The sequence below is a fragment of the Pseudomonas sp. p99-361 genome (assembly GCF_003935475.1).
Taxonomy (GTDB): domain Bacteria; phylum Pseudomonadota; class Gammaproteobacteria; order Pseudomonadales; family Pseudomonadaceae; genus Aquipseudomonas; species Aquipseudomonas juntendi.
The window spans coordinates 1-56,836 of the sequence record NZ_RHQO01000013.1 but is presented as its reverse complement, the minus strand read 5'-3'; the positions used below and the strand labels follow the sequence as shown (position 1 = coordinate 56,836).

Annotated in this window: 53 protein-coding genes and 1 other RNA gene (1 of these 54 cut by a window edge); 24 read left to right on the top strand and 30 right to left on the bottom strand. The window is 61.8% G+C overall.

The genetic code is table 11. The features are described 5' to 3' along the window. The 6 genes from EGJ22_RS08590 to rsmI form a co-directional block, all read right to left on the bottom strand. A protein-coding gene (locus EGJ22_RS08590) for a penicillin-binding protein 2 (protein WP_009684420.1) crosses the window boundary here: on the bottom strand, positions 1–1,294 show its 5' portion. It extends 455 nt beyond the left edge of the window; the window shows 1,294 of its 1,749 coding nt (coding positions 1–1,294); it begins with the start codon at positions 1,292–1,294; its stop codon lies beyond the left edge, outside the window. Further along, positions 1,294–1,587: a cell division protein FtsL gene (gene ftsL, locus EGJ22_RS08585; protein ID WP_009684421.1), complete on the bottom strand. Its 294-nt coding sequence runs from the start codon at positions 1,585–1,587 to the stop codon at positions 1,294–1,296. Before ftsL ends, EGJ22_RS08590 begins: the two co-directional genes overlap by 1 nt. Next, a complete protein-coding gene (gene rsmH, locus EGJ22_RS08580) occupies positions 1,584–2,531 on the bottom strand; it encodes a 16S rRNA (cytosine(1402)-N(4))-methyltransferase RsmH (RefSeq protein ID WP_029886552.1) in 948 nt (315 codons plus the stop codon). The genes ftsL and rsmH overlap by 4 nt, the downstream gene beginning before the upstream one ends. Further along, positions 2,528–2,983, bottom strand: coding sequence for a division/cell wall cluster transcriptional repressor MraZ (gene mraZ, locus EGJ22_RS08575; RefSeq protein WP_004575120.1), 456 nt, complete (start codon positions 2,981–2,983; stop codon positions 2,528–2,530). Before mraZ ends, rsmH begins: the two co-directional genes overlap by 4 nt. A 308-nt stretch (positions 2,984–3,291) precedes the next feature. Further along, an RNA gene (gene rnpB / locus EGJ22_RS08570) (RNase P RNA component class A) lies at positions 3,292–3,652 on the bottom strand. 67 nt (positions 3,653–3,719) lie between these two features. Beyond that, entirely contained in the window at positions 3,720–4,595 is an 876-nt protein-coding gene (rsmI, locus tag EGJ22_RS08565) for a 16S rRNA (cytidine(1402)-2'-O)-methyltransferase (protein ID WP_029887795.1), read from the bottom strand. A 186-nt stretch (positions 4,596–4,781) separates the two neighbouring features. Here rsmI and EGJ22_RS08560 point away from each other — a divergent pair, with 186 nt between their 5' ends. The 4 genes from EGJ22_RS08560 to EGJ22_RS08545 all read left to right on the top strand — a co-directional run bounded on the left by EGJ22_RS08560 (position 4,782) and on the right by EGJ22_RS08545 (position 8,225). After that, positions 4,782–6,599 (top strand): penicillin-binding protein activator, encoded by a 1,818-nt coding sequence (locus EGJ22_RS08560; RefSeq protein WP_009684425.1) that lies wholly within the window; start codon positions 4,782–4,784, stop codon positions 6,597–6,599. Then, positions 6,599–6,970 (top strand): YraN family protein, encoded by a 372-nt coding sequence (locus EGJ22_RS08555; RefSeq protein ID WP_054889886.1) that lies wholly within the window; start codon positions 6,599–6,601, stop codon positions 6,968–6,970. The genes EGJ22_RS08560 and EGJ22_RS08555 overlap by 1 nt, the downstream gene beginning before the upstream one ends. A gap of 86 nt (positions 6,971–7,056) precedes the next feature. Beyond that, entirely contained in the window at positions 7,057–7,650 is a 594-nt protein-coding gene (locus tag EGJ22_RS08550) for a phosphoheptose isomerase (protein ID WP_029887793.1), read from the top strand. Further along, positions 7,647–8,225 carry a BON domain-containing protein gene (locus tag EGJ22_RS08545; protein ID WP_009684429.1) on the top strand — a complete coding sequence of 193 codons (579 nt, stop codon included), beginning with the start codon at positions 7,647–7,649 and terminating at the stop codon, positions 8,223–8,225. Before EGJ22_RS08550 ends, EGJ22_RS08545 begins: the two co-directional genes overlap by 4 nt. Positions 8,226–8,448: 223 nt before the next feature. Here EGJ22_RS08545 and EGJ22_RS08535 read toward each other — a convergent pair whose 3' ends face one another. The 7 genes from EGJ22_RS08535 to rplM all read right to left on the bottom strand — a co-directional run bounded on the left by EGJ22_RS08535 (position 8,449) and on the right by rplM (position 13,311). Then, the gene (locus EGJ22_RS08535) at positions 8,449–8,880 is read right to left on the bottom strand and encodes a ClpXP protease specificity-enhancing factor (protein WP_009684430.1); all 432 of its coding nucleotides are present in this window, start codon (positions 8,878–8,880) and stop codon (positions 8,449–8,451) included. 10 nt (positions 8,881–8,890) lie between these two features. Further along, positions 8,891–9,514, bottom strand: coding sequence for a glutathione S-transferase N-terminal domain-containing protein (locus tag EGJ22_RS08530; RefSeq protein ID WP_009684431.1), 624 nt, complete (start codon positions 9,512–9,514; stop codon positions 8,891–8,893). 115 nt (positions 9,515–9,629) lie between these two features. Then, entirely contained in the window at positions 9,630–10,409 is a 780-nt protein-coding gene (locus tag EGJ22_RS08525) for a cytochrome c1 (protein WP_029886542.1), read from the bottom strand. Further along, positions 10,409–11,620, bottom strand: a complete 1,212-nt coding sequence (locus EGJ22_RS08520) for a cytochrome bc complex cytochrome b subunit (protein WP_029886541.1) — start codon at positions 11,618–11,620, stop codon at positions 10,409–10,411. Before EGJ22_RS08520 ends, EGJ22_RS08525 begins: the two co-directional genes overlap by 1 nt. Next, positions 11,620–12,213, bottom strand: coding sequence for a ubiquinol-cytochrome c reductase iron-sulfur subunit (petA, locus tag EGJ22_RS08515; protein ID WP_009684434.1), 594 nt, complete (start codon positions 12,211–12,213; stop codon positions 11,620–11,622). The genes EGJ22_RS08520 and petA overlap by 1 nt, the downstream gene beginning before the upstream one ends. Before the next feature lie 262 nt (positions 12,214–12,475). After that, complete coding sequence (gene rpsI, locus EGJ22_RS08510) at positions 12,476–12,868, bottom strand: 30S ribosomal protein S9 (protein ID WP_125920181.1); 393 nt, start codon at positions 12,866–12,868, stop codon at positions 12,476–12,478. 14 nt (positions 12,869–12,882) lie between these two features. Continuing rightward, the gene (gene rplM / locus EGJ22_RS08505; RefSeq protein WP_003251819.1) at positions 12,883–13,311 is read right to left on the bottom strand and encodes a 50S ribosomal protein L13; all 429 of its coding nucleotides are present in this window, start codon (positions 13,309–13,311) and stop codon (positions 12,883–12,885) included. 258 nt (positions 13,312–13,569) lie between these two features. Between rplM and EGJ22_RS08500 the strand changes: the two genes are divergently transcribed. Both EGJ22_RS08500 and EGJ22_RS08495 read left to right on the top strand, forming a co-directional pair. After that, entirely contained in the window at positions 13,570–14,610 is a 1,041-nt protein-coding gene (locus EGJ22_RS08500) for an NADP(H)-dependent aldo-keto reductase (protein ID WP_029886540.1), read from the top strand. A gap of 278 nt (positions 14,611–14,888) precedes the next feature. Beyond that, positions 14,889–15,809: a GlxA family transcriptional regulator gene (locus EGJ22_RS08495; RefSeq protein WP_172828420.1), complete on the top strand. Its 921-nt coding sequence runs from the start codon at positions 14,889–14,891 to the stop codon at positions 15,807–15,809. A gap of 120 nt (positions 15,810–15,929) precedes the next feature. On the opposite strand, the gene zapE is transcribed toward EGJ22_RS08495, so the two are convergent. The 3 genes from zapE to EGJ22_RS08480 all read right to left on the bottom strand — a co-directional run bounded on the left by zapE (position 15,930) and on the right by EGJ22_RS08480 (position 19,119). Continuing rightward, entirely contained in the window at positions 15,930–17,024 is a 1,095-nt protein-coding gene (gene zapE, locus EGJ22_RS08490; RefSeq protein WP_029886538.1) for a cell division protein ZapE, read from the bottom strand. 84 nt (positions 17,025–17,108) lie between these two features. Beyond that, positions 17,109–18,458: a tryptophan--tRNA ligase gene (locus EGJ22_RS08485; protein ID WP_029886537.1), complete on the bottom strand. Its 1,350-nt coding sequence runs from the start codon at positions 18,456–18,458 to the stop codon at positions 17,109–17,111. Between the two features lie 25 nt (positions 18,459–18,483). Then, the gene (locus tag EGJ22_RS08480; RefSeq protein WP_029886536.1) at positions 18,484–19,119 is read right to left on the bottom strand and encodes an alpha/beta hydrolase; all 636 of its coding nucleotides are present in this window, start codon (positions 19,117–19,119) and stop codon (positions 18,484–18,486) included. A 135-nt stretch (positions 19,120–19,254) separates the two neighbouring features. On the opposite strand from EGJ22_RS08480, the gene EGJ22_RS08475 reads away from it, so the two are divergent. Then, positions 19,255–19,692 carry a YhcB family protein gene (locus tag EGJ22_RS08475; RefSeq protein WP_009684440.1) on the top strand — a complete coding sequence of 146 codons (438 nt, stop codon included), beginning with the start codon at positions 19,255–19,257 and terminating at the stop codon, positions 19,690–19,692. Between the two features lie 229 nt (positions 19,693–19,921). Here the strand turns inward: EGJ22_RS08475 and EGJ22_RS08470 are convergent, their stop codons facing one another. Continuing rightward, positions 19,922–21,118 carry a methionine gamma-lyase gene (locus EGJ22_RS08470; RefSeq protein WP_029887198.1) on the bottom strand — a complete coding sequence of 399 codons (1,197 nt, stop codon included), beginning with the start codon at positions 21,116–21,118 and terminating at the stop codon, positions 19,922–19,924. Positions 21,119–21,245: 127 nt separating this feature from the next. Between EGJ22_RS08470 and EGJ22_RS08465 the strand changes: the two genes are divergently transcribed. Continuing rightward, positions 21,246–21,725, top strand: coding sequence for an Lrp/AsnC family transcriptional regulator (locus EGJ22_RS08465; RefSeq protein WP_009684443.1), 480 nt, complete (start codon positions 21,246–21,248; stop codon positions 21,723–21,725). Positions 21,726–21,821: 96 nt separating this feature from the next. Here the strand turns inward: EGJ22_RS08465 and cysN are convergent, their stop codons facing one another. The 4 genes from cysN to EGJ22_RS08445 form a co-directional block, all read right to left on the bottom strand. Next, entirely contained in the window at positions 21,822–23,723 is a 1,902-nt protein-coding gene (gene cysN / locus EGJ22_RS08460) for a sulfate adenylyltransferase subunit CysN (protein ID WP_029887199.1), read from the bottom strand. A 53-nt stretch (positions 23,724–23,776) separates the two neighbouring features. Next, positions 23,777–24,118: a four helix bundle protein gene (locus EGJ22_RS08455; RefSeq protein ID WP_029887200.1), complete on the bottom strand. Its 342-nt coding sequence runs from the start codon at positions 24,116–24,118 to the stop codon at positions 23,777–23,779. A gap of 103 nt (positions 24,119–24,221) precedes the next feature. Then, entirely contained in the window at positions 24,222–25,139 is a 918-nt protein-coding gene (gene cysD / locus EGJ22_RS08450) for a sulfate adenylyltransferase subunit CysD (RefSeq protein WP_009684445.1), read from the bottom strand. A gap of 273 nt (positions 25,140–25,412) precedes the next feature. Next, on the bottom strand, positions 25,413–26,171 hold the full coding sequence (locus EGJ22_RS08445; protein WP_009684446.1) for a Nif3-like dinuclear metal center hexameric protein: 759 nt from the start codon (positions 26,169–26,171) through the stop codon (positions 25,413–25,415). Between the two features lie 168 nt (positions 26,172–26,339). Between EGJ22_RS08445 and algW the strand changes: the two genes are divergently transcribed. Next, positions 26,340–27,500, top strand: coding sequence for a Do family serine endopeptidase AlgW (gene algW, locus EGJ22_RS08440; RefSeq protein ID WP_009684447.1), 1,161 nt, complete (start codon positions 26,340–26,342; stop codon positions 27,498–27,500). 31 nt (positions 27,501–27,531) lie between these two features. Here algW and EGJ22_RS08435 read toward each other — a convergent pair whose 3' ends face one another. The 4 genes from EGJ22_RS08435 to EGJ22_RS08420 form a co-directional block, all read right to left on the bottom strand. After that, entirely contained in the window at positions 27,532–28,296 is a 765-nt protein-coding gene (locus EGJ22_RS08435) for an amino acid ABC transporter ATP-binding protein (RefSeq protein WP_003251792.1), read from the bottom strand. A gap of 10 nt (positions 28,297–28,306) precedes the next feature. Beyond that, the gene (locus tag EGJ22_RS08430; protein ID WP_029887286.1) at positions 28,307–29,404 is read right to left on the bottom strand and encodes an amino acid ABC transporter permease; all 1,098 of its coding nucleotides are present in this window, start codon (positions 29,402–29,404) and stop codon (positions 28,307–28,309) included. Between the two features lie 10 nt (positions 29,405–29,414). Next, positions 29,415–30,593: an amino acid ABC transporter permease gene (locus tag EGJ22_RS08425; RefSeq protein ID WP_029887285.1), complete on the bottom strand. Its 1,179-nt coding sequence runs from the start codon at positions 30,591–30,593 to the stop codon at positions 29,415–29,417. A gap of 67 nt (positions 30,594–30,660) precedes the next feature. Continuing rightward, the gene (locus EGJ22_RS08420) at positions 30,661–31,689 is read right to left on the bottom strand and encodes an amino acid ABC transporter substrate-binding protein (RefSeq protein ID WP_009684450.1); all 1,029 of its coding nucleotides are present in this window, start codon (positions 31,687–31,689) and stop codon (positions 30,661–30,663) included. A gap of 332 nt (positions 31,690–32,021) precedes the next feature. On the opposite strand from EGJ22_RS08420, the gene EGJ22_RS08415 reads away from it, so the two are divergent. Next, the gene (locus EGJ22_RS08415) at positions 32,022–32,678 is read left to right on the top strand and encodes an alpha/beta hydrolase (protein WP_029887284.1); all 657 of its coding nucleotides are present in this window, start codon (positions 32,022–32,024) and stop codon (positions 32,676–32,678) included. Positions 32,679–32,779: 101 nt separating this feature from the next. Continuing rightward, positions 32,780–34,231 carry an ATP-dependent RNA helicase RhlB gene (rhlB, locus tag EGJ22_RS08410; RefSeq protein WP_009684452.1) on the top strand — a complete coding sequence of 484 codons (1,452 nt, stop codon included), beginning with the start codon at positions 32,780–32,782 and terminating at the stop codon, positions 34,229–34,231. Positions 34,232–34,394: 163 nt separating this feature from the next. On the opposite strand, the gene moaE is transcribed toward rhlB, so the two are convergent. The 5 genes from moaE to EGJ22_RS08385 all read right to left on the bottom strand — a co-directional run bounded on the left by moaE (position 34,395) and on the right by EGJ22_RS08385 (position 38,497). Next, on the bottom strand, positions 34,395–34,841 hold the full coding sequence (moaE, locus tag EGJ22_RS08405) for a molybdopterin synthase catalytic subunit MoaE (RefSeq protein WP_029887283.1): 447 nt from the start codon (positions 34,839–34,841) through the stop codon (positions 34,395–34,397). A 2-nt stretch (positions 34,842–34,843) separates the two neighbouring features. Continuing rightward, the gene (gene moaD / locus EGJ22_RS08400; RefSeq protein ID WP_029887282.1) at positions 34,844–35,089 is read right to left on the bottom strand and encodes a molybdopterin converting factor subunit 1; all 246 of its coding nucleotides are present in this window, start codon (positions 35,087–35,089) and stop codon (positions 34,844–34,846) included. After that, the gene (gene moaC / locus EGJ22_RS08395) at positions 35,089–35,559 is read right to left on the bottom strand and encodes a cyclic pyranopterin monophosphate synthase MoaC (protein WP_029887281.1); all 471 of its coding nucleotides are present in this window, start codon (positions 35,557–35,559) and stop codon (positions 35,089–35,091) included. The genes moaD and moaC overlap by 1 nt, the downstream gene beginning before the upstream one ends. Positions 35,560–35,696: 137 nt before the next feature. Further along, the gene (locus tag EGJ22_RS08390; RefSeq protein WP_009684456.1) at positions 35,697–37,091 is read right to left on the bottom strand and encodes a PhoH family protein; all 1,395 of its coding nucleotides are present in this window, start codon (positions 37,089–37,091) and stop codon (positions 35,697–35,699) included. 278 nt (positions 37,092–37,369) lie between these two features. Beyond that, positions 37,370–38,497 (bottom strand): polysaccharide deacetylase family protein, encoded by a 1,128-nt coding sequence (locus tag EGJ22_RS08385; RefSeq protein WP_029887280.1) that lies wholly within the window; start codon positions 38,495–38,497, stop codon positions 37,370–37,372. 137 nt (positions 38,498–38,634) lie between these two features. Between EGJ22_RS08385 and yaaA the strand changes: the two genes are divergently transcribed. The 13 genes from yaaA (at position 38,635) to EGJ22_RS08315 (ending at position 56,673) form a co-directional block, all read left to right on the top strand. After that, the gene (gene yaaA, locus EGJ22_RS08380; RefSeq protein ID WP_009684458.1) at positions 38,635–39,414 is read left to right on the top strand and encodes a peroxide stress protein YaaA; all 780 of its coding nucleotides are present in this window, start codon (positions 38,635–38,637) and stop codon (positions 39,412–39,414) included. Positions 39,415–40,541: 1,127 nt separating this feature from the next. Further along, positions 40,542–41,858, top strand: a complete 1,317-nt coding sequence (locus tag EGJ22_RS08375) for a nucleotide sugar dehydrogenase (protein WP_029887279.1) — start codon at positions 40,542–40,544, stop codon at positions 41,856–41,858. Positions 41,859–41,931: 73 nt separating this feature from the next. Then, positions 41,932–43,413 (top strand): glycosyltransferase family 2 protein, encoded by a 1,482-nt coding sequence (locus tag EGJ22_RS08370; RefSeq protein WP_009684460.1) that lies wholly within the window; start codon positions 41,932–41,934, stop codon positions 43,411–43,413. A 36-nt stretch (positions 43,414–43,449) separates the two neighbouring features. Further along, complete coding sequence (locus EGJ22_RS08365) at positions 43,450–44,616, top strand: PilZ domain-containing protein (RefSeq protein ID WP_029887277.1); 1,167 nt, start codon at positions 43,450–43,452, stop codon at positions 44,614–44,616. A 12-nt stretch (positions 44,617–44,628) separates the two neighbouring features. Continuing rightward, a complete protein-coding gene (gene algK / locus EGJ22_RS08360; RefSeq protein WP_125920180.1) occupies positions 44,629–46,074 on the top strand; it encodes an alginate biosynthesis TPR repeat lipoprotein AlgK in 1,446 nt (481 codons plus the stop codon). Beyond that, a complete protein-coding gene (locus tag EGJ22_RS08355) occupies positions 46,071–47,549 on the top strand; it encodes an alginate export family protein (protein WP_029887399.1) in 1,479 nt (492 codons plus the stop codon). The genes algK and EGJ22_RS08355 overlap by 4 nt, the downstream gene beginning before the upstream one ends. Before the next feature lie 16 nt (positions 47,550–47,565). Further along, positions 47,566–49,125, top strand: a complete 1,560-nt coding sequence (algG, locus tag EGJ22_RS08350) for a mannuronan 5-epimerase AlgG (protein WP_029887400.1) — start codon at positions 47,566–47,568, stop codon at positions 49,123–49,125. A 13-nt stretch (positions 49,126–49,138) separates the two neighbouring features. After that, positions 49,139–50,581, top strand: coding sequence for an alginate O-acetyltransferase (locus EGJ22_RS08345; protein WP_029887401.1), 1,443 nt, complete (start codon positions 49,139–49,141; stop codon positions 50,579–50,581). 7 nt (positions 50,582–50,588) lie between these two features. After that, positions 50,589–51,692: a mannuronate-specific alginate lyase gene (locus EGJ22_RS08340; RefSeq protein ID WP_029887402.1), complete on the top strand. Its 1,104-nt coding sequence runs from the start codon at positions 50,589–50,591 to the stop codon at positions 51,690–51,692. Between the two features lie 197 nt (positions 51,693–51,889). Continuing rightward, positions 51,890–53,347 carry an MBOAT family protein gene (locus EGJ22_RS08330; RefSeq protein WP_029887403.1) on the top strand — a complete coding sequence of 486 codons (1,458 nt, stop codon included), beginning with the start codon at positions 51,890–51,892 and terminating at the stop codon, positions 53,345–53,347. A 10-nt stretch (positions 53,348–53,357) separates the two neighbouring features. Next, positions 53,358–54,515, top strand: a complete 1,158-nt coding sequence (locus EGJ22_RS08325) for an alginate O-acetyltransferase (protein WP_029887404.1) — start codon at positions 53,358–53,360, stop codon at positions 54,513–54,515. A 20-nt stretch (positions 54,516–54,535) separates the two neighbouring features. Continuing rightward, complete coding sequence (locus EGJ22_RS08320) at positions 54,536–55,183, top strand: alginate O-acetyltransferase AlgF (RefSeq protein WP_029887405.1); 648 nt, start codon at positions 54,536–54,538, stop codon at positions 55,181–55,183. A gap of 35 nt (positions 55,184–55,218) precedes the next feature. Continuing rightward, positions 55,219–56,673, top strand: a complete 1,455-nt coding sequence (locus EGJ22_RS08315) for a mannose-1-phosphate guanylyltransferase/mannose-6-phosphate isomerase (protein ID WP_029887406.1) — start codon at positions 55,219–55,221, stop codon at positions 56,671–56,673. The last annotated feature ends 163 nt before the right edge of the window (positions 56,674–56,836 follow it).

Here is a 56,836-nt window from a genome sequence, read left to right as displayed (position 1 = left end):
GCGGGACCATCTTGCCGTCGTTGGCCAATGCCGCGTAGGCATGCACCAACTGCAGGGCGGTCACCGACACGCCGTAGCCGTAAGACAGGGTGGCCGTCTCGGCCTTGCGCCACTCGCGGTGGTTCGGCAGGTTGCCGACACGCTCACCCGGGAAGCCAAGGCCGGTGTACTGGCCCAGGCCGACCTGGGACATCACGCGGTAGATAGCCTCGCCACCGATGTCGAAGGCGATCTTGCTCATGCCCACGTTACTGGAGTTGATCAGGATGCCGGTCAGGTCGAGGATCGGACCCTCGCTGCGCGACACGTCCTTGATGGTGTAGCGGCCGATCTGCAGGCTGCCGGGGTATACCTCCACCTTGTCGGTAGGTTTCCAGCGGCCGCTTTCCAGCGCTGCGCTCATGGAGATCGGCTTCACCGTCGAACCTGGCTCGAACACGTCGATGATCGCCCGGTTACGCATGGCCGCCGGGAACATGCTGCGGCGGTTGTTGGGGTTGTAGGTCGGCTGGTTGACCATGGCCAGGACCTCACCGGTCTTGACGTCCATGATCACCAGGCTGCCGGCCTTGGCGTTCTGTTCGGCAATGGCGTTGCGCAGCTCGCGTGTAGCCAGGTACTGCAGACGCAGGTCAATCGACAACGCCAAGGTCTTCCCGGCCTTGGCGTTCTTCGTGACCTGAATGTCCTTGATCAGCCGGCCGCGCCGGTCCTTGATGACCTGGCGCTTGCCAGGCACGCCGGCCAGCCACTCGTCATAGGCCAACTCGACCCCTTCGCGCCCGTGGTCGTCCAGGTCTGTGAAGCCGACCATATGCGCAGTGACATCACCGGCCGGGTAGAACCGGCGGAATTCTTCCAGCCCGTACACGCCGGGCACTTTCAGGTCGAGCACATGCTGGCCTTGCTCCGGGGTCAGGCCGCGGACCAGGTAGATGAACTCTTTGTTGGCCTGCTGGGTCAGGCGCTCGCTCAGCTGCTGCGGGTTTTGCCCCAACGCTGCTGCCAATTGCGGCCAGCGCTCTTTGGAGGCTTGCATTTCCTTGGGGTTGGCCCACAGGGTCGTGACCGGGGTACTGACCGCCAATGGCTCACCGTTGCGGTCGGTAATCAGCCCACGGTGGGCCGGGATCGAGATATGGCGCAGGCTGCGCGCGTCGCCCTGGCCCTTGAGGAAGTCACGGTCGACCACCTGCAGGTCGATGATGCGCCAGCAGATGGCGCCGACCATGAGTGCCAGCAGGCCGATGACCACGCGGAAACGCCATGGGTACAGTGCGCCTTCGAGTTTCATCATGGCGCCACCATCCGCACTTCGTCAGCCGCGGGCACGCGCATCTTCAATTGCTCGGACGCAAGGTTTTCGATACGGCTGGCCGCGGTCCAGGTGCTCTGCTCGAGGATCAACCGGCCCCACTCGGCCTGGGCCTTGTCACGCTCGTTCAGCTCACCGTACAGGGTATTGAGCAACTGGCGGTTCCAGTGCGCGCTGTAGGACACCGCAATGGCCGAAACCAGCACGGCAACGAACAGCAGGAGCATCAGGAAGCTCCCGCCTGGCAAGGGCTTGGCGAACAGCCTGCTCACCGCAACTTCTCCGCCACACGCATCACGGCGCTGCGCGACCGCGGGTTGGCATTGAGCTCGGCTTCGGAGGCGAACTGGGCCTTGCCGATGAGCTTGACCTTGGGCTCGAAGACCTTGTGCTGTACCGGCAGGTTGCGTGGCAGGTTGTCGGCCTCGCCCTTGACCAGCTTGCGCATGAACAGTTTGACGATGCGGTCTTCCAGCGAGTGGAAGCTGATGACCGCCAGCCGACCGCCGACTTCAAGTGCGTCGAGCGCGGCCTCGAGCCCCGCCTCCAGGTCACCCAGTTCATTGTTGACGTGGATGCGCAAGCCCTGGAAGGCGCGGGTAGCCGGGTTCTTGCCCTTTTCCCAGGCCGGGTTGGCCACCTTGAGCACCTCTGCCAGGTCGGCAGTGCGGGTGAACGGCTGCTTTTCGCGGCGCTCGACCACGGCACGCGCCATGCGCCCGGCAAAGCGCTCTTCGCCGTATTCCTTGAACACGCGGGCAATTTCTTCCACCGGTGCGGTGGCAATGAATTCGGCAGCGCTGACGCCCTGATCGGGGTTCATGCGCATGTCCAGCGGGCCATCATTGAGAAAGCTGAAGCCCCGCTCGGGGTCGTCCAGTTGCGGCGAGGACACGCCAAGGTCCAGCAACACGCCGCTGACCTTGCCATGCAGGCCGCGCTCGGCCACTTCTGCGCCCAGCTCGGCAAAGCTGCGCTGCACAATGACAAAGCGGCCGTCTTCGGCCGCCAGCGCTTGCCCTGTGGCAATCGCTTGTGGGTCTTTGTCGAAGCCCAGCAGCCGCCCTTGCGGCCCGAGCTTGCTGAGGATCAGGCGGCTGTGTCCGCCACGGCCAAACGTGCCGTCCAGATAGCAACCGTCGGCGCGCAAGGCCAATGCCTCGACAGCTTCGTCGAGCAGGACGGTAATGTGGTTGAAGCCGCTATCTATGGTCACAGGATCAGGTCACGCAATTCGTCGGGCATGGCGCCCGGTTGTTGAATAGCTGCAAGGTCGGCTGCCGAAACCGCGTTCCAGGCATCTTCATCCCACAGCTGGAATTTGTTCAGTTGCCCCACCAGCATCGCCTTCTTGTCAAGCTTGGCGTACTCACGCAAACGGGGCGGCACCAGGAAACGCCCACTGCCGTCGAGTTCCAGGTCTACCGCATTGCCAATCAGCAATCGCTGCAGGCGGCGGTTTTCCTCACGCAACGATGGCAAGGCACGCAACTTGGCTTCTATCTGTTCCCACTCATCGAGGGGATAAACACACAAACACGGGTCCACGGCGTCGATGGTCACGATCAGCTGACCGTTGCAACGCGAATCGAGCTCGTCACGGTACCGGCTCGGCATGGCGAGACGGCCCTTGGCATCGAGACTGACGGCGTTGGCTCCGCGGAACACGGCTGCGATTCCCCACAATGTTATCTTTTTTGTGCCAGAAAACCCACTTCATCCCACTTTCTGCCACTTGCGCACACTATAGGAATCCGCCGGAGGCACCGTCAAGGCACGTTCGGAAGGAAAAGCCTTACAGGACCGAGATTTAGCGCGTTAAAGGATTGTGAAAGGTATTTCACAATGAAAAAAACACGAGAAAAATCAAACCCGCACAAGCCACTGGGGCTTGAACTTAAAGTGATTTATTAAGAGTAAGATTTTTTCGGTATTACCAAAGGGGGGTCTGCTATCGAAAGATGCAGAAAAGAAAGGTGGAGAGTCGATCTGTAAGCCGGGTTTTGTCGAGGACAGTCATTCCTCTACGACGGCCATCACTGGACGCCTCTAGCAACCTACCCGGTTCCGACGCGGGCCACGCCTGATGGAACCCTATTTGGTCTTGCTCCGAGTGGGGTTTACCTAGCCACGAACTGTTGCCAGCCGTGCGGTGCGCTCTTACCGCACCTTTTCACCCTTACCGGCACCGAAGTGCTTAGGCGGTTATTTTCTGTGGCACTTTCCGTAGGCTCACGCCTCCCAGGCGTTACCTGGCACTCTGCCCTATGGAGCCCGGACTTTCCTCCCCCGAACTTTTGCGGAACAAAAGACGGCAGCGACTGTCCAATCGACTCTCCGCCGACAAGGTTAACGGCACACGCGCTCAAGAACAAGCGCCAGCAGCATTTATATCAATTTGCCACTACTGGGCCTTCTGTTTATCCAGAGCACGTTGATACAACAGGTTCTTGCGCACGCCGGTAATTTCCGAGGCAAGCGCCGCCGCCCGCTTCAGCGGCAACTCGGCCAGCAACAGGTCGAGCACACGCTGGGCCTCGCTACTGATGGCCTGCTCGCCCTCCGGTGCACTCCAGCCACCGACCAGTACCACGCACTCACCGCGCTGCTGGTTGCTATCACCGGCGACGAACGCCCGCAACTCGGCCAGTGGCAAGCCCTTGAGCGTCTCGAAGGTTTTCGTCAGTTCGCGCGCCAGCAACGCCGGGCGCTCCCCGCCAAACACCGTTTCCATGTCCTCGAGGCACTCGAGGATACGGTGCGGCGCTTCATAGAAAATCAGCGTGCGCGGCTCTTCGCGCACTTGCTCCAGGCGTGCCAGGCGCCCCGCCTGCCTGGCCGGCAGGAAACCTTCGAAAATGAAACGGTCCGAGGGCAGGCCTGCCGCCGACAATGCCGCGATCAAGGCGCAGGCGCCCGGCACCGGCACCACGCTGACCCCGGCAGCCCGCGCCTGGCGCACCAGGTGGTAGCCAGGGTCGGAAATCAACGGGGTACCGGCATCGGAAACCAGCGCCACATCTTCGCCGGCCAACAGCTTGCCGAGAAAGCGCCCGCCTTCGTCCCGCTCGTTATGCTCGTGGCAGGCCGCCAGTGGTGTATCGATGCCAAAATGTTGCAGCAGGCGGATCGAATGGCGGGTGTCTTCGGCTGCGATCAGCGCCACGTCTGCCAGCACCTTGAGCGCCCGGGCGCTCATGTCATCGAGGTTGCCGATGGGAGTTGCCACCACATACAGCGTTCCCACGGTGGATTTAGAAGCCCCTGCCACATCAGTCACTGCGCACACCTGTCATTCGGATCAAAGGCGCCATTGTAGCCCGAGCGCCCGCAACAGGGCGCAAAGAACTTCATACGCGACCGGCGGCAAGCCACCTATAGTGAAGGATCGACACGGCAACATCGCGCCCCGGCCAGTGCTTGGGTACAATTGCCGGCCAACTTGATCGAGTAACAGGACCTTTACATGATCGCTTGCCTGCGGCTGCTCACAGCCCTCTGCCTCGCTGCCCTGCTGGCAGCCTGCGCCAGCTCGCCCTCATCCAGCCTGGGCGAACTGCCACGCACCCCGGATGCCAGCATCGAGCAACTGCTCGAGCAGGCTGCTTCCAGCAAGTCTGCGCAAGACGCCGCCCTGCTGCGCCTGAGCGCAGCCGACCTGGCCTACAAGCAGAAGGACTTCCCCCGCGCCGCACGCATTCTCGAGCAGGTCCCGCTGGACACGCTCAAGCCGGCCCAGCAAGTGTTCGCCAGCACCCTGGCGGCCGAACTGGCCATGAGCCGCAACCAACCCAAGGCTGCCCTGGCCGCCCTGGCCCACCCAAGCCTGCAGCACGTTCCCGAGCTGCCGAAGGAACAGCAGGCGCGCACCTACTACGTGCACGCCGCCGCGCTGGAGGCCGATGGCCAGGCCCTGGCCGCCGCGCAACAGCGCGTACTGCTGGCCCCATTGCTCAGCGACCAGGCCGCCAGCGCAAACAACGACGCCATCTGGGCCTTGGTCGCCTCGCTGCCGGCCGAGCAGTTGCAGCAGCCGGCCACTGACCAGACCCTGGCCGGCTGGACCAGCCTGGCCCTGGCGGTGAAAAGTGCCGGCACCCTTGAGCAGCAACAGAGCGCCATCGAGAGCTGGGTCAAACAGCACCCGGACCACCCGGCTGCCAAACAGTTGCCAGTGCCACTGGTCAAGCTCAAGGAACTGGCCAGCCAACCGCTGACCAAAATCGCCCTGCTGCTGCCCCAGGAAGGGCCACTGGCCGGGGTTGCCCGGGCCCTGCGTGACGGCTTCATGGCCGCCCACTTCCAGGCCCAGCAGGCTGGCCAAGCCGCCCCTGCGGTGCAGGTGTTCGACAGCTCGCGCATCGGCTCGCTCGACGACTTCTACCGCCAGGCCCAGGCCGCAGGCGTGCAGCTGGTCATCGGCCCGCTGGAAAAACCGCTGGTCAAGCAATTGGCCAGCAAACCGCAACTGCCGATCACCACCCTGGCGCTCAACTACGCCGATGCTGGCCAAGTGGCCCCACCGCAATTGTTCCAGTTCGGCCTGGCGGCCGAAGACGAAGCACGCGAAGTATCCCGTCGCGCCCGTGCCGATGGCATGGTCCGCGCCGTAGCCCTGGTGCCGAGCGGCGAATGGGGTGATCGCGTGCTGGCCGCCTTCCGCCAGGACTGGGAAGGCAATGGCGGCACCGTGCTCGCAGCCCAACGCATCGCGCAACCGGTTGCGCTGGCCCAGCAGATTGCCGACCTGTTCCAGCTGCGCCAGAGCGAAAGCCGCGCCAAGAGCCTGCAGAGCACGGTTGGCGGCAACATCGCCGCACAACCGTCGCGCCGCCAGGACATCGACTTCCTCTTCCTTGCCTCTACCCCTCAGCAAGCGCAGCAGATCAAGCCGACCCTGAATTTCCAGTACGCCGGTGACGTACCGGTATACGCCACTTCCAACCTGTACAGCGCCAGCGGTGACGTCAACCAGTACAACGACATGAACGGCATCCGCTTCTGCGAAACCCCGTGGCTGCTCGATACCAGCAACAGCCTGCGCCAACAGGTGGTTCAGCAGTGGCCGCAAGCCGCCGGCAGCCTGGGCCGCCTGTACGCCATGGGCGTCGACGCCTACAGCCTGGCACCGCGCCTGGGCCAACTGAAGGCGCTGCCGGATAACCGCGTCCAGGGCCTTTCCGGCAGCTTGAGCATCAACGCCAACCAGCGTGTGGAGCGCCAACTGCCATGGGCTGAATTCGCTGGCGGCCAGGTCAAGCGCCTGCCTGATACCCCGCGCTGATGGCTGCAGCATCACCGACCGGCGCCGGCCACGCTGCAGAAACCCAAGCCCTTGAGTACCTTCAGGGGCAAGGCCTGCGGCTGCTGGCGCGCAACTGGCGATGCAAAGGCGGCGAGCTTGATCTGGTCATGCTCGACGCCGATACAGTAGTATTCGTCGAAGTCCGCTACCGGTTGCACGCGGCCTTCGGAGGCGCCCTCGCCAGTATCGATGGGCGCAAGCAGAAACGGCTGGTGCATGCGGCCAGCCTGTTCCTGCTCAAGGAGCCCCAATGGGGCAACCACCCCTGCCGCTTCGACGTTGTCGCCCTGCAGGGTAGCCACCATGCAGGCAAACCGCTTCAGTGGCTGAAAAACGCCTTCGAGTGCTGAACCCTCTACGTTTTTTTTGCTCTATGTATCGCGGGCTGGTCGTTGTTGCGCGTAACAAAGGCCACCGCCCCATTTAAGGTCACCAGATGGACATGCAATCCCGAATTCGCCGGCTGTTCCAGGCCAGCATCGAAACCAAGCAACAGGCGATGGACATCCTGGCACCGCACATCGAGCAGGCCAGCCTGGTCATGGTCAATGCGCTGCTCAATGAGGGCAAGATGCTCGCCTGTGGCAACGGCGGCTCGGCCGGCGACGCCCAGCACTTTTCCTCGGAACTGCTCAACCGCTTCGAGCGCGAACGCCCGAGTTTGCCGGCCATCGCCTTGACCACCGACAGTTCGACCCTGACGTCGATCGCCAATGACTACAGCTATAACGAAGTCTTTTCCAAGCAGATCCGCGCACTGGGCCAACCGGGCGATGTTCTGCTGGCGATCTCCACCAGCGGTAACTCGGCCAACGTGATCCAGGCGATCCAGGCCGCGCATGACCGCGAAATGATTGTCGTAGCAATGACGGGGCGCGACGGCGGCGGCATGGCCTCGCTGCTGCTGCCAGAGGACGTGGAAATCCGCGTACCTTCGACAGTGACCGCGCGCATCCAGGAAGTCCACCTGCTGGCGATCCACTGCCTGTGCGACCTGATCGACAGCCAACTGTTCGGGAGTGAAGAATGACCCCTATGCGCCTTGGCCTGCTGGCCCTGACTCTGTGCCTGAGCGTTACCGGCTGCAGCTCGGTACTCACCTCTGCCCGCAATTCGCCCATTGAAGACGACCGCGGCACGCGCACCATCGGCAGCAAGATCGACGACTCGCTGATCGAAACCAAAGCCGCGGTCAACATCTCCAAGGCCAACCCGGACCTGGACAAGGGCTCGCACATCGTTGTCAGCAGCTACAACGGTATCGTCCTGCTCGCTGGCCAAACCCCACGCGCCGACCTCAAGAGCCTTGCCGAGCAAACCGCCAGCCAGGTTCAACGGGTGAAAAAGGTGCACAACGAGCTGCAGGTCATGCAGCCGTCTTCGATTCTGGCGCGCAACAACGATGCCTGGCTGACCACCAAGATCAAGACCCAGATGCTGACCGACAGCGCCGTGCCCAGTTCGCGAATCAAGGTCATTACCGAGAACGGCATCGTCTACCTGCTCGGCCTGGTGACCCAGCAGGAGGCCAATTCCGCCACTGCCGTAGTGCAGGGCGTATCGGGTGTGCAAAAAATCGTCAAACTCTTCGAGTACATCGACTGAGGAACCCTGGGCCGGCAAGGCAACAATCCCGGCCTAAAAAAGGCGACCCTTCAAGGTTGATGCCTGTCAGTTAAGCGTTATTGGGGCTGCTTTGCAGCCCTTCGCGGGCACGCCCGCTCCTACACGCGATCCCCTGTGGGAGCGGGCGTGCCCGCGAAGGGTCGCAAAGCGGCCCCAAATTACTTAACTGCTGGCATTAACCCTACAAGGTCGCCTTTTTTTACTACTTGACCACCTTCAGGCTTGGTCGACCAGTCGGACGCGGCGGCTGGCCACCACCTTCTGGCGGGCCATCGTCATCCGGCTGCACATCATCGTCTTCCAGGTCATCGCCATCCGTCAGCGGCTGCTCCAGCTCGAAGACCATGCCTTGGCCATTTTCGCGGGCGTAGATGCCCAGGATGGCGCCAACCGGCACGAACAGCGAATGGGTCACGCCACTGAAACGGCCCTCGAAACTGACCGCGTCGTTATCCATGTGCAGGTTGCGCACAGCACTTGGCGAAATATTCAGGACAATCTGGCCATCATTGGCGAAACCATCCGGTACCTGCACCTTTGTGTATTCGGCATTGACCAGCATATGGGGCGTGCAATCGTTGTCGACGATCCACTCGTACAGTGCTCGAACCAGATAGGGGCGACTGGAGTTCATCAACGGCTCCTTAAAGCTTACGCATTTCACGTTCTACAGAGGACAGGCTCGCCTGGAATGGCTCGCGGGCGAACTGGCGCTCCATGTAATCCAGCAGCGGTTTCGCTTGCCGGGGCAACTCGATGCCCAACACTGGCAGGCGCCAGAGTATGGGCAGTAGACAACAATCGACCAGGCTTTGCTCATCGCTCATGAAACAGGCGAACTCATTGAACAATGGCGAAACACCGGTCAGGCTTTCGCGCAGGGCCTTGCGCGCTTCACTTCGGGCAGCCTCGCTGCTGCGCGAATCGAGCACGCTATCGGCCAAGGCACACCAGTCGCGCTGAATGCGGTGTATCAGCAAACGGCTGTTGCCGCGCGCAACCGGGTATACCGGCATCAGCGGCGGGTGCGGGTAACGCTCCTCGAGGTATTCCATCACCACGGTCGATTCATACAACGCCAGGTCACGGTCGACCAGGGTCGGCACACTGCCATACGGGTTGACCTCGGCCAGCCTGGGCGGCAGGCGCGCCGGATCGACATCGATGACCTGCACGCTGACCCCCTTCTCGGCCAGCACCAGGCGTACCCGATGAGAATAATGGTCAGCGGGGTCGGAATAGCAGGCTAACCTGTTGGTTGCGCCCATGTAGCGGCTCCTCGCACGAGATGCTGTGCAACTTTAAATGAAAACGCGCCCGGGGCATCCTGGCATTTCTGCCAGGCGCCCCGGGCGCGTTCAACAACCAGAAATTACTGCGTGATCAGTGCACGTCCTTCCAGTATTCACGCTTGAGCAAATAGGCGAATACGAAGAAGAAAGCCAGGTACAGCAACACATAGGTACCGATGCGCTGGCTTTCCAGTTTGACCGGGTTGGCCGAATAGGCCAGGAAGGTCACCAGGTTCTTGACCTTCTCGTCGAACTGCTCGGCGGTCAGGGTACCGGATTTCGGCGTAACGGTCAGCTGGTCACAGGCTTCATGGGTAATCGGGCTACCGGTCAACGGGTCGAATTGCTTCTTCCCATCGGTCACCGTCTGCACCTGCTTGCAGCCAATTACCTGGTTGCCCTGCAGGCCGACCAGCACGTTGGGCATGCCGACGTTCGGGAACACCTTGTTGTTCACCCCATAAGGCCGCGAGGGGTCCTCGTAGAAACTGCGCAGGTAGGTGTACAGCCAATCGGTACCACGTACCCTGGCCACCAGGGTCAGGTCGGGCGGCGCGGCACCGAACCAGGTCTTGGCGTCTTCTGGCTTCATGCCGATCTGCATGTGATCACCGATCTTGGCCCCGGTAAACACCAGCTTTTCGAGCATCAGCTCGTGGGGGATGCCCAAGTCATCGGCCACACGCTCGTAGCGTTGGAACTTGGCACTGTGGCAGCCCATGCAATAGTTGGCGAACGTCCGCGCGCCGTCCTGCATGGCGGCCTTGTCGGTCAGGTCGATATCGACCTTGTCCAGTTCCAGCCCGTGTTCGGCAGCGAAGCAAAAGGCAGGCATCAGTGCCAGCAAAAATACTGCAATCAACTTTTTCATCAGCCAGTCACCCTTTCCGGAACCGGTTTGGTCTTCTCGAGCCTTGTGTAGAACGGCATCAACAGGAAGTAGGCGAAGTACAGCACCGTGCACACCTGCGACAACAGCGTGCGCCCAGGTGTCGGTGCCAGCACGCCCAGCACGCCGAGGATGACGAAGGCCACGCAGAACACCAGCAGGAAGAGCTTGCTGATCCAGCCTTTGTAACGCATGGAGCGCACCGGGCTGCGATCGAGCCAGGGCAGTACGAACAGCACCGCGATCGCCGCCCCCATGGCGATCACACCCATCAACTTGTCAGGCACCGCACGCAAGATGGCGTAGAACGGTGTGAAGTACCACACAGGGGCAATATGTTCCGGGGTCTTGAACGCGTTGGCCTGCTCGAAGTTCGGCTTTTCCAGGAAGTAACCGCCCATTTCCGGGAAGAAGAACACCACCGCACAGAACACGAAGAGGAACACCACCACGCCGACAATATCCTTGACGGTGTAGTACGGGTGGAACGGAATGCCATCGAGCGGAATGCCGTTTTCGTCCTTGTTCTTCTTGATGTCGATGCCATCGGGGTTGTTCGAACCCACTTCGTGCAGGGCAAGAATGTGCAGCACCACCAGGCCGAGGATGACGATAGGCAGGGCGACCACATGCAGGGCGAAGAAGCGGTTCAGGGTAATGCCGGAGATCAGGTAGTCACCACGAATCCATTGGGTGAGGTCGCCACCAATCACCGGGATGGCACCGAACAGCGAAATGATGACCTGGGCACCCCAGTAGGACATCTGGCCCCACGGCAGCAGGTAGCCCATGAAGGCCTCGGCCATCAGCGCCAGGTAGATCAACATGCCGAACAGCCAGACCAGCTCGCGGGGCTTCTGGTAGGAGCCGTAGAGCAGGCCGCGGAACATGTGCAGGTAAACCACGATGAAGAACGCCGAAGCACCCGTGGAGTGCAGGTAGCGCAGAATCCAGCCGTATTCGACGTCACGCATAATGTACTCGACCGAGGCGAATGCCTCTTCTGCCGAGGGCGTGAAGCTCATGGTCAGCCACACACCGGTGACGATCTGGTTGACCAGCACCAGTAATGCCAGGGAGCCAAAGAAATACAGGAAGTTGAAGTTCTTGGGCGCGTAATACTTGCTCAGGTGATCTTCCCACATCTTGGTCGCGGGGAAGCGAGCATCAATCCAGTCCATGAACTTGCTCATCATGCTTTCTCCTGGTCGACGCCGATGACGATGATATCGTCCGACTCGTACGAGTGCGGCGGTACGGGCAGGTTGAGTGGCGCCGGCTGCGACTTGTAGACACGCCCAGCCAGGTCGTAGTGGGAGCCGTGGCACGGGCAGAAGTAGCCACCCACCCATTTAGGGCCCAGGTCGGCTGGCGCAACCTCCGGGCGGAAGGTGGGCGAGCAGCCCAGGTGCGTGCACAGGCCGACGAGAATGAGGATTTCCGGCTTGATGGAGCGGACTTCGGGGTCGACATAGGTCGGCTGCACCGAAGATTTGGAATCGGGATCAGACAATTCGCCGGTAATTTTCTTCAGGTTACCGAGGATCTCCTCGGTGCGCCTGACGATGAACACCGGCTGGCCTCGCCACTCGGCTACCATCTGCTGCCCGGCCTCGACCTTGGCGATATTGACCTTCACCGGTGCTCCCGCGGCTTTCGCCTTGGCACTGGGAAACCATGACCCCACGAACGGTACCGCAGCCCCCACTGCTCCCGCTGCCCCGACCACGGATGTCGCGGCTACGAGGAAGCGGCGCCGGCCTGCGTTGACGCCGTCATTGCTCATTCAGTCCTCTCCCATCAGCTTGCTTGGCCTGTTGAACCAGGCCTGTACTTAGGTTGTGTCTGTGGCACTAAAATTTGGTCGCCATGGTAAGAAACAAATCCACACACTGACAAGGGATTAGCCGGGCAAGGGCCCACTACCAGCGCTTTGCTTGATCTGCGTCTATGCGACGAGCGGCCACAGACATGCTGACAGGTTAGTTCAAGGCAAAAAAAAAGCCCGGTTCCAAGGAACCGGGCTCTTTTCGACTGCCGAAGCGGTATTAACGCTTGGAGTACTGAGGACGCTTACGCGCTTTACGCAGACCCACTTTCTTACGCTCGACTTCACGAGCGTCGCGGGTGACGTAGCCAGCACGACGCAGAGCGCCACGCAGGCTTTCGTCGTATTCCATCAGAGCGCGGGTGATACCGTGACGGATCGCACCGGCCTGACCGCTGACACCACCACCGGAAACGGTGACGTAGATGTCGAACTTCTCAACGGTTTCGGTCAGCTCGAGCGGCTGACGAACAACCATGCGAGCGGTTTCGCGACCGAAGAACACGTCCAGAGAACGGTTGTTGATGGAGATGTTACCAGTACCCGGACGCAGGAATACGCGAGCGGTTGCGGTCTTGCGACGGCCAGTGCCGTAATTTTGAGTCGCCGACATAATGAACTATCCCGTTAGATCTTCAGTTCTTGAGGCTGCTGAGCAGTGTGTGGGTGAGCAGCACCCGCGTACACTTTCAGCTTACGGTACATGTCGCGACCCAGCGGGTTCTTAGGCAGCATGCCTTTGACCGCGGTTTCGATAACACGCTCAGGGGCCTTGGCGATCAACTTCTCGAAGTTGATTTCCTTGATACCGCCCGGGAAACCGGAGTGGGAGTAGTACATCTTGTCGGAAGACTTGGCACCAGTCACACGAACCTGTTCAGCGTTGATAACGACGATGTAGTCGCCAGTGTCAACGTGAGGGGTGTATTCTGGTTTGTGTTTGCCACGCAGACGGGTAGCGATTTCGGTAGCCAGACGACCCAGGGTCTGGCCAGCGGCGTCGACTACGAACCACTCGCGCTTTACTGTTTCCGGTTTAGCAGTAAAAGTTTTCATTCTCTAAAGCCTCAGAGGCCGCCCAGCGAAAAATAGACGGCGAATCTTACTGGATAGTGCACAGCTTGCCAAGGGCAAGCGCGCAGCCGAACACTGACGCTTTTGGGGGCTCGGGTCGGGCACGCCAATATTCGACGGGGTTCTTCCTGCGTGATGGTGCATCACTTCCGCCACGCGGAGAGGGGCTGAATTATCCAGATTGCGCGAAAAATTTCAACCTGCTTTGATGAGCTTCCATTGCCAAGGAGTGTTTACCCGATGGAATACCGCCAGCTCGGCCGAACCGACCTCAACGTCAGCGCCCTGTGCCTGGGCACCATGACCTGGGGCGAGCAGAACGACCAGGAAGAGGCTTTCGGCCAAATTGCCCGGGCCAAGGCCGCGGGGATCAACTTCATCGACACGGCCGAAATGTACCCGGTGCCGCCACGTGCGGAAACCTACGCCGCTACCGAGCGCATCATCGGCAACTGGTTCAGGGCCAACGGTGACCGTGATGACTGGGTGCTGGCCAGCAAGGTTGCCGGCCCCGGCAACGGCATCAGCCACATCCGCGATGGCCAGCTCAAGCACAACCGCCAGCACATCGTCGCGGCGCTGGACGAGAGCCTCAAGCGCCTGCAGACCGATCGCATCGACCTGTACCAGCTGCACTGGCCGGAACGCAGCACCAACTTCTTCGGCAAACTGGGCTACCAGCACCTGCCGCACGATCACTTCACGCCGCTGGAAGAAACGCTGGAAGTGCTGGACGACCAGGAGCGGGCGGGCAAGATCCGTCATGTTGGCCTGTCCAACGAAACGCCGTGGGGCACCATGAAATTCCTGCAACTGGCCGAAAGCCGGGGCTGGCCACGGGCGGTATCGATCCAGAACCCGTACAACCTGCTCAACCGCAGCTTCGAGGTGGGCCTGGCGGAAGTCGCCATTCGCGAGCAATGCGGTTTGCTGGCGTACTCGCCGCTGGCATTCGGCATGCTGTCGGGCAAGTACGAGAACGGCGCTCGGCCGGAAAACGCCCGCCTGACCCTGTTCAGCCGCTTTGCCCGCTACTCCAACCCGCAGACCGTGGCCGCCTGCAGCCGCTACGTGCAGCTGGCCCGCGAACACGGCCTGGACCCGGCGCAGATGGCCCTGGCGTTCGTGACGGGCCAGCCGTTCGTGACCAGCAACATCATTGGCGCTACCAGCCTGCAGCAACTGGACAGCAACCTGGCCAGCGCCGAGCTGCACCTGAGCGACGAGCTGCTGGCGGCGATCGAAGCCATTCACCAGGCGCAGCCGAACCCGGCGCCTTGATCAGAGCTGCAAGCTACAAGCTTCAAGCTTCAAGCTTCAAGCTTCAAGCTTCAAGCTTCAAGCTACAAGACAGAGCAGTCCGCATGCTGACCTGCTTTATCTTGAAGCTTGTAGCTTGTAGCTTGACGCTTGCAGCTCGACCAAAAAAATAAGACGATCCAGCCGGTGATTGACCACTCTACCCTATAAGAACAATGACAATGATGTTTACCCAACCCCCCGCGTCGCTGCGGCGCGTCAGCATCCTGGCCATTGACAAGGTGTTCGCTTCGACCTTGATGCAGGCCAAGGACTTCTTCCACCTCGCCAGCCTGCGCTACGGCAAGCAGCTGGGCCTGGGCTTGCAGCCCATGTTCGAGATCCGCCTGGTGAGCCCCGATGGCCTGCCCGTGGACAGCTTCAGCAATGTACAGCTACCGGTCGACGGCGGCCTGGATGACGCCGATGTCATCATCCTGCCAGCCTACTGGGACGACTTCGACAACCTGCTGCAACGCTACCCACAGGTGCTGCCGTGGCTGCGTAACCAGCACGCCCGCGGCGCGGTGCTGTGCGCGGAGGCCAGTGGCGTGTTCTGGCTAGCCGAAAGTGGCCTGCTCGACGGCAAGGAGGCGACCACCTACTGGCGCTTCTTCAGCAGCTTCGCCGAGCGCTTCCCGAAGATCCGCCTGAACCAGGACAAGCACCTGACCGACGCCGACAACATCTATTGCGCTGGCGGCGCCACTTCGGCCTGTGACCTGTACATCTATCTCATCGAGCGTTTCTGCGGGGCCAATGTGGCCCGTGCGGTGTCGCGCGACATCCTCTACGAAGTGCAGCGCAACTACACGCCGGGGCGCATGGGGTTTGGCGGGCAGAAGCTGCATCAGGACCTGATCATCCTGCAGATCCAGCACTGGCTGGAAGAGCACTTCGCGGACAAGTTCCGCTTCGAGGATGTGGCCCGCAACCACGGCATGAGCATCCGCAACTTCATGCGCCGGTTCCAGGGGGCGACCGGCGACAAGCCGCTGCACTACCTGCAACGGCTGCGGATCGAAACGGCCAAGGGGTTGTTGTCGAGCACGCGCAAGAGCATCAAGACCATCAGTTACGAGGTCGGTTACGACGATGCCAGTTTCTTTGCGCGGCTGTTCCGCCAGCATACCGAGTTGTCGCCGAACCAGTACCGGCAGCAGTTCATGCAGGAGGCTTGAGGGCTTCCAGCAGCGGCAAGTTTCTAGCTGCAAGCTACAAGATAAAGCCAAAAGCCGGAGCAGCTCGTGGCCTGCTCCGGCTTTTTCTTGAGGCTTGCAGCTAGAAGCTTGCCGCTGATCTCAGGGCTTGTGCGCCCGGGACAGGAACTCGTGCGACTGCATCTCCAGCAAGCGGCTCAGGGTACGCTGGAACTCGAAGCTCAGGCGCCCACCGGTGTACAGGTCTTTTAGCTCCACCTCGGCCGAGATGATCAGCTTGACATTGCGGTCGTAGAACTCGTCCACCATGTTGATGAAACGCCGCGCGATATCATCGGTGGTCACCCCCATCTGCTCGACATTGCTCAGCAGCACCGCGTGGAAGATCTTGCCCAGCTCGATGTAGTCGTTCTGGCTACGCGGCCCGTCGCACAATGCCCGGAAGTCGAACCAGGCAACGTCGTCGCACGTACGCAAGGCATTGATCGGGCGGTTCTCGATCATCAGCACGTCATTTTCGACCGCCTGGGTGCATTCCGGGGTCAGCGCCTTGAAGCTGGCACGCATGCTTTCGTGCGCTGCCTCATTGAGCGGGTAGTGGAACAGTTCGGCCTGCTCCAGATGACGCAGGCGGTAGTCCACGCCGCTGTCGACGTTCACCACGTCGGTGTACTGCTTGATCATGGCGATGGCCGGCAGGAAACGCGCGCGCTGCAGGCCGTCCTTGTACAAGCCGTCGGGCACGATGTTGGAGGTGGCGACCAGCGACACGCCGTTCTTGAACAGCTCTTCCATCAAGGTGCCGAGGATCATCGCATCGGTAATGTCCGAAACGAAGAACTCGTCGAAGCAGATCACCTTGGCCTCTTCGCTGAAGCGCTTGGCAATGATGGTCAGCGGGTTCTTCTCACCCTTGAGGGTCTTCATTTCCTCGTGCACACGCTTCATGAAGCGGTGGAAGTGGGTGCGCATCTTCTGCTTGAACGGCAGCGCCTCGTAGAAGGTATCGACCAGGTAGGTCTTGCCCCGCCCTACCCCACCCCAGAAGTACAGGCCCTTGACCGGGGTCTGCTCCTTCTTGCCGAACAGCTTGCCGAATACCCCCGGCTTGTTGTTCTGCGCCTGTACCAGGTCGTCGTACAGGCGCTGCAGGTGACGCACAGCAGTTTCCTGCGCCGCGTCATGGAAGAAGTCGGGACGTTTCAGATCTGCTTGATAGCGTTCTAAGGGAGTCATGATTCGTTAGCGAGGCAACAAAAAACGGGCCGTCACTGTAGCGACCGGCCCGCTTTATGGCAATTGGAGTTGCGGCGAATTGCCTCAGTCCTGTTGTGGGGCCAGGGCTTCGTGCAGGCTTCGAATGGCTGCATCCCGCGCTTCAGCGCTGGCGAACTGCGGCCCGTCGGCAACCTGTTCACCGTTGAGCCACAAGCCGAAACCCAGGCCCTCTACACGCACATCGGCCTCAGCACCCTGCTGCAGTTGCTTGCTCACCGCACCTGCACTCTTGCCGTCGGCAAAGCTGCGCGACAACAGCAGTTGCTCACCGTCGGCGGCCAGCAGGCGGAAGCGGAAGCTGCCGTCCTCATCACGGAAGCTGACGAAACGCGCGCTCTTGGCGGCCTTTTTCTTCACTTCGGTACTGGTTTGCACGCTGCTGCGGAACGAGCGCAGGCCAACCGCCTCGCGCAGTTGCTCCAGGAACGGGGTGGCAATCTTGCGGGCCTTGGCGGCCCCCGCCAGCAGGATATCCTCAAGGTCGGCCGGGCGCGCGATCAGCTGGTGGTAGTGCTCGCGTTTTTCCGCCAACTGACCGTCCAGCAACTGGAACAGGCGCTGCTTGGCATCGCCCCAGCCCAGGCCCTGCAACAACTCGTCGCGGAACCCGGCGCACTGTTCTGGCGTAGCGAAGGCCTGGTAGAGGGTGAACAGGTGCGAAGTGTCCGGGTCCTTGGCTTCGCCAGGCGCACGCGAATCGGTCACGATGCGCGAGATGGCGTCTTTCATGTCCTTGGCGCTGGTGAACAACGGAATGGTGTTGTCGTAGCTCTTGGACATCTTGCGCCCGTCCAGGCCCGGCAGGGTCGCCACGCTTTCTTCGATCACCGCCTCTGGCAGGGCGAAGAAGTCCTTGCCTTGGCCGAACAGGTGGTTGAAACGCTGACCGATGTCCCGGGCCATTTCCACGTGCTGGATCTGGTCGCGGCCCACCGGCACCTTGTTGGCATTGAACATCAGGATGTCGGCCGCCATCAGCACCGGGTAGCTGAACAAGCCCATGGTCACGCCGGCATCCGGGTCTTCACCGGCTTCCACGTTCTTGTCCACCGAGGCTTTGTAGGCATGTGCACGGTTGAGCAGGCCCTTGGCCGCAACGCAGGTCAGCAACCAGGTCAACTCGGGGATTTCGGGAATATCGGACTGGCGGTAGAAGGTCACCTTGTCGGCGTCCAGGCCACCGGCCAGCCAGGTGGCGGCGATTTCCAGGCGCGAGCGCTGGATGCGCAGCGGGTCGTCGCACTTGATCAGCGCGTGATAGTCGGCCAGGAAATAGAACGAGTCGACACCGGGCTGCTGGCTGGCACGGATCGCCGGGCGGATGGCGCCGGCGTAGTTGCCCAGGTGCGGAGTGCCGGTGGTGGTGATACCGGTAAGAATGCGCGTGGTCATGGGTGTTCGCTTATTCAGGCTTGGCTCAGTTCGAAAGGCGCGGCAGCAGCAGATCCTTGAGATCGGTCAGCTTGCCATGAAAGAAGTGTCCGCATTCTGCCACTTTCAGCAGCTCATGGGGGCGCGACAGGCTGTCGGACCAATCGTAAACCAGCTGCGGTGCGACCACTTCATCGGCTTCCGGCTGCACCACGGTGATCGGGCATTGCTGTGGCAGGGGGAATTCGTCGGTCAGGCGCATTACCGCTGGGGCAATCATGAACAAGTGCTGCAGGCTCACCCCACCCGCCTCCAGGCGGCCAGCCAGGCTGGTGGCAACGAAGCCGCCGAACGAGAAGCCCATCAGCACCAGCGGCAATTGCGGGTGCTTATCGCGCAGCCAGGCCGCAGCAGCCTCGCCATCGGCCACTTCGCCTGCGCCCATGTCGTGGCTGCCAGCGCTCTGCCCGACGCCCCGGTAGTTGAACCGCAGGGTCACATAGCCGGCGTCACGGGCGGTGCGCTGCAGGGTCGAGACCACCTTGTTGAGCATGGTGCCGCCCTGAACCGGGTTGGGGTGGCAGATCAGCACCGCGCCGCGGGCATCGGCCACGTCCAGGTACAAGGCTTCCAACTGGCCACTGGGGCCATCGATGAACAAGGGGGTTTCGCGGACAAGCAAGGCACTACTCCGTGACCTCGGGGTGGGTCGTTTCGTCTAGGTGAGGAATTCTGTTCTGATTTGCGATCGCTCGCGGTATACAGCGCAGGTCTGAGCCGTTAACGTAAAGCAAAGCCGTTTATAGAGGAAGGACTCGTGGAACTCTCGCTCCTTGTTTGGTTGTTGCCGACCTTGGCCCTGGTCATTGGCGTGGTCGTCGGTTTCGTCGTGGCTCGCCTGCTGCCCAATGCCGCGCCCAGCAGCACGCAGCGCCAGCTGGATGAAATGCAGAAACGCTTCGACAACTACCAGAACGAAGTGGTTACCCACTTCAACAGCACTGCAGTACTGGTCAAGAAGCTGACCCAGAGCTACCAGGATGTCCAGGACCACCTGGCCGACGGTGCCAACACCCTGGCGCTGGACGAACTGACCCGCCAGCGCCTGCTGGCCGCCCTGCACTCCGAAGGTGCGCATGGCCCCCGTGATCGCCTGACCCCGCCGAAGGACACTGCCGAAGTGCCGCGCGATTATGCGCCAAAGGTGCCGAATTCCCCGGGCATGCTCGACGAGAGCTACGGGCTCAAGCGTTGATTCGCTGAACATGAAGAAGGCCTCGCGAGAGGCCTTTTTTGTGGGCAGCCCAGGTACGCCACAGCATTTGAAATCTGCGCAATATCTGTGGGAGCGGGCGTGCCCGCGAACACCGGCGTAGCCGGTGCCAGCCACCGCGCTGGATTCTTCGCGGGCACGCCCGCTCCCACAGGACCCTGCTAAATCAATAAGTTATGTACTGTTCTATGGAACGGCCAGCCCAAACAACCTAGCTGCAAGCCTGCAATGCCTGCTCGACATCCGCCAGCAGGTCTTCCACATCCTCCAACCCCACCGACAAGCGCACCAACCCCTCCGATATCCCGTGATGCGCCCGCTCCTCTGGCGTATAGCTGGAATGGGTCATGCTCGCGGGGTGCTGCGCCAACGATTCGGCATCCCCCAGGCTCACCGCCCGGGCAAACAGCTGCAGTGCGTTCATGAACCTGCGCCCGGCCTCGATGCCACCCTTGAGCTCAAAAGCAATCATCCCGCCCGGCAAACGCATCTGCCGCTGCGCCAGCTCGTATTGGGCGAACGATGGCAAGCCCGGGTAGTGGATAAGCTCGACCTGAGGCTGCCGAGCCAGGAACTGCGCCACCTCCAGTGCGTTGGCGCAGTGGCGGTCCATGCGCAGTGCAAGGGTCTTGATCCCGCGCATCAATAAAGCCGCGTCATGCGGGGACAGCACCGCCCCGGTCATGTCTTTCAGCCCTTCCAGCCGAATGCGGTCGACCAGCGCCTTGCGCCCCACTACCAACCCCGCGGTGATATCACCATGGCCACTGAGGTACTTGGTCGCCGAATGCACCACCAGGTCCGCCCCCAACGCCAATGGCCGCTGCAGGTAGGGCGTGCAATAGGTGTTGTCGACCACGATATGCAAGTCATGCCCACGGGCCACCTCGGCGACCGCCGCGATATCCACCAGCTGCATGGTGGGATTGGCTGGCGTTTCAAAGTAGATCATGCGTGTCTTGCGGGTGATGGACGCCCTTAAAGCCTTGGCGTCATTGAGGTCGACGTGACGGACCTTCACCCCGAACTGGCCAATGCCGTGATGCAGGAACGCAAAGGTGCACCCATACAAGGTATGCCCCACGATCAGTTCGTCGCCGGGGCGCAGCAGGGTCCAGATCGTCGAGGTAATCGCGCCCATCCCCGACGCCAGCGCCAAGCCTGCCTCACCACCCTCCAGCGAAGCCATGCGCTCCTCCAGCAGCGCCAACGTGGGGTTGGAGATGCGGCTGTAGAAATGCCCTGCCACGTCCCCGGCAAAGCACGCTGCGCCGTGTTCAACATTGGGAAAGGCATAGGTGGCGGTCTGGTAAACCGGCGGCACCAGCGCGCCACTATGGGACAGCGGGTCGTAGCCGTGGTGGATGGCTCGCGTGGAAAAACCGGTGTTGTTATGGGAGTCGCGCATGGCAACAGCCTCTTATGGTTTGCTATAAGCTTATGCCACCGAGCTGCCCGAATTTTTCCAAAGTAGCCCACACAGCGGCCTGCTTGGTGGAAAGAAAACAACAATCAAACAAGCAGGAGGGCAAAACATGCCTTCGAGCCTCGATCGCACCGACCGCGCCTTGCTGGCCGCCCTGCAGGACAACGCCCGCCTCACCGTTGCCGAACTCGCCGATCAGGTGGCACTGACCACCTCGCCCTGCTGGCGCCGCGTCAAACTGCTGGAGGACAACGGCTACATCACCGGTTACCAGGCCGTGCTCTCGCCCAAGTCACTGGGCTTCGGCGTCACTGCATTTGTCAGCATCATGATGGACTCGCACACCAAGGACATGGCCCTGGCGTTCGAGCAGCGGCTGATGGAAATTCCCGAAATCGTCGCCTGCCACAACATCTCTGGGCGCTACGACTTTCTGCTGGAGATTCTGGCGAGGGACCTGGAATCGTTCGGCGAATTCACCCGCGAGGTGCTGCAGCGGTTGCCGGGGGTGAAGGAGATCTATTCGAGTTTTTCCTACAAGGCCGTCAAGGAGCGCCGGGTAATTCCTGTATCGGAACACCACATCTGAACGGCAAGCACGCCCCCCTGGCGCATCACCAGGCGTGAGACAACCTGCACAAAAAAACCCCGCCGGAGCGGGGTTTTTGGTAGTGCAGGCCAGCGCTTAGATCGCACCACGCTGACGCAGTACGTCCAACACCTGTTTAACGCCTTCGTCCACGCTGGTGGCCTGGGTGTCGATCACCAGGTCGGCATCCAGCGGCACATCGAACGGGAAGCTTTCACCCGGGATGTTGTCGCCACCGGCAGCGTACAGGCCCTGTGGGTCACGCTCGCGGCAAACCAGTGGGGACGCCTGCACGTAAACCGTTACCAGGCGATCCTTGCCGATCAGCGCCTTGGCCTGTTCGCGGCCTTCGGCATCCGGGGCCACGAACGCTGCCAGGGTCAGCATGCCGGCTTCGTTGAACTGGCGCGCCACATGGGCGGCACGGCGCCAGTTTTCGGTGCGGCCAGCGCGGTCCTGCGGCAGGCCCTTGTTCAGGTCATGGCGCAGGTTCTGCCCGTCGAGCACGTACACTGCACGGCCCATGTCGAACAGTTTGCGCTCAACGGCATAGGCCAGGGTGCTCTTGCCGGCGCCAGAAAGGCCACTGAACAGCACGGTGGCTGGCTGCTGACCGAAACGCAGGGCGCGCTCCTCGGTAGACACGTGGGCCTGTTTGCCATGCTGGCCGGTGCTGCCATGCGGCAAGACTGGCTGGGCGATGATCATGCCGGCGCCGACGGTGCCGTTGGTCAGGCGGTCGATGACGATGAACGCACCGGTTGTGCGGTTGCTTTCGTAACCGTCCAGGGCAATGGCGCTGTCCAGGGATACCTTGACGCGGCCAATCTCGTTCAGCTGCAGGGCGCTGGCGGCGTCCTTCTCGAGGGTGTTCACATCAACCTTGTGGGTGATGCTGGCAATCGAGCCCGGCACGTAGCTGGTGGCGCGCTTGATGTCGTACTTTTTGCCCGGGAGCATCGGCTCTTCGGCCATCCACACCAGCATGGCGTCGAACTGGTCAGTGACCGGCGGCACGTTGTCGGCATGCACCAGCAGGTCGCCACGGGAGATGTCGATCTCATCTTCCATGGTCAGGGTCACGGCCTGGCCTGGGCCGGCGCTTTCCAGTTCACCTTCATAGGTGACGATGGACTTGACCCGGCTGCTCTTGCCCGACGGCAGCACGACAATTTCGTCGCCCTTGTGCACCACGCCGCTGGCGAGGGTGCCGGCAAAACCGCGGAAGTTCAGGTTCGGCCGGTTGACGTACTGCACCGGGAAACGCAGGTCGGTGAAGTTGCGGTCAGCCGACACTTCGACGGTTTCGAGGATTTCCATCAGGGTCGGGCCGGTGTACCACGGCGATTGCTCGCTGTGGTTGACCACGTTGTCACCCTTGAGCGCCGACATCGGCACGAAGTGCAGGCTGCTTGGGGTCAGGTTGATGGCTTCGGCGAACTTCAGGTAGTCCGCCTTGATGGCCTCGAAGACGCCTTCATCGAAGCCCTTCAGGTCCATCTTGTTGACCGCGACCACGATGTGCTTGATGCCCAGCAGCGACGCGATGTAGCTGTGGCGGCGGGTCTGGGTCTGCACGCCATAGCGGGCATCGACCAGGATGATCGCCAGGTCACAGGTGGATGCGCCGGTGGCCATGTTGCGGGTGTACTGTTCGTGGCCCGGGGTGTCGGCGATGATGAACTTGCGCTTGGCGGTGGAGAAATAGCGGTAGGCGACATCGATGGTGATGCCCTGCTCACGCTCGGCCTGCAGGCCGTCTACCAGCAGCGCCAGGTCGACCTCTTCGCCGGTGGTGCCAGACTTTTTCGAATCGCGGGTGATGGCCTCGAGGTGGTCCTCGTAGATCATCTTGGAGTCGTGCAACAGGCGCCCGATCAGGGTGCTCTTGCCGTCATCCACGTTGCCGCAGGTGAGGAAACGCAGCAGTTCTTTACGCTCGTGCTGAGCCAGGTAGGCGAGGATGTCCTCGCTGATCAGATCGGATTGATGACTCATTGCATTCAAGCTCCAAGCTGTAAGCTTCAAGCAGCAAGCTTGTCGGCGTACAGCTAGTTAGAAATTTTGTTGATCAACCCAGCAAGCATTCTGGATAGCTCACGGGTTTCAGTTATCCAGTCGTTGGCCAATTCGGCAGGCAAATAACCAATTTCACCGGCGATGATCAGTTGGGTCCGCAGTTCTGCGCAGGAAGCCTTCGCCACGCTCAGGAACCATGCTTTCTCCCGCATTCCTCTGCGCTCCATTCCCTCAGCGATATTGGAGGGGATTGAAACGGCTGCTCGAGTGATTTGGGACCTGAATCCAAAATCCCGACACCCAGCAAATGCCCGATATATCTCAACGGCTAAATTTTTACTTCTCTGCCAAACCAGCAACTTCTCAAAACCCACTGCAGGCACTCCCTGTGCGCCCGCAATGCAGGCGGCAGTCCACAAAAATCAGAAACTACTCGCTCCGCTTCTGTCTTGCAGCTTGCCGCTTGTAACTTGAAGCTTAGAAATAACCCTGACGTTTCTTGTCTTCCATGGAACCGGCGCCATCGTGGTCGATGACCCGGCCCTGGCGCTCGGAAGTGCGCGTCAGGAGCATTTCCTGAATGATGTCGGTGAGCGTTTCGGCCTCCGACTCGACAGCGCCCGTGAGCGGGTAGCAGCCGAGGGTACGGAAACGCACCTTCTTCTTGACGATGCGGGCCTTTTCTTCCTCGGAGAGGTGTTCGAGGATGCGCTCGTCGTCGATCATGATCAGGGTGCCGTTCTTCTCGATGACTTCACGCTCGGCAGCGAAGTACAGCGGCACGATCGGGATGCCTTCGAGGTAGATGTACTGCCAGATGTCCAGTTCGGTCCAGTTCGACAGCGGGAAGACGCGGATCGACTCACCTTTGTTGACCTTGCCGTTGTACACGTTCCACAGCTCGGGGCGCTGGTTCTTCGGGTCCCAGCGGTGCTTGCTGTCACGGAACGAGTACACACGCTCCTTGGCCCGCGACTTCTCTTCGTCGCGGCGAGCACCACCGAAGGCGGCGTCGAAACCATGCTTGTCCAGCGCCTGTTTCAGGCCCTGGGTCTTCATGATGTCGGTGTGCTTGGAGCTGCCATGGGTGAACGGGTTGATGCCCTGCGCCACACCTTCGGGGTTGACGTGGGTGATCAGCTCCAGGCCCATTTCCTCGACCATCTTGTCGCGGAACCTGTACATCTCCTGGAATTTCCACTGGGTGTCGACGTGCATGACCGGGAACGGCAGCTTGCCCGGGAAAAAGGCCTTGCGCGCCAGGTGCAGCATCACGGCGGAATCCTTGCCGATCGAGTACAGCATCACCGGGTTGTCGAACTCGGCGGCCACCTCGCGGATGATGTGGATGCTTTCCGCCTCCAGCTGTTTCAAGTGCGTCAGTTTGTCGACCATGGCTACTCACGAAAAACGATCTTATGGACGGCCTGCGGGCCGTGTTCGAGCGGATCACTGTATCACAGCGGCTGCTTCTATTTAGGCGGCCAGCTAGATCGAAAAAGTCTAACGATATGACTGGGGGTTAGGCTGATGCCTGTTCAATTAAGCGTTACTGGGGCTGCTTTGCAGCCCTTCGCGGGCACGCCCGCTCCCACACGTTTGCCGCTGAACTCAAGAAATGCGCGATCCCCTGTGGGAGCGGGCGTGCCCGCGAAGGGGCCAGTAAGGTCAGATCGGGTTCGGGCAATCGATGAACAGGTGTTCCACGGCAAACCGCCGCGCCAGGTAATCACCCAGCGCCTGCACCCCATACCGCTCGGTGGCATGGTGCCCTGCGGCGATGAAGCTGACGCCATTCTCCCGCGCACTGTGGTAGGTCTGCTCCGACGCCTCGCCCGTCAGGTACAGGTCTACCCCGGCGGCAATCGCCGTGTCGATATAGCCCTGCCCACCCCCGGTACACCAGCCGACCCGGCGGATCATTTCGTCGCCTTCGACCAGCAGCGGCTCACGCCCCAGCACCTCCTGCACGCGCCGGGCAAAATCGCGGGCGGTCACCGGCTCGGCCAGCGAACCGACCAGCCCGACCACCTTGGGGTTCTCCGGGTCAAGCGGCCCTTCGACGGTAATCTCCAGTTGCCGCGCCAGCTGCACGTTGTTGCCCACCTCAGGGTGTACATCCAGCGGCAAGTGGAATGCCAGCAGGCTGATGTCGTTGTTCAGCAAGGTTTTCAGGCGGCGCTGGCGGATGCCGGTGATGCAGGGGTTTTCGCCCTTCCAGAAGTAGCCGTGGTGCACCAGCACCAGGTCGGCTTCGGCCTCGACCGCGGCATCCAGCAACGCCTGGCTGGCGGTGACACCGCTGACGATACGGCTGACCTGCGGCCGGCCTTCGACCTGCAGGCCATTGGGGCAGTAGTCCTGGATCCTGGCGCTGCCCAGGTAACGCTCGGCTTCTTCAACCAGGGTGTTTAGCGCGACGGCCATGAAAATCTCCTCGAAAACTGCACACTCCCCAGGCACAACGCACAGGGAACGCCCGTATAATGCCGGCCATTATGGGCCGTCGCCGGCACTGGGGGAACCGGTGTATGATCGCGCGCGCTCATGCCCCACCGCGCGGCCACTGGCCCCCGCTCTTTTCAGGACTCGTTCATGTTCAAGGCTTTGCGTTACTTTGGCTGGCCCCTGCTTACCGGCGTATTGATCGCCGTGCTGATCATCCAGCGGTTTCCGGAATGGGTCGGCCTGCCCAGCCAGGACGTCAACCTGCAGCAGGCACCGCAGACCACGAAGATCATGCAGGGCCCGGTATCCTACGCCGACGCCGTGACCCTCGCGGCCCCGGCGGTGGTCAACCTGTACACCACCAAGGTGGTCAACAAGAGCGCCCACCCGCTGTTCGAAGACCCGCAGTTCCGCCGCTTCTTCGGCGACAACCTGCCCAAGCAGCGCCGCTGGGAATCGAGCCTGGGCTCGGCAGTGATCATGAGCCCCGAGGGCTATCTGCTGACCAACAACCACGTCACCAGTGGCGCCGACCAGATCGTGGTGGCCTTGAAGGATGGCCGCGAGACCCTGGCCCGGGTCATTGGCAGCGACCCGGAGACCGACCTGGCGGTATTGAAGATCGACCTGAAGAACCTGCCCGCCATCACCATTGGCCGCTCCGACACCATCCATATCGGTGACGTGACGCTGGCCATCGGCAACCCGTTCGGCGTTGGCCAGACCGTGACCATGGGCATCATCAGCGCCACCGGCCGCAACCAGTTGGGCCTGAACAACTACGAAGACTTCATCCAGACCGACGCCGCGATCAACCCGGGCAACTCCGGTGGTGCGCTGGTCGATGCCAACGGCAACCTGGTCGGCATCAACACGGCCATTTTCTCCAAGTCTGGTGGCTCGCAGGGCATTGGCTTCGCCATCCCGGTCAAGCTCGCACTGGAGGTGATGAAGTCGATTGTCGAGCACGGCCAGGTGATCCGCGGCTGGCTGGGTATCGAAGTGCAGCCACTGAGCCAGGAACTGGCCGAGTCGTTCGGCATGAAGGACCGCCCAGGCATCGTGGTTGCAGGCATCTTCCGCGAAGGGCCGGCGGCCAAGGCCGGGCTGCAGCTGGGGGACGTGATCTTGAGCATCAACGGCGAACCGGCAGGTGACGGGCGCAAGTCGATGAACCAGGTGGCGCGGATCAAACCGAACGAAAAGATCACCATCGAGGTGATGCGTAACGGGCAGCAGCTCAAACTGGTGGCCGAGGTGGGGCTGCGGCCGCCACCGGCACCCGCTGCCCCACAAGAAGAGAAGTAAACATCGGGGCCGCTTTGCGGCCCCGGCTGTATCAATGCAGGATCTGGCTGAGGAACAACTTGGTCCGGTCGCTACGCGGCCGGTCGAAGAAGTCATCCGGTGCCGCCTGCTCGACGATTTCACCTTTATCCATGAAGATCACCCGGTTGGCCACGGTGCGGGCAAAGCCCATCTCGTGGGTCACGCAGAGCATGGTCATGCCATCTTCGGCCAGACCCACCATGGTATCGAGCACTTCCTTGACCATCTCCGGGTCCAGGGCCGAAGTGGGTTCGTCGAACAGCATGATTTTCGGCTTCATGCACAACGCCCGGGCAATCGCCACGCGCTGCTGCTGGCCACCAGACAACTGCCCCGGGTACTTGTGCGCCTGCTCCGGGATACGTACCCGCTCCAGGTAATGCATGGCAATCTCTTCGGCCTTGCGGCGCGGCATCTTGCGCACCCACATCGGCGCCAAGGTGCAGTTCTCCAGGATGCTCAGGTGCGGGAACAGATTGAAGTGCTGGAACACCATGCCCACTTCACGGCGGATCGCCTCGATCTGCTTGAGGTCGTTGGTCAGCTCCACGCCATCGACCACGATGCGCCCCTGCTGGTGTTCTTCCAGGCGGTTGAGGCAACGGATGGTGGTGGACTTGCCCGAGCCGGACGGCCCGCACAGCACGATACGCTCGCCCTGGCGAACATTGAGGTTGATGTCCTTGAGCACATGGAACTGACCGTACCACTTGTTCACACCCTGCATCTGGATGATCCCTTCGGGGCCGGCAGGCTGCTTGATCGCTTCACTCATTTCGAAACTCCTAACGCTTGTGGCCAGTGTCCAGCTTGCGCTCCAGGTGCATGGAGTAGCGGGACATACCGAAACAGAAAATCCAGAACACCAGGGCAGCGAAAACGTAGCCCTCGGTAGCCATACCCAGCCAGGCCGGGTCGGCGGCGGCTTGCTTGACACTGTTCAGCAGGTCGAACAGGCCGATGATGATCACCAGGCTGGTGTCCTTGAACAGGGCAATGAAGGTGTTGACGATGCCAGGGATCACCAGCTTGAGCGCCTGCGGCAGGATCACCAGGCCCATCGCCCGCCAGTACCCCAGGCCCATGGCTGCGGCCGCTTCGTACTGGCCCTTGGGGATGGCTTGCAGGCCACCGCGTACCACTTCGGCGACATAGGCCGACTGGAACAGGATCACGCCGATCATCGCCCGCAGCAGCTTGTCGAAGCTCATGCCCTCAGGCAGGAACAACGGCAGCATCACCGAAGACATGAACAGCACGGTGATCAGCGGCACGCCGCGCCAGAACTCGATGAAGGTCACGCACACCACCTTCACCGCCGGCATCCTCGAACGCCGCCCCAAGGCCAGCAGAATGCCCAAGGGCAAAGCGCCGACGATGCCCACGGTGGCGATCACCAAGGTCAGCATCAGCCCGCCCCACTGGCTGGTGGACACGTTGCTCAGGCCCAGCAGGCCACCGTGCAACAAGGTGTAGGCCAGCAGCGGGTAAAGCACCAGGAAGCCCAGGCCATAGAGGGCCTTGCGCGGGAAGCGCTTGATGAACAACGGCGCTGCGCCAAGCACTGCCAGCCATACCGTCAGGTCGACCCGCCAGCGCAGCTCGACGGGGTAGTAGCCGTACATGAACTGGCCGAAGCGCTGCTGCACGAACACCCAGCAGGCGCCGTCCTTGGTGCAGTCGGCGCGGGTGGTGCCAACCCAGTTGGCGTCGATCAGTGCCCACTGCAACAGCGATGGCACGATCAGCCAGATCAGGTAGAGGGCAAACAGGGTCAACAGGGTGTTCAGCCAGCTGGAGAACAGGTTGGTACGCATCCATGCGAGTACGCCGACGGTTTTCACCGGTGGCGGCATATCGGGTTTGAAAACATGGGCATTCACAGGCGTATCCTCACCGCTCGATCAGCGCAATGCGCTTGTTGTACCAGTTCATCAGCAGCGAAATGCTGATGCTGATGGCGAGATAGACACTCATGGTGATGGCGATCACCTCGATGGCCTGGCCGGTCTGGTTGAGCACGGTACCGGCGAACAGCGAGACCATCTCCGGGTAGCCGATGCCGGCCGCCAGCGACGAGTTCTTCGCCAGGTTCAGGTACTGGCTGGTCAGTGGCGGAATGATCACCCGCAAGGCCTGGGGGATGATCACCTTGCGCAAGGTTGGCCCTTCGCGCAGCCCCAGCGAGCGCGCCGCCTCGGTCTGGCCGTGGCTGACCGAACGGATGCCCGAGCGCACGATCTCGGCGATGAAGGCGGCGGTATAGATCGTCAGCGCCAGGGTCAGCGCCAGCAGTTCGGGGATCAGCACCCAGCCACCGACGAAGTTGAAGCCCTTGAGCTGCGGTGCCTCCCACGTGACCGGGCTGCCGAACAGCAGCACGCTCAGGCCTGGAATGACCAGCAACAGCGCCAGCGCGGCCCAGAACTTGTGGAACGGTACACCGGTCTCGTCAAAGCGTTTGTTGGCCAGGCGCACCATCAGCCAGACCGCTCCCACCGCCACCGCCAACGCCGCGACAAATGGCCAGAAACCGTCCGCCATGGAGGCACCAGGCATGTTCAGGCCACGGTTGCTGATGAAGAACAGGTCGTTGAGGTTGATGCTGCCCCGCGGTCCCGGCAGGGTCAGGAATACGGCGAAGTACCAGAACAGGATCTGCAGCAGCGGCGGAATGTTGCGGAAGGTCTCCACGTACACCGTCGCCAGCTTGTTGATCATCCAGTTCGGCGACAAGCGTGCCACGCCGATGATGAAACCCAGGATGGTCGCCAGGATGACGCCAATGAAGGTGACCAGCAGGGTGTTGAGCAGGCCGATGACGAACACCCGTGCATAGCTGTCCGATTCCACATAGGGGATCAGGTGCTGGGCGATGCCGAAGCCGGCACTGCGATCGAGGAAGTCGAAGCCCGAGGTGATACCCCGGTGTTGCAGGTTGGTTTGCGTATTGTGAAACAGGTACCAGCCCAGACCGACCACGAAAACAATGGTGAGAATCTGGAACAGCCACGCGCGCACACGTGGATCGCTCAGGGATAAACCCTTTTGTGCGCCAATATGATTTTGCATGAAGTGCCCCGGAAAATAGGGATTCGAACAACCTGCGGCGGCCGGATGCCGCCGCAGGGTGCAGCCATCAGCGCACAGGTGGCGCGTACTGGATGCCGCCGTTGTTCCACAGGGCGTTCATGCCACGGTCGATCTTCAGGTCGGTACCTTGGCCCAGGTTCTTCTCGAACACTTCGCCATAGTTGCCGACTTGCTTGACGATCTGCACTACCCAGTCTTTGGGCAGCTTGAGGTCCTTGCCGTACTCGCCGTCCGCACCCAGCAAGCGGGCCACGTCAGGGTTCTTGGTAGCTTTGGCTTCAGCCTCGACGTTCTTCGAGGTGATGCCCGCCTCTTCGGCGTTGAGCATGGCGAACAGGGTCCACTTGACGATGCTGAACCAGTCTTCGTCGCCTTTGCGCACCACCGGGCCGAGTGGCTCCTTGGAGATGGTTTCCGGCAGCACCACATATTCGGTCGGTGCGGCCAGCTTGGAGCGCTGGGCGAACAGCTGCGACTTGTCGGACGTCAACACATCGCAACGACCGGACTCCAGCGACTTGGCGCTTTCGTCAGAGGTATCGAAGGTGATCGGGGTGTACTTCAGGCCATTGGCCCGGAAGAAGTCCGACACGTTCAGTTCGGTGGTAGTCCCTGCCTGGATGCAGATGGTCGCGCCATCGAGCTCCTTGGCACTGGAAACACCGAGCTTCTTGTTGACCAGGAAACCGACGCCGTCATAGTAGGTGACACCGGTGAACACCAGGCCCATGCCGGCATCGCGCGAGCTGGTCCAGGTGGTGTTGCGCGACAGCACGTCAACTTCGCCCGACTGTAGGGCCGTGAAGCGTTCCTTGGCGTTGAGCTGGCTGAACTTGACCTTGTTGGCGTCGCCGAACACGGCAGCGGCCACGGCGCGGCAGACATCGGCGTCGATACCGATGATCTTGCCTTGTGCATCAGGTACCGAGAAGCCTGGAAGACCGTCGCTCACGCCACACTGGACGAAGCCCTTCTTCTTTACCGCATCAAGGGTGGCGCCGGCCTGGGCATTGCTCACGGCGCCCAGCGCGGCGGCAGCGGTCAGGACTGCCAGGGTGGTTTTCAACACTTTCATTCACAACCTCCAAATCGCTCTTGTTGTATCGAGCCGGAATTGCACCGCACCCTTTTGAGGCATGTCCGACCCGTATTGGCTAGTTATTGGGTCAATTGGCGCAATGGGCTGTTCTATGACAGCCTTCGCGTACAAAGGGTGTTACCGTCACGGCCCGCCCTTTGCATCGCACCTTGAACTGCAAAGCGCGTACCAAATGTTTTGGCTGGAGCGTTTAAGCGTTCGTCAAGTAGGGAAAGTTGTATCGTTGCGACATTCTTTTTCAGGCAATCCTGTGCAGCGCTTTTTTTTAACGCACACAACACGATCACCCGCACTCTTTCGGAGCAGTCATGACCAACCCGCTGATTCTTGAACCACAGAAAACCGCTGATGCCTGTGTGATCTGGTTGCACGGCTTGGGAGCCGACCGTTACGACTTCCTACCCGTAGCCGAATTCATGCAGGAGCGTTTGACCAGCACTCGCTTCGTGATGCCCCAGGCACCCACCCGCCCGGTGACCATCAATGGCGGCTATGCCATGCCCAGCTGGTACGACATCAAGGCCATGACCCCGGCCCGCGCCATAGACGAGGCTCAGTTGGAGGAGTCGGCCGAGCAAGTGGTGGCGCTGATCAAGGCGGAGCAGGCCAAAGGCGTCAGCTTGTCGCGCATCTTCCTCGCCGGTTTCTCCCAGGGCGGCGCGGTGGTGTTGCACACTGCCTATATAAGGTGGCAAGAGGCGCTGGGTGGGGTCATCGCCCTGTCCACCTACGCCCCCACCTTCAATGACCAACACCAGCTCAGTGCCTGCCAGCAACGCACCCCGGCCCTGTGCCTGCATGGCGTGCACGACCCGGTGGTGATCCCGGCCATGGGCCGCACCGCCTTCGAGTACCTGAACACCTGGGGCGTAGCTGCCCGCTGGCACGAATATCCAATGGAACACGAGGTAGTGGTCGAAGAGTTGAGCGACATCCGCGACTGGCTGGCAAAGCAACTGCAATGAGCCAAGGCCGCCTGTAGTTGTAGGGCTATTCCACTACGCCACGCCCGATTCTTGCATTACACTGCCCGGCGTACATTCCTTAATCAGTTGATGAGACGATCGTGCTCAAGGCACTCAAGAAAATATTCGGCAAGGGAGAGGCTGCACCACAGGCCGCCGCTCCTGCTGCCAGTGTGACGCCGCCTGCGCCGGCACCCGCCAGCGAGGCGCAACCGGCGGCCCCACGCGCCAACCCTACCCCCAAGGCAGAATCGCCTGTTGCCGCAACGCCGGTGGCCGACAAGCCGGCCAAGGACAAACCACGTCGCGAGCGCAAGCCCAAGCCCCAGGCCAGCCTGTGGAAACTGGAAGACTTCGTGGTCGAGCCGCAGGAGGGCAAGACCCGCTTCCACGACTTCAAGCTGTCCAGCGAGGTGATGCACGCTATCCACGACCTGGGCTTCCCCTACTGCACGCCGATCCAGGCGCAGGTGCTGGGTTACACCCTGCGTGGCCAGGATGCCATCGGCCGTGCCCAGACCGGCACCGGCAAAACCGCAGCGTTTCTGATCTCGATCATTTCCCAGCTGCAGCAGACCCCTGCACCCAAAGAGCGCTACATGGGTGAGCCGCGGGCGCTGATCATCGCGCCAACCCGCGAGCTGGTGGTACAGATCGCCAAGGATGCTGCGGCGCTGACCAAATACACCGGCCTGAACGTCATGAGCTTCGTCGGCGGCATGGACTTCGACAAGCAGCTCAAGGCCCTGGAAGCGCGCCACTGCGACATCCTGGTGGCTACACCGGGCCGCCTGCTGGACTTCAACCAGCGGGGCGAGGTGCACCTGGACATGGTTGAAGTGATGGTGCTGGACGAAGCCGACCGCATGCTCGACATGGGCTTCATTCCGCAAGTGCGCCAGATCATTCGCCAGACGCCGCCCAAAAGCGAGCGCCAGACCCTGCTGTTCTCGGCCACGTTCACCGAGGACGTGATGAACCTGGCGAAGCAATGGACCACCAACCCGGCCATCGTCGAGATCGAACCGGAGAACGTGGCCAGCGAAACGGTCGAGCAGCATGTCTATGCGGTGGCCGGCAGCGACAAGTACAAGCTGCTGTACAACCTGGTGACCCAGAACCGCTGGGAACGGGTGATGGTGTTCGCCAACCGCAAGGACGAAGTGCGGCGCATCGAGGAAAAACTGGTGCGCGACGGCATCAACGCCGCCCAATTGTCGGGCGATGTGCCGCAACACAAGCGTATTCGTACCCTGGAGAACTTCCGCGAAGGGCGCATCACCGTTCTGGTCGCCACCGACGTTGCCGGGCGCGGGATCCACATCGACGGCATCAGCCACGTGATCAACTTCACCCTGCCAGAGGACCCGGACGACTACGTGCACCGCATTGGCCGCACCGGCCGTGCCGGCACCAATGGCGTATCGATCAGCTTTGCCGGGGAAGATGACTCGTATCAGCTGCCGGCGATCGAAGAGCTGCTGGGGCGCAAGATCAAATGCGAGATGCCGCCGGATGAGCTGCTGAAGCCGGTGCCGCGCAAGCATCACTGACCCGTGGTTGGGAATACATATCCCCCTGTAGGAGCGGCCTTGTGTCGCGATAGGGCCGCACAGCGGCCCCAGGATTTCAGCTTCAACGCATCAATTGCCGGGGCCGCTTTGCGGCCCTATCGCGACACAAGGCCGCTCCCACAAAAGGCGGGCGCAGCATTGACTACCAGCGCCCTGCGGCATCCAGGTCACTCTGCCTGCCTTCCACCCACCTCGGCCCTTCCTGGGTATTTTCCTTCTTCCAGAACGGTGCCCGGGTCTTCAGGTAGTCCATGATGAAGTTGCAGGCATCGAACGCTGCCTGCCGATGGGCACTGGCCACGCCGACGAACACGATTGGCTCACCCGGCTCCAACGCACCGACGCGGTGCAACACCTGCACTTTCAACAACGGCCAGCGCTGCTCGGCCTCGGCCACTATCTTGGCCAGGGCCTTTTCGGTCATGCCCGGATAGTGTTCAAGGAACATGCCTGCCACTTCGCGGCCATCATTGAAGTCCCGCACATAGCCGACAAAGCCGACCACAGCGCCTACCCCCACGTTGGCCGCATGCATGGCATTGGTCTCGACGCCCGGGTCGAACGCGTGTTCCTGCACTCGCACTGCCATGCTCAGCCCCCCGTCACCGGCGGAAAGAACGCCACTTCATCGCCCTCTTCCAACGGCTCATCCAGCTTGCACAGTTCTTCGTTGCGGGCGCACATCAGGTTCTGTTCGGCCAGCAGTTCATAAGGCCCACCCTTGCCCAGCAATGCCCGGCGCACATCGTCGACAACCATGAACTCACCCTCCACCCGCTCGGCATCCACGCCCAGCAACTCACGGTAACGCGCGAAGTACATCACTTTGACTTTCATCACGCCTGCACCTTGTAGTGGCCGCTCTTGCCGCCCAGCTTTTCCAGCAGGCGGACCTGTTCGATGACCATGCCTTTATCCACAGCCTTGCACATGTCATAGATCGTCAGCGCAGCGACGCTAGCGGCGGTCAGTGCCTCCATTTCCACACCGGTTTGCCCGGCCAGCTTGCAGCGGGCGAGGATCCGCACCGCGTCCTCGCCCTGCGCGCTGAGTTCCACCTTGACGCTGGTCAGCATCAGCGGGTGGCACAGCGGTATCAGGTCGCTGGTCTTCTTCGCCGCCTGGATGCCGGCAATGCGCGCCACGGCGAACACATCGCCCTTGGGGTGTTCACCGTCGACGATCATCTGCAGGGTCTGCGGCAACATGCGCACCCGCGCCTCGGCGGTGGCCTCGCGCTCGGTCACGGCCTTTTCAGTGACGTCGACCATGTTGGCCCGCCCCTGGGAATCAAGATGTGTCAGCACTGCTCTGCTCCTGTGAAGGGAGCCTGCAGTGTAAACCTGTGGGTCAGGTTTGAGCAGAGGTATGTGTCAGCAGGTCTGGCCGCTGTATGAACACGCTCGTGGAGATGCCGGGCAGCGGGCTGCCCGGCGACAGGGTTTTACAGATGCGACTCGGCGTACTCGGCCAGTACCGAGCGTGGCACACCCTGCAGAGTGATGTGCACGCCATGGGGGAAGTCTTTGAAGCGCTCGGTCAGGTAGGTCAGGCCCGAGCTGGTCGCGGACAGGTAGGGGGTATCGATCTGCGCCAGGTTGCCCAGGCAGACCACCTTGGACCCGGAACCGGCACGGGTGATGATGGTTTTCATCTGGTGCGGCGTCAGGTTCTGGCACTCGTCGATCAGGATCAGGCTCTGCTGGAAGCTGCGGCCGCGAATGTAGTTCAACGACTTGAACTGCAGCGGCACGCGCTCGAGGATGTATTCGACGCTGCCATGGGTGCTTTCATCATCCATGTGCAAGGCTTCGAGGTTGTCGGTAATGGCGCCCAGCCACGGCTCCATCTTCTCTGCTTCGGTACCCGGCAGGAAGCCGATCTCCTGGTCCAGCCCCTGCACGCTGCGGGTGGCGATGATGCGCCGGTAGCGTTTGCTGACCATGGTCTGCTCGATAGCAGCTGCCAGGGCCAGGATGGTCTTGCCGGAACCGGCAGCACCGGTCAGGTTGACCAGGTGAATGTCCGGGTCGAGCAAGGCGAACAGCGCCAGGCTCTGATGGATGTCCCGCGGCTTCAGGCCCCAGGCCTCCTGGTGCAGCAGTGGCTCCTGGTGCAGGTCGAGCAGCAGCAACTCGTCGTCGCGGATGCCCTTCACCCAGCCGACGAAGCCCTGGTCGTCAATGATGAACTCGTTGACGTGAACGGCCGGCAGGGTGTCGATCATGTGCACGCGATGCCAGGTCCGGCCGCGCTCCTGGCGGGTATCGACCTTGCTGACCCGGTCCCAGAACGAACCGCTGACCGAGTGGTAGCCCTTGGACAGCAAGGACACGTCATCGACCAGTTGGTCGGTGCTGTAGTCCTCGGATGCGATGCCGCAGGCGCGCGCCTTCAAGCGCATGTTGATGTCTTTGGTGACCAGCACCACGTCCAGGTCGGGGCGCCGGCTGCGAACGTCCAGCAGGGTGTTGATGATGATGTTGTCGTTGAGGTGTTCCGGCAACAACTTGCCAGGCTCGTTGCGTGGGCTCATCAGGATCGAAAGAAAGCCTTTGGCCCCACTCTTGTTGCGCTGGATCGGCACGCCCTGCTCGACATCACTGGGCGAAGCGTCCCCGAGGGTCTGGTCGATCAGGCGGATGGCCTGCCGGCACTCTGCGGCGATGGTCTGTTTACCGGTCTTGAGCTTGTCGAGTTCCTCCAGCACCGTCATGGGGATAGCGACGTGATGCTCCTCGAAGTTGAGTAATGCGTTGGGGTCGTGAATCAGGACGTTGGTATCGAGCACATAGAGGATTGGCTTGCTGGAGGAAGGGGTGCGTCCTTGGTCATCCATACTCGGTCACCTTATGTCGAAGCCGCACGGCGTGGTCTGTTACGCCGCAGAGTGACTGCCGTGTCCCCGTATCCGCGTTGTTACGGGCGGGGAGCAACCTGGCCAGGAGGGTCTGGATGACGCCACCTGTGCTGCAGGGATCGGCTGTCTGGTTTCTTCATACCGCAAAAGCCATGACCGGAAAAAGCATTTTTACGTGTTTTTGAAGTTTATTTTTCCGATTGACGATAAGGCCTTGGCGGCAGGCCCAGACACGACTACGCTCAGAAGTGGTACCTCTATTCGCTGTACCCATAGGCCCGGCAATCTTCCCAGCCGATACCGCTCTGGGCGGTACTGCGCAGCAACCACTCCACCGCCGGTTGCGCCTTGGCCAGGCTGTCATGCAGCTGGATAACCCCCTTGCGCCACAACAGCATCAGGGTCAGCACGCGTTGCGCCGAGGCTTCGGCAGTCAGTGCAGTGTCATCCTGCGCGTCGATATCCCACAACGACACCCGCAACTGCTGGCTGGCCATTAACGCCTCGCCATCGGCCCGGCGTTGCCCGTAAGGGGGGCGGAACAGCGGCACGTACTGCTCCGGCAGGTCGGCCTGCACGCGGGCCTGGCTGCGCCGCAGCGAGTCCTGCCAATCGACCCACTGTGCATGCGAGCGGTACTCCCAGCCCTGAATACCCACGCACTGGCCGCGATAAAGCCTGGCCACGGTGTTCGGCATGCCGGCATCCCGGCGCTGCTGCAGGCGGTTGCCAAGCACGAAGAAGGTACCCGCCAGCTTTTGCCGGCGCAGGTAATCGGCCAGCAGGTCGGTACTGCCGCCGTCAGGCCCCGGGCCACCGACGAAGGTCAGCAGGAACATGCGATCGTTCAGGCGTTCACCATCGAGCTCCCGTGCAGATAGCCGCTCCACCTCGCTGCTGGTCTGGGGCAGCAGCGCAGCTTTGCGCAGCTGTTCGTCCAGGTAGCGGCTGTGGAACTGGTGGCTGGGCTCTACCCACCCGGCATAGAACGCGCCGACATCGGTGGCGAACGTCGCCGCCTGGGTACGCAGATCCGCCATGGACTCAACGGCATAGCAGAACGACGCATCCTGCTCGCAGCTGCGTTGCGCCTGTTGGTAGCCTGCCCATAACCGCTGCCACATGCGCGCCCGCAGTTGGCGAACCTTCTGCAGGTTGATCTGCCGCAAGCCCAGCCGCGCCGCCAGCGTCGCATCATCGAGCAGCTCGCTTTCATGCAGTACCCAGGCGAACGACAGAATCTCCGCCCGCGAAGCCACATCGAACAACGCCGGGCTGTTCAGTTGCTCGGGCCACAGGCTGCGATCGAAACTGACCGGGGCTGTGGGGGCGGCTTGCACGGCCAGGCTCAATAGCGCGGCCAGCGCGGCAAAGGCGATGCGCACGGTAAAAGGCTCCGTCACGGCAAAACGCGAACTATAGCGTTAGAACCGGCCATGGTCTGTGACTATTGTCACCATAGTTTGGACTTGCACCGCCCAGCCCGTAGAATCCCAGGCCAACGATGCCAGGAGCCGACCCGATGCTGACGGTGATTTCCCCCGCCAAGACCCTCGACTACGATACCCCGCCGGTAACCGAGCGCTTCACCCTGCCCCAGTACCTGGATGATTCCCAGGTGTTGATCCAGCAACTGCGAACCCTGTCGCCGGCGCAAATCAGCGAGCTGATGCACCTGTCCGACAAGCTCGCCGGCCTGAACGCCGCACGCTTCGGCAGCTGGTCTCCGGACTTCAGCCCAGCCAATGCCAAGCAGGCGCTGCTGGCGTTCAAAGGTGACGTGTACACAGGCCTTGCTGCCGAAACCCTGGGTGAGGACGACTTCAGCTACGCACAAGACCACCTGCGCATGCTCTCCGGCCTGTACGGCCTGCTGCGCCCCCTCGACCTGATGCAGCCCTACCGGCTGGAAATGGGCACCAAGCTGGCCAATGCCCGCGGCAAGGACCTGTACGCCTTCTGGGGTACACGCATCAGCGAATGGTTGAACCAGGCCCTGGCTGCTCAGGGCGATGACGTGCTGTTGAACCTGGCCAGCAATGAATACTTCAGCGCAGTGAAACGCAGCGCCCTCAAGGCGCGGGTGATCAATGTCGACTTCAAGGACTTGAAGAACGGCCAGTACAAGATCATCAGCTTCTACGCCAAGAAAGCCCGCGGCATGATGAGCCGCTTTGTCATCGAGCAGCGCATCAACGATCCAGAGCAGCTCAAGCAGTTCGATGTCCAGGGTTACTACTACTGTGCCGAACAGTCCAAGCCAGATCACCTGGTGTTTCTGCGCGATCACCCGGGCGAGTAGACCCGCCGATACCGCTTCGCGGCTTGAGCCGTTCCTGCAACCTCCACGGGGCACCCGCAGGAACGGCTTAAGCCGCGAGCACCGACAAGGCCAGCGCTCGCCTCCACCGCCTCCAGGGCAGCTGTACATACCCGCTTTCCAAAATGATCGCTTCCACCTCTCGGGCAAAGCCACCCCTGCCGTAACCGATACCCTCCTCGCCGGCTGGCCGTCTTCGCCGCGCCATACGGCGTAATGTGCACTCGCATGATCCACCCGCGGCAGCAAGTTGAAACGCTGAAAGATAAACCGATCAGCTGATTGCGCATGACCGCACGTTGATCAGCACTGGTTGCTGTCACGTATGTCGTTTATCAGGGCTCGGCCGCTGCACCGGCGGTCAAGCAGGCCGAGCAGGTTCAGCAAGGTGAAACTTCATCATCGTCATTTTTATGACGCCAAAAAAACCTTACATCAGCGTGTAAACACCGGCGCCGGTGCGACCGTTCGTACCTTTTCTGACGAAATCTGAAAAAATTTTCCGATACTGGCATTAAAACATCTCGCAACAGTTTCGCCCTTGATATATCGGGGGCAAACCGGCGCGTGCTATCAAATTGAAATTGTCAGCAGCTTAATAAATATTTAGAAATCTTTCATCAAGACAAAACCCGTTCAGGAACTTCTCATATCAACTACCGCTCATAGAGCCGTAACGAATTTCCTGCCCACGGGTTGTGAGAGATGACTTACAGATGACAATGGCAAGGTATCCACTACCTGCCACAACATACAGACAGACCGCCCGGCTAACGCCCAAGCGCCTGTCCTTGCAGGAGACACGCGTCCCGTACAAATCGTCCTAGTGGTTGATTTCAAAGGATTTATCCCACTTGAAAAACAAGCACAGCAAAGCGCTGCGTAGCGCCTTGCATTAAAGACGGCTGCATGACAGGGCACGTTTTTATTACTTGGCTTTTAAATGCCTAATTTGAGTGCATAACTTTTCGTGCACTCCGGACTTATGTTGCCTGCGCTCGGTGAAGTGTGCATTCGCCATGAACCCGTGCGCCTGAAAACTGCTGTTAATCAACCCAGCCCGGCACTCCACGGAGGCGTCGGCGTGATAAACACATGAGGTGATAGCGATGCGTATCAGCATCTTTGGTTTGGGTTATGTGGGTGCAGTCTGTGCAGGCTGCCTGACGGCGCGTGGCCATGAAGTAATCGGTGTGGACGTGTCCAGCACCAAGATCGACCTGATCAACCAGGGCAAGTCGCCGATCGTCGAACCTGGCCTGGAAGCACTGTTGCAACAAGGCATCGCCAATGGTCGCCTGCGCGGCACCACCGACTTCGCCGAGGCCATTCGCGCCAGCGATGTATCGATGATCTGTGTGGGCACCCCCAGCAAGAAAAACGGTGACCTGGGCCTGGAATACATCGAGTCGGTGTGCCGGGAAATCGGCTATGTACTGCGCGACACCACGCGCCGCCATACCATCGTGGTGCGCAGCACCGTGTTGCCAGGCACCGTCAAGAACGTGGTGATCCCGATCCTCGAAGATTGCTCGGGCAAAAAGGCCGGCGTTGACTTCGGCGTCGCGGTGAACCCGGAATTCCTGCGTGAAAGCACTGCAATCAAGGACTACGACCAGCCACCGATGACCGTCATCGGCGAACTGGACACCGACAGCGGCGATATCCTCCAGGCGCTGTACGAAGAACTCGACGCCCCGGTCATCCGCAAGCCGATCGAAGTGGCCGAGATGATCAAATACACCTGCAACGTGTGGCATGCCACCAAGGTCACCTTCGCGAACGAGATCGGCAACATCGCCAAGGCTGTCGGTGTGGATGGCCGTGAAGTGATGGACGTGGTCTGCCAGGACAAGGTGCTCAACCTGTCGCAGTACTACATGCGCCCCGGCTTTGCCTTCGGCGGCTCGTGCCTGCCGAAGGACGTGCGCGCCCTGACCTACCGTGCCGCCAGCCTGGACGTGCGTGCCCCGCTGCTCGACTCGCTGATGCGCAGTAACGAGTCGCAGGTGCAAAACGCCTTCGAACTGATCGAAGCCCACGACAAACGCAAGGTCGCCCTGCTTGGCCTGAGCTTCAAAGCCGGCACCGACGACCTGCGCGAAAGCCCACTGGTGGAGCTGGCCGAACGCCTGATCGGCAAGGGCTACCAACTGGATATCTACGACGAGAACGTCGAATACGCCCGCGTTCATGGAGCCAACAAAGACTACATCGAATCGAAGATCCCGCACGTATCGTCGCTGCTCAACGGTGACTTCCACAAGGTCATCGACAACGCCGACATCATCGTTCTGGGCAACCGTGACGAGCAGTTCCGTGCCCTTGCCCAGCAAGTACCGGCCGGCAAACAAGTAATCGACCTGGTCGGCTTCATGAGTGAACCGACCAGCGCAGCCAGCCGCACCGAAGGCATCTGCTGGTAAGCCCTGGGCCAGGCGGCGCAAGGCTCCCCACTTGCGCTGCCGCCCTTTCCCGAATTTTCCACGGATGCTGAACATGCAAAGGCTCCAGACAGTGCTGTTGCAGTGCGCCGGTTGGCTGCTCTACATGAGCCTGCTCATGCTGATCGCCCTGGCCCTGCCAGCCGATATCTTCGACTCGCAATCGAAGCACTTCATCTTCCTGGTCGGCGCCGTCGGCATCTGGCGCTACTCGATGGGCGCCACCCATTTCATCCGCGGCATGATCTTCCTCTACGGTGTGTACCCCTACCTGCGCCGCAAGGTGCAGAAAATGGGCAGCGCCGCCGACCCGTCGCACGTGTACCTGATGGTCACCAGCTTCCGCATCGAAGCATTGACCACCGCTCAGGTGTACAGCTCGGTGATCCGCGAGGCGATCAACTGCGGTTTCCCCACCACCGTGGTCTGCTCGCTGGTGGAAATGTCCGATGAATTGCTGGTGAAGAGCCTGTGGGCCAAGTACAACCCGCCGGCCCACGTGAAGCTGGACATCGTCCGTATCGCCGGTACTGGCAAGCGCGATGGCCTGGCCTACGGCTTCCGTGCCATCTCCCGCATGCTGCCGGACGAAAACGCCGTGGTGGCGGTGATCGACGGTGACACCGTGCTGGCCGATGGCGTGGTGCGCAAGACCGTACCGTGGTTCAAGCTGTACCCCAATGTCGGCGGCCTGACCACCAACGAGTTCTGCGAAGTACGTGGCGGCTACATCATGAGCGAATGGCACAAGCTGCGCTTCGCCCAGCGCCACATCAACATGTGCTCGATGGCCCTGTCCAAGCGCGTACTGACCATGACCGGGCGCATGTCGATGTTCCGCGCCAGCGTGGTCACCAACCCCGAGTTCATTGCCGACGTCGAAAGCGACTCGCTGATGCACTGGCGCCTGGGCCGCTTCAAGTTCCTGACCGGTGACGACAAGTCCAGCTGGTTCAGCCTGATGCGCCTGGGCTACGACACCTTCTACGTGCCGGACGCTGCCATCAACACGGTCGAGCACCCGCCGGAGAAAAGCTTCTTCAAGGCCAGCCGCAAGCTGATGTACCGCTGGTACGGCAACAACCTGCGGCAGAACTCCCGTGCGCTGGGCCTGGGCCTGCGGCGCCTGGGGCTGTTCACCAGCATCGTGCTGTTCGACCAGCGCGTATCGATGTGGACCAGCCTGCTGGGCCTGACCGTGGCGGTGATCGCCAGCCTCAAGTTCGGCCTGGCATACCTGCTGGTGTACCTGCTGTGGATCGGCATTACCCGCCTGATCCTCACCGTGATGCTGCTGTGCTCTGGCCACAACGTCGGCCCGGCCTACCCGCTGATCCTCTATTACAACCAGATCATCGGCGCGCTGATGAAGATCTACGTGTTCTTCCGCCTCGACAAACAGTCGTGGACGCGTCAGCCCACTGCCCTCAAGCGTGACCTCGCCAGCTTTCAACAATGGTTCAACACCTGGTCCTCGCGGACCATGACCTTCTCGGCGGCCAGCATCTTCGTTGCTGTGCTGTTCATGGTCGTGTGAGCCCAACCCGGATCGGATCTAACAGGAACAAACCCCATGAATACCGCCGTGAATGTCAACGTCGTGCATGAGTCCGAAGCCCAGCGCCAGCACGCCCGGGTACGCATCCCCGCCAAGCTGCGCTTCATCGACGCCCAGCGCCAGGCCCACGATGTGAAGGTCGACGACCTTTCCGCCGGAGGCTTGAGCTTCCACACCAAGCAGCAACTGGCGGTGGGCGATGCGTTGCGTGGGCGGTTGATGTTCACGGTCGACAACCTCGGCCTGTCGATGGACATCGAATTCCAGGTGCGCTCGTACCACCCCGACAGCGGGCGTACCGGTGCGCAATTCCAGAACCTGGAGCCCCGCGACATCGCCACCCTGCGCCATATCATCACCTCGCACCTGTCGGGTGAACTGATCACTGCCGGCGACGTGCTCAGCACCCTGCAGCGCGACAACTTCACCAAGGCGCGCAAGCAGAAGGACGGCGGCAGTGGCCTGAGCCCCTTCGGCCGGCTCAAGGCCGTTACCGTTACCCTCGGTGTGTTCGTGGTCGGCATCGCCGCCTTCGGTTTCGTCGCCAAGTCGTTGTACGGCATGTACTTCATCAGCCATGCCGAAGCCGGTGTGGTCGCAGTACCCACCACCAATGTCACCATGCCGCGCGACGGCACCGTGAACAGCCTGGTGGAGAGCGGTGGGCAGGTGGCCAAGGGCGCGCCACTGGCCAGCTTCACCACCAGCATGCTGGACATGCTCAAGGGCAACCTCGACGACACGCAACTGGAACCGGCGAAGATCGAGGAACTGTTCGGCAAGCAACTCTCCGGCACCCTCACCAGCCCCTGCGATTGCGTGGTCGCCCGCCAGTTGGTGGACGACGGCCAGTACGCGGCCAAGGGCCAGCCGATCTTCCAGCTGATTCCGCGTACCACCAACCCGATGGTCGAGGCGCGTTTCAGCTACCGCCAGTTCGATGAGGTCAAGCCAGGCACCCGGGTCAATTTCCAGGTCGCCGGCGAAGACGAAGTGCGTACCGGCCAGATCGTCAGTAGCGCCAGCCTCAACAGCGAAGACCTGGCCTCCGACATCCGTGTGCAGATCAAGCCCGATAGCGGCCTGCCTGCCGAGCTGGCCGGCCGCCCGGCGGCAGTCAACAGCGACCGTGGCCCGTCGCTGAACTGGCTGATCGACAAAGCCGTGGCCCGTGGGCTGTAAGAGGATCGGACGATGATCGCTGATACCAACACCTGCCCCCACAGGTTCCGTGTGAACCTGGGTCTGTGTGGCCTGGCCATGGCCATCACCTTGGCCGGCTGCGCCGGCCTGCCCGACCAGCGCCTGGCCAACGAAGCCCTGAAGCGCGGTGACACGGCATTGGCCGAACGCAACTACAAGGCCCTGGCCGACCTGGGCTACAGCGATGCGCAAGTGGGCCTGGCCGACATCAAGGTGGCCAGCCGCGACCCGGCGCAAATCAAGGAGGCCGAGGCCACCTACCGCGCTGCCGCTGCGTCCTCGTCGCGCGCCCAGGCCCGCCTTGGCCGCCTGCTGGTGGCCAAGCCCGACAGCACCCAGGCCGAGCGTGAAGAAGCCGAAACGCTGCTGAAACTCGCCGCCCGCCAGGGTGAAGGCAACACCCTGATCCCGCTGGCGATGCTGTACCTGAGCTACCCGCAAAGCTTCTCCAAGGTCAACGCGCAGCAGCAGATCGACCAGTGGCGCGCCACCGGCAACCCGGAAGCGGGCCTGGCCCAGGTGCTGCTGTATCGCACCCAGGGCAGCTACGACCAGCACCTGGACGACGTGGAGAAAATCTGCAAGGCCGCCCTGAGCGCCACCGACATGTGCTACGTCGAACTGGCCACCGTGTACCAGAAGCGCGGCCAGACCGACCAGCAGGCCGCCCTGCTCGGCCAGCTGCAGGCGGCCTACGCCCGTGGTGCCGTGCCAGCCAGCCGGGTCGACAGCGTGGCCCGGGTGCTGGCCGATCGCAGCCTTGGCCAGACCGATGAAAAAACTGCCAAGGACTTGCTCGAACAGGTGGCACCGGCCAACCCGGCGTCGTGGGTCAGCCTGGCGCAATTGCTGTACGAGTTCCCCGAACTGGGCGACACCGACCAGTTGCTGGCCTACATCGACAAGGGTCGCGAAGCCGAGCAGCCACGTGCCGAACTGCTGCTGGGCCGCCTGTACTACGAAGGCAAGACCGTACCGGCCGACGCCAAGAAAGCCGAACGCCACCTGCAGGCGGCCGCCGACGCTGGCGAAACCAGCGCCCATTACTACCTGGGCCAGCTGTACCGCCGTGGTTACCTGGGCAACGTCGAGCCGCAAAAGGCTGTCGACAACCTGCTGGCCGCCGCCCGCGGCGGGCAGATCAGCGCCGACTATGCCTTGGCCCAGTTGTTCAGCGAAGGCCATGGCATTCGCCCGCAACCAGGCAATGCCTGGGTGTTCGCCCAGCTGGCACAAGCCAACCCCACGCCGCAGGCGGCAGAAATGCTGCAACGGCTCGAGCCGCAACTGACCCCGGACCAGCGCCACCAGGCCGAGCAACTGCTGGCTCAGGAAAAGCAGGCCCGCGGCAGCATGAGCCAAGGCGCCAACAGCACCCTGGCCACCGAAGCCCTGCAAGACGACGAACCAGAAGTAGACGGTGAGGACTCGCTATGACGCTCAATCCCTTCGTGAAAGCCGGCATCGGCCTGAGCTTCGCCCTGCTGTGGTCCTGCCCGACCCTGGCGGAAATGACCGCTGAGAAAAATTTCGGCCTGGACGTGAAAATCACCGGCCAATCCGAAGACGACCGTGACCTGGGTACCCGCCCCGGCGGCGACGTCAACGGCCTGGGCCTGGACCTGCGCCCATGGGTGTACGGCGAGCGCGGCAACTGGAGCGCCTACGCCATGGGCCAGGCGGTCGCAGCCACCGACACCATCGAAACCGACACCCTGCGCCCAAACGACGACGGCACCACCACCGACACCGGTGACGACAGCCGCAAGCCAGACAAAAGCTACCTGGCCATGCGCGAATTCTGGGTCGGCTACAGCGGCCTCACCGCCTACCCTGGCGAGCAACTGCGCCTGGGTCGCCAGCGCCTGCGCAGCGATGACGGCATGTGGCGCGACACCAACATCGAGGCGCTGAACTGGACCTTCGACACCACCTTGCTCAAGGCCGACCTGGGCGTGGCCCAGCGCTTCAGCGAATACCGTACCGACCTCACCGAGCTGGCGCCCGAGGACAAGGACCGTACGCACGTCTACGGCAACATCGCCACGCAATGGACGCCCGGCCACTGGGTTGGCCTGCGCGCCCACCACACCCATGACAGCGGCAGCCTGAACCAACCCGGGGAAACCGTCGATGCACTGGACAAGACCCGCACCGGCGACCTCACCTGGCTGGGCCTCGAGGCCAACAGCGACGCCTACAACTGGCGCAATGACCACACCGTCAACTACTGGGGCAGCGTCACCTGGCTGACCGGCGACCGCGACAAGCTCACCACCCAACAGGTGGGTGACGATCAGGTGGCCACCGGCAAGCAGAGCGGCAACGTCAATGCCTGGGCCACCGACCTGGGTATCCGCCTGCGCCTCGACCCGCAATGGCAGGTGGGTGCAGCCTACGCCCGCGGCAGCGGCGGCGGCGGTGACGATGGTTCGAACAACTTCGAGCAGACCGGGCTGGAAAGCAACCGCTCCAACTTCACCGGCACCCGCTCGCGGGTACACCGCTTCGGTGAGGCCTTCCGCGGCGAGCTGGGCAACCTGCAGGCGGCCACGCTGTTCGCATCGTGGCAACTGCGCGACGACTATGACGCCAGCCTGATCTACCACAAGTTCTGGCGCGTCGATGGCAACCAGAACATCGGCTCCAGCGGCATCAACGCCGTGGTCGACGACAACGGTGTGAACCGCCAACTGGTCGACGGTGAAAAAGACCTTGGCCAGGAGATGGACGTGGTCGTGACCAAGTACTTCAAGCAAGGCCTGCTGCCCGCGTCCATGAGCCAGGCCATCGACGAGCCGTCTGCCCTGGTACGCCTGCGCGCGGGTGTATTCAAGCCGGGCGACGCCTATGGCAAGGAAGCGGACTCGTACATGCACCGCGCCTTCGTCGACGTGATCTGGCGCTTCTGAGGCCGGGAGAAACCTGATGAACCTTCACCCGCACCTACGTCACAGCCTGTTGGCCAGCGCCTTGTTGCTGGCCTCGGGCCTGGCCGTCGCCGCAGAGCCCAAGGTCATTGCCAAGGAGCTGCAGCAGGCCAAGACCTACACCGTGGCCAGCGCGCCGATCGAGCCCCTGCACATGGACCCGCCCAAGCTGCCCGACCTGAGCGGCTACACCGCCCAGGCTGTGCAGAAGAAGATCGACCGCAGCCACAAGGGCAAGGTCAGCCTGCGCCGCATGTTCCAGGAAGACACCCTCAAGGAATTTGTCGGCGGCGACAACAAGGCGGCCGAGTGGGTCCAGCGCCAGCACGGTATTCCGCAGGCGATCTTCATCGATGACGGCCATGTCGACCTCGTCGAGCTGAGCAAGCAGGTGCCGCGACAGTACCTGCGCGAAGTCGAGCCCGGCGTGTACCTGGCGCGCCTGCCGATCGTGGTCGGCCGCAAGGGCATCCTCGAGATCGATGGCAAGGTCAAGCAACTGCGCCTGTCCCAGGAGGGCGGCGCGTTCCTGGTCAACGACGGCAAGCTGTTCGTCACCGACACCCAGGTGACCGGCTGGCGGGAGAAAGACAACGGCCCGGCGACCTTCCGCTCGCCCAAGGAATTCCGCCCATTCCTGCTCTCGTGGGGCGGTACCGAAACCTACATCGTCAATACCAAGATGGCCAGTTTCGGCTATGCCAAGTCCAAGTCGTACGGCGTGAGCATTTCGCAGTACACCCCGAACATGGCCAAGCGCATGGGCCGCCCGGAACCCACCGGCTGGATCATCGGTTCGCAGTTCAGCGACATGTGGTACGGCTTCTACTGCTACGAAACCCAGGACTTCGTGGTCAAGGACAATACCTACAACGACAACATCGTCTATGGCATCGACCCGCACGACCGCTCGCACCGCCTGATCATCGCCGGCAACACGGTCTACGGCACCAAGAAGAAGCACGGCATCATCATTTCGCGTGAGGTCAACGACAGCTGGATCATCAACAACAAGAGCTACGACAACAAGCTCTCCGGCGTGGTGATCGACCGTAACAGCGTCAACAACCTGGTGGCCTACAACGAGATCTACCGCAACCACACCGACGGCATCACCCTGTACGAAAGCGGCGACAACCTGATCTGGGGCAACAAGCTGATCAACAACCGCCGCCACGGCATACGCGTACGTAACAGCGTGAACATCCGCCTGTACGAGAACGTGGCCATGGCCAACGGCCTGGTAGGCGTATACGGCCACATCAAGGACTTGTCCGACACCGACCGCGACATCGCCCTCGACCCGTTCGACACCAAGGTGTCGCTGATCGTGGTGGGCGGCGAACTGGCGGCCAACGGCTCAGGCCCGCTGTCGATCGACTCGCCGCTGTCGGTCGAGCTGTACAAGGTATCCATGCTCGCACCGCGCAAGGCCAGCGGCATCAGCCTCAACGGCGTGCTGGGCGAGCGCCAGGACGAAATCCTCGACCTGCTGGTCCGCCAGCAGAAGGCTGTGCTGATCGACCCGGTCGAGCGCCAGACCGAAATGATCGATTAAGGAAGCCCAGACCATGACTCCACACCTGATGAAACTGCTGGGCCTGTCCGCTGCCCTTCTGGCAATCAGCCAGGGCGTGCGCGCCGATGAAGTCAAGGCCCCGACCTTCACGGCCGAGCCCTGCTGCCAGCTGTGCCCCGAAGCGCACGATGCCAGCCGCTACACCACCCGCTACCAGCAGAACTTCACCACCCTGGTGCAAGCCAAGGGCGACTGGCTGTTCCGCACACGCGAAGACTTGCGCACCGAATTCAGCACCACGCCGGCCGGCTACAAGCGCCTGCAACAAGTGCACGACGCGTTCAAGAAGCGTGGCGTGGAGCTGGTGATGGTGTACCAGCCCACCCGTGGCCTGGTGAACCGCAACATGCTCAACCCGGCCGAGAAAGCTGCGTTCAACTACCAGAAGGCACTGGGCAACTACCAGGCCATGCTCAAGCGCTTCGCCAGCATGGGCTACAACGTGCCCGACCTGTCGCCGCTGACCAACGAGCAACTGGCCGCCGCCGACCAGGGCAAGGACTTCTACTTCCGCGGTGACCAGCACTGGACACCGTACGGTGCCGAGCGCGCCGCCAGGATCGTCGCCGACACCGTGCACAAGATGCCGGCTTTCGAGGGCATCCCGCGCAAGGAATTCGAAACCAAGAAATCTGGCCGCATGGGCAAGACCGGCACCCTGCACAACGTGGCCGGCCAACTGTGTGGCACCAGCTATGCGATCCAGTACATGGACCAGTTCGCCACCGAGCCGAAAGGCTCCAGCGGCGGCGGCGACGACCTGTTCGGCGACAGCGGCAACGCACAGATCACCTTGGTCGGCACCAGCCACAGCGGCAAGAACTACAACTTCTCCGGTTTCCTCGAGCAGTACATCGGCGCCGATGTGCTCAACGTCGCCTTCCCCGGCGGTGGCCTGGAAGGCTCGATGATCCAGTACCTGGGCAGCGAGGAATTCCGCAAGAACCCGCCCAAGATCCTGATCTGGGAGTTCTCGCCGCTGTACCGCCTGGACCAGGAAACCATCTGGCGGCAGATCCTTGGCCTGCTCGACGATGGCTGCAATGACCGCCCGGCGCTGATGAGCGCCAGCACCACGCTCAAGCCCGGCAACAACGAGCTGATGGTCAACGGCAAGGGCGGCGTGGTGAAACAGCTGATCAACCGCAACCTGCAGATGGATGTCAGGTTCGACGACCCATCGGTGAAGGTGCTGCAAGCCACCCTGTGGTACCTCAACGGCCGCCACGAAGACATCAAGCTGGAAAAACCGGAAACCTCCGACACCGACGGCCGCTTTGTCTTCCAGATGCGTGAGGACGAGGACTGGGCCGACCAGAGCCTGCTGGCGTTCGAGTTGCAGGGCCCGGAAAGCGGCACCCAGAAAGTCGAGGCCAAACTCTGCAAACGCAACAACTTCGCCGTGCCTGCGCAAACCGCGCAAGCCGGCCAGTGAGGCGACCATGACCGTATTCAAGCAAATCTTTCGCCCTGCCCTGCTCGCCATGGCGCTGTTCGGCAGCGCCGCGCACGCTGCGCTGGTGCCACCCCAAGGCTATTACGAGGGCATCGAGAAACCCAAAACGGGCGACGGCAATTTCCGCTGCGAGCCGGCACCAAAGCCCTACACCGGTGCGCTGCAATTCCGCAGTAAGTACGAAGGCTCCGACAAGGCCCGTGCCACGCTCAATGTCGCCTCGGAAAAGGCCTTTCGCAAGTCGACCGAAGACATCACCACGCTGGAAAAGGGCGTGAGCAAGATGGTCGGCCAATACATGCGTGATGGCCGCCCGGCGCAACTCGACTGCACCTTGGCCTGGCTGGGGACCTGGGCGCGGGCCAATGCGCTGCTGTCCACCGACTACAACCACACCGGCAAGTCGATGCGCAAATGGGCCCTGGGCAGCATGAGCGGCTCGTGGCTGCGCCTGAAGTTCTCCACTGCCCTGCCGCTGGCCGCGCACCAGGCCGAGGCCAAGCTGATCGAGAAATGGCTGGACCGCCTGGCCGAGCAGACCGTGCAGGACTGGAGCAACCTGCCGCTGGAGAAGATCAACAACCACAGCTACTGGGCCGCCTGGTCGGTGATGGCCACCGCCGTGGCCACCGACCGCCGCGACCTGTTCGACTGGGCGGTGAAGGAATTCAAGGTAGGTGCCAACCAGGTCGACGAGCAAGGTTTCCTGCCCAACGAGGTCAGGCGCAAGCAACGTGCCCTGGCCTATCACAACTACGCCCTGCCGCCGCTGGCGATGATTGCCAGCTTCGCCCAGGCCAACGGCGTGGACCTGCGCAGCGAAAACAACTTTGCCCTGCAGCGCTTGGGCGAAGGTGTGCTCTACGGCGCCCGCGACCCACATCACTTCGCCGAACGAGCCGGTGAGAAGCAGGACATGAAAGACCTCAAGGTCGACAACAAGTACGCCTGGCTCGAGCCTTGGTGCGCGCTGTACCACTGCGTCGGCGACACGCTGGAGCGCAAGCACGGGATGCAGCCGTTCAACAGCTTCCGGCTGGGCGGCGATGTGACCCGGGTCTATGACCCGAGCGCAGCAAGCAAGAAGTGAACTGACTCCCATTGTGGGGTCGGTACCTGTGGGAGCGGGCATGCCCGCGAAGAAGCCACCGCGGTGCATGGCAAGGGCTTCGCCCTTGTTCGCGGGCATGCCCGCTCCCACAGGGATCTAAGTTGCCCTCCAGCTTTTTGCTGGGGGGTTTGGGGGGCGCTGTGCCCCGGATGCTGTGAACAATAAGGAGAACCGGGATGGTCTTCTCGTCCAACGTGTTCCTGTTCCTGTTCTTGCCGATATTCCTCGGCCTGTATTACTTGAGCGGGCAACGTTATCGCAACCTGCTGCTGCTGGTCGCCAGCTACATCTTCTATGCCTGGTGGCGGGTGGACTTCCTGGCTTTGTTCGCCGGGGTCACCCTGTGGAACTACTGGATCGGCCTGAAAGTGGGTGCCGCCGGCGTGCGCACCAAGCCGGCACAGCGCTGGCTGCTGCTGGGGGTCGGTGTCGACCTGGCCATTCTCGGCTACTTCAAGTACGCCAACTTCGGTGTCGACAGCCTGAATGCGATCATCACCTCGTTTGGCCTGGAGCCCTTCATCCTCACCCACGTGCTGCTGCCGATCGGTATCTCGTTCTACATCTTCGAGTCGATCAGCTACATCATCGACGTGTACCGCGGCGACACCCCGGCCACGCGCAACCTGATCGACTTCGCCGCGTTCGTGGCGATCTTCCCGCACCTGATCGCCGGCCCCGTGCTGCGTTTCAAGGACCTGGTCGACCAGTTCAACAACCGCACCCATACCCTGGACAAGTTCTCCGAAGGCTGCACCCGCTTCATGCAGGGTTTCATCAAGAAGGTGTTCATCGCCGACACCCTGGCAGTGGTCGCCGACCACTGCTTCGCCCTGCAGAACCCGACCACCGGGGATGCCTGGCTCGGCGCCCTGGCCTATACCGCGCAGTTGTACTTCGACTTCAGCGGCTACAGCGACATGGCCATCGGCCTGGGGCTGATGATGGGCTTCCGCTTCATGGAAAACTTCAAGCAGCCATACATCAGCCAGTCCATCACCGAGTTCTGGCGGCGCTGGCACATCAGCCTGTCGACCTGGCTGCGCGACTACCTGTACATCACCCTGGGCGGTAACCGCAAAGGCACCTTCAACACCTACCGCAACCTGTTCCTGACCATGCTGCTGGGCGGCCTGTGGCATGGCGCCAACTTCACCTACATCATCTGGGGCGCCTGGCACGGCATGTGGCTGGCGATCGAGCGGGCGCTGGGCATCGACACCAACCCGCAGCGTTTCAACCCGGTGAAATGGGCCTTCACCTTCCTGCTGGTGGTGGTCGGCTGGGTGATCTTCCGCGCCGAAAACCTGCACGTCGCCGCACGCATGTATGGCGCCATGTTCAGCTTCGGCGACTGGCAGCTGTCGGAACTCAACCGTGCCCAGCTCACCGGCCTGCAGTTCGCCACCCTGGTGATCGCCTACCTCACCCTGGCGTTCTTCGGCCTGCGCGACTTCTACCGCAACGCCAAACCCACGCCCAAGGCCACCCCGGTGCAGGTCAACAGCGACGGTTCGCTGGGCCTGGACTGGACCCGGGTCATGACCCGCGCGCTGGTGTTGCTGCTGTTCGTGGCCTCGATCCTCAAGCTTTCGGCGCAGAGCTACTCGCCGTTTCTCTACTTCCAGTTCTGAGGTGGCTGACATGACCCGAACGTTACGCATTACCTATTCGCTGTCCTTCATCGGCCTGTTGGTGGGCATGGGCGTCTGGTCCACCGGTGGGCTGGAAAGTTTCCAGCGCACCGAGCAGATGACCCTGCTCAACGGCAAACTGGCCAAGGCAGCCGAAACCCATTACGACGACCAGTTCCCGATCAAGCGCCTGGGCACCAACCTGTGGGCGGCGATGGACTTCAAGCTGTTCCACGAAGGCCGCCCTGGCGTGGTGCTGGGCCGCGACCAGTGGTTGTTCAGTGACGAAGAGTTCAAGCCCACCGCCGGTGCCGAACACCTGATGCAAGAGAACCTGGCGCTGATCCGCGGTGTACGCGACACCCTGCAGCAGCACGGCGTGCACCTGGTGCTGGCGATCGTCCCGGCCAAGGCGCGGGTGTATGCCGAATACATCGGCAAGCAACAACCGGCCAGCTTGCATGAGGACCTGTACAACCAGTTTCACGCCCAGGCACGCCAGGCCAACGTATTTGCGCCCGAGCTGATGGGCCCACTGGCGCAGGCCAAGGCCCGCGGCCAGGTGTTCCTGCGTACCGACACCCACTGGACGCCGATGGGCGCCGAAGTGGCGGCGCAGGCGCTGGCTGACGCCGTGCGCCGGCAGAACCTGCTCGACGGCGCCCCGCAGGCCTTCATAACCGAAGCAGGCAGCACAGCCCCGTACAAAGGCGACCTGACCAACTTCCTGCCACTGGACCCTTTGTTCAGCAACCTGCTGCCCGCCCCGGACAGCCTGCAACAACGTACCACCCGAGCCGCCGAGGCCGAGGGTGACGGTGCTGACGCGCTGTTCGCCGACAGCCGCATACCGGTGGCATTGGTTGGCACCAGCTACAGCGCCAACCCGCACTGGAACTTCCTTGGCGCCCTGCAGCAGGCGCTGCGCAGCGACGTGGCCAATTACGCCGAGGACGGCCACGGCCCGTTGGTGCCCATGCTCAAGTACCTGCAAAGCGATGCCTTCAAGAACGCCGCGCCACAAGTGGTGGTGTGGGAATTCCCAGAACGATATCTGCCAATGAAGAACGACCTCAGCAGCTTCGACCCGCACTGGGTCGCGCAGCTGAAGAACGCCCGTAAATCCGAAGAAAACCTGGCCTTGTCGTCCACCCGGACGAACCACTGACTGAAGAGAGGAACACGCACATGACTACCAAGACTTCCATTGCCAAAGCCCTCACCCTGGCGGCCGGCCTGTCCCTTGCCTCCATGCAGGCCTTCGCCGGCGCCGACGCCGCCCTGTATGGCCCCAGCGCGCCGAAAGGCTCCACGTTCGTGCGGCTGTACAACGCCACCAGTGCACCGGCTGCCGCCAGTGTGGGCAACACCCAGATCAAGCAGGTTGGCGCCCAGGCCAGCAGCGATTTCAGCTTCCTGCCTGGCGGTGACTACACCGCCCAGGTCGGCGGCAAGAGCGTGCCGGTCAAGCTGGCCTCGGACAAGTACTACACCCTGGTCAACAGCAGCAGCGGCAACCCGAAGCTGATCGAAGAGCCGCCGTTCAAGAACAAGCAGAAAGCCCTGGTGCGCGTGCAGAACCTGAGCGACCAGCAACTGACCCTGAAAACCGCCGACGGCAAGACCGAAGTGGTCAAGCAGGTGGCCGCCAACGGCCGTGGCGAGCGCGAGATCAACCCGGTCAAGGTGAACCTGGCGCTGTACCAAGGTGACAAGAAAGTGGGTGACGTGAAGCCAGTCGCCCTTGAGCGCGGCGAAGCCGCAGTGCTGTACGTAACGGGTTCCGGCAACGCCTTGTCGCCGGTGTGGGTAACTCGCCCCGTGGCTAGCAACTGATTCCCCTGCCTCTCAACGACTATTGGAGAAACATGATGATCCCGGTAATTCTTTCTGGTGGTAGCGGTTCGCGTCTGTGGCCTTTGTCGCGCAAGCAGTTCCCCAAGCAGTTCCTGGCCCTGACCGGTGAACATACGCTGTTCCAGCAAACCCTCTCGCGCCTGGCGTTCGAGGGCATGGACACGCCGATCGTGGTCTGCAACAAGGACCACAAGTTCATCGTGCAGGAGCAGCTGGCTGCCCTGAAGCTGGAAACCCAAGGCATCCTGATGGAGCCGTTTGGCCGCAATACGGCGCCAGCGGTGGCCATGGCCGCGATGAAACTGGTCAACGAAGGCCGTGACGAACTGATGCTGGTGCTGCCTGCCGACCATGTAATCGAGGACCAGAAGGCCCTGCAACGTGCCCTGGCCCTGGCCACCGTAGCGGCAGAGCGCGGCGAGATGGTGTTGTTCGGGGTACCGGCGACCAAGCCGGAAACCGGCTACGGCTACATCCGCTCCAGCCAGGATGCATTGCTGCCCGAGGGCGTGGCGCGGGTCGCGCAGTTCGTCGAGAAGCCCGACGAGAAGCGCGCCACCGAGTTCGTCCAGGCCGGTGGTTACTTCTGGAACAGCGGCATGTTCCTGTTCCGCGCCAGCCGCTTCCTCGAGGAGCTGAAAAAGCACGATGGCGATATCTACGACACCTGTGTACTGGCCTTGGAGCGTAGCCAGGAAGACGGCGATGTGCTGAGCATCGACCCCGCCACTTTCGCCTGCTGCCCGGACAATTCCCTCGACTACGCGGTGATGGAAAAAACCCAGCGCGCCTGTGTCGTGCCGATGTCGGCCGGCTGGAGCGACGTGGGCTGCTGGTCGTCGTTGTGGGAGGTGCATGAGAAGGACGACAACGGCAACGTCACCAAGGGCGATGTGGTGGTGCAGGACAGCCACAATTGCATGATCCACGGTAACGGCAAGCTGGTGTCGGTGATCGGCCTTGAGAACATCGTGGTGGTCGAGACCAAGGACGCCATGATGATCGCCCACAAGGACAAGGTTCAGGGCGTGAAGCAGATGGTCAAGACACTGGACGAACAGGGCCGTAGCGAAACCCAGAACCACCTGGAAGTGTATCGCCCATGGGGTTCTTACGACTCGGTGGACATGGGCGGCCGCTTCCAGGTCAAGCACATCACCGTCAAGCCAGGAGCCAGCCTGTCGCTGCAGATGCACCACCACCGCGCCGAACACTGGATCGTGGTGTCCGGCACTGCCGAGGTGACCTGCGACGAAAACGTGTTCCTGCTGACCGAGAACCAGTCGACCTACATCCCGATTGCGTCGGTGCACCGCCTGCGCAACCCGGGCAAGATCCCGCTGGAGATCATTGAGGTGCAGTCCGGGAGTTACCTGGGCGAAGATGACATCGAGCGCTTCGAAGATGTGTATGGGCGCACCTCTACGCCGGTCGAGCGTGGGGTTTCGGTGAAGACCATCGCGCAGTAAGTGAAATCCCGGGGCCGCTTCGCGGCCCTATCGCCGGCAAGCCAGCTCCCACGAGGATCGCCTTAGGGCTGACAGGTGTTTGCCATAAGGTATGGCAGCGCCTGTTAGAGCGAGCGCCGCCCGCGCGGCGCAATCGCGAGCTGCGCTCGCTCCTACGTTTGTT

Excerpts from the sequence above, each read along its gene's own strand:
- EGJ22_RS08560 (WP_009684425.1), top strand. The coding sequence starts at position 4,782 with ATGATCGCTTGCCTGCGGCTGCTCACAGCCCTCTGCCTCGCTGCCCTG.
- EGJ22_RS08555 (WP_054889886.1), top strand. The coding sequence starts at position 6,599 with ATGGCTGCAGCATCACCGACCGGCGCCGGCCACGCTGCAGAAACCCAA.
- EGJ22_RS08550 (WP_029887793.1), top strand. The coding sequence starts at position 7,057 with ATGGACATGCAATCCCGAATTCGCCGGCTGTTCCAGGCCAGCATCGAA.
- EGJ22_RS08545 (WP_009684429.1), top strand. The coding sequence starts at position 7,647 with ATGACCCCTATGCGCCTTGGCCTGCTGGCCCTGACTCTGTGCCTGAGC.
- EGJ22_RS08535 (WP_009684430.1), bottom strand. The coding sequence starts at position 8,880 with ATGAACTCCAGTCGCCCCTATCTGGTTCGAGCACTGTACGAGTGGATC.
- EGJ22_RS08530 (WP_009684431.1), bottom strand. The coding sequence starts at position 9,514 with ATGGGCGCAACCAACAGGTTAGCCTGCTATTCCGACCCCGCTGACCAT.
- EGJ22_RS08525 (WP_029886542.1), bottom strand. The coding sequence starts at position 10,409 with ATGAAAAAGTTGATTGCAGTATTTTTGCTGGCACTGATGCCTGCCTTT.
- EGJ22_RS08520 (WP_029886541.1), bottom strand. The coding sequence starts at position 11,620 with ATGAGCAAGTTCATGGACTGGATTGATGCTCGCTTCCCCGCGACCAAG.
- petA (WP_009684434.1), bottom strand. The coding sequence starts at position 12,213 with ATGAGCAATGACGGCGTCAACGCAGGCCGGCGCCGCTTCCTCGTAGCC.
- rpsI (WP_125920181.1), bottom strand. The coding sequence starts at position 12,868 with ATGTCGGCGACTCAAAATTACGGCACTGGCCGTCGCAAGACCGCAACC.
- rplM (WP_003251819.1), bottom strand. The coding sequence starts at position 13,311 with ATGAAAACTTTTACTGCTAAACCGGAAACAGTAAAGCGCGAGTGGTTC.
- EGJ22_RS08500 (WP_029886540.1), top strand. The coding sequence starts at position 13,570 with ATGGAATACCGCCAGCTCGGCCGAACCGACCTCAACGTCAGCGCCCTG.
- EGJ22_RS08495 (WP_172828420.1), top strand. The coding sequence starts at position 14,889 with ATGCAGGCCAAGGACTTCTTCCACCTCGCCAGCCTGCGCTACGGCAAG.
- zapE (WP_029886538.1), bottom strand. The coding sequence starts at position 17,024 with ATGACTCCCTTAGAACGCTATCAAGCAGATCTGAAACGTCCCGACTTC.
- EGJ22_RS08485 (WP_029886537.1), bottom strand. The coding sequence starts at position 18,458 with ATGACCACGCGCATTCTTACCGGTATCACCACCACCGGCACTCCGCAC.
- EGJ22_RS08470 (WP_029887198.1), bottom strand. The coding sequence starts at position 21,118 with ATGCGCGACTCCCATAACAACACCGGTTTTTCCACGCGAGCCATCCAC.
- EGJ22_RS08465 (WP_009684443.1), top strand. The coding sequence starts at position 21,246 with ATGCCTTCGAGCCTCGATCGCACCGACCGCGCCTTGCTGGCCGCCCTG.
- cysN (WP_029887199.1), bottom strand. The coding sequence starts at position 23,723 with ATGAGTCATCAATCCGATCTGATCAGCGAGGACATCCTCGCCTACCTG.
- cysD (WP_009684445.1), bottom strand. The coding sequence starts at position 25,139 with ATGGTCGACAAACTGACGCACTTGAAACAGCTGGAGGCGGAAAGCATC.
- EGJ22_RS08445 (WP_009684446.1), bottom strand. The coding sequence starts at position 26,171 with ATGGCCGTCGCGCTAAACACCCTGGTTGAAGAAGCCGAGCGTTACCTG.
- algW (WP_009684447.1), top strand. The coding sequence starts at position 26,340 with ATGTTCAAGGCTTTGCGTTACTTTGGCTGGCCCCTGCTTACCGGCGTA.
- EGJ22_RS08435 (WP_003251792.1), bottom strand. The coding sequence starts at position 28,296 with ATGAGTGAAGCGATCAAGCAGCCTGCCGGCCCCGAAGGGATCATCCAG.
- EGJ22_RS08425 (WP_029887285.1), bottom strand. The coding sequence starts at position 30,593 with ATGCAAAATCATATTGGCGCACAAAAGGGTTTATCCCTGAGCGATCCA.
- EGJ22_RS08420 (WP_009684450.1), bottom strand. The coding sequence starts at position 31,689 with ATGAAAGTGTTGAAAACCACCCTGGCAGTCCTGACCGCTGCCGCCGCG.
- EGJ22_RS08415 (WP_029887284.1), top strand. The coding sequence starts at position 32,022 with ATGACCAACCCGCTGATTCTTGAACCACAGAAAACCGCTGATGCCTGT.
- moaE (WP_029887283.1), bottom strand. The coding sequence starts at position 34,841 with ATGGCAGTGCGAGTGCAGGAACACGCGTTCGACCCGGGCGTCGAGACC.
- moaD (WP_029887282.1), bottom strand. The coding sequence starts at position 35,089 with ATGAAAGTCAAAGTGATGTACTTCGCGCGTTACCGTGAGTTGCTGGGC.
- EGJ22_RS08390 (WP_009684456.1), bottom strand. The coding sequence starts at position 37,091 with ATGGATGACCAAGGACGCACCCCTTCCTCCAGCAAGCCAATCCTCTAT.
- yaaA (WP_009684458.1), top strand. The coding sequence starts at position 38,635 with ATGCTGACGGTGATTTCCCCCGCCAAGACCCTCGACTACGATACCCCG.
- EGJ22_RS08375 (WP_029887279.1), top strand. The coding sequence starts at position 40,542 with ATGCGTATCAGCATCTTTGGTTTGGGTTATGTGGGTGCAGTCTGTGCA.
- EGJ22_RS08370 (WP_009684460.1), top strand. The coding sequence starts at position 41,932 with ATGCAAAGGCTCCAGACAGTGCTGTTGCAGTGCGCCGGTTGGCTGCTC.
- EGJ22_RS08365 (WP_029887277.1), top strand. The coding sequence starts at position 43,450 with ATGAATACCGCCGTGAATGTCAACGTCGTGCATGAGTCCGAAGCCCAG.
- algK (WP_125920180.1), top strand. The coding sequence starts at position 44,629 with ATGATCGCTGATACCAACACCTGCCCCCACAGGTTCCGTGTGAACCTG.
- EGJ22_RS08355 (WP_029887399.1), top strand. The coding sequence starts at position 46,071 with ATGACGCTCAATCCCTTCGTGAAAGCCGGCATCGGCCTGAGCTTCGCC.
- algG (WP_029887400.1), top strand. The coding sequence starts at position 47,566 with ATGAACCTTCACCCGCACCTACGTCACAGCCTGTTGGCCAGCGCCTTG.
- EGJ22_RS08345 (WP_029887401.1), top strand. The coding sequence starts at position 49,139 with ATGACTCCACACCTGATGAAACTGCTGGGCCTGTCCGCTGCCCTTCTG.
- EGJ22_RS08340 (WP_029887402.1), top strand. The coding sequence starts at position 50,589 with ATGACCGTATTCAAGCAAATCTTTCGCCCTGCCCTGCTCGCCATGGCG.
- EGJ22_RS08330 (WP_029887403.1), top strand. The coding sequence starts at position 51,890 with ATGGTCTTCTCGTCCAACGTGTTCCTGTTCCTGTTCTTGCCGATATTC.
- EGJ22_RS08325 (WP_029887404.1), top strand. The coding sequence starts at position 53,358 with ATGACCCGAACGTTACGCATTACCTATTCGCTGTCCTTCATCGGCCTG.
- EGJ22_RS08320 (WP_029887405.1), top strand. The coding sequence starts at position 54,536 with ATGACTACCAAGACTTCCATTGCCAAAGCCCTCACCCTGGCGGCCGGC.
- EGJ22_RS08315 (WP_029887406.1), top strand. The coding sequence starts at position 55,219 with ATGATCCCGGTAATTCTTTCTGGTGGTAGCGGTTCGCGTCTGTGGCCT.